57 protein-coding genes (2 of these 57 running past the window's edge) are annotated in these 55,981 nt (G+C 59.5%); 30 read left to right on the plus strand and 27 right to left on the minus strand.

Annotated features, from left to right (window positions below; genetic code table 11):
* A protein-coding gene (rimO, locus tag ACN0SW_RS03345; RefSeq protein WP_417726483.1) for a 30S ribosomal protein S12 methylthiotransferase RimO crosses the window boundary here: on the minus strand, positions 1-1,188 show its 5' portion. It extends 189 nt beyond the left edge of the window; the window shows 1,188 of its 1,377 coding nt (coding positions 1-1,188); it begins with the start codon at positions 1,186-1,188; its stop codon lies beyond the left edge, outside the window.
* A 112-nt stretch (positions 1,189-1,300) separates the two neighbouring features.
* On the opposite strand from rimO, the gene ACN0SW_RS03350 reads away from it, so the two are divergent.
* Positions 1,301-3,238, plus strand: coding sequence for an AsmA family protein (locus ACN0SW_RS03350; RefSeq protein ID WP_417726484.1), 1,938 nt, complete (start codon positions 1,301-1,303; stop codon positions 3,236-3,238).
* A 52-nt stretch (positions 3,239-3,290) separates the two neighbouring features.
* Entirely contained in the window at positions 3,291-4,487 is a 1,197-nt protein-coding gene (locus tag ACN0SW_RS03355) for a class I SAM-dependent methyltransferase (protein WP_417726485.1), read from the plus strand.
* Between the two features lie 57 nt (positions 4,488-4,544).
* On the opposite strand, the gene rplT is transcribed toward ACN0SW_RS03355, so the two are convergent.
* The 4 genes from rplT to pyk form a co-directional block, all read right to left on the minus strand.
* Positions 4,545-4,910, minus strand: a complete 366-nt coding sequence (rplT, locus tag ACN0SW_RS03360) for a 50S ribosomal protein L20 (protein WP_417726486.1) — start codon at positions 4,908-4,910, stop codon at positions 4,545-4,547.
* Positions 4,911-4,924: 14 nt separating this feature from the next.
* On the minus strand, positions 4,925-5,125 hold the full coding sequence (rpmI, locus tag ACN0SW_RS03365; RefSeq protein ID WP_417726487.1) for a 50S ribosomal protein L35: 201 nt from the start codon (positions 5,123-5,125) through the stop codon (positions 4,925-4,927).
* A gap of 136 nt (positions 5,126-5,261) precedes the next feature.
* Positions 5,262-5,486 (minus strand): hypothetical protein, encoded by a 225-nt coding sequence (locus ACN0SW_RS03370; RefSeq protein WP_417726488.1) that lies wholly within the window; start codon positions 5,484-5,486, stop codon positions 5,262-5,264.
* Positions 5,487-5,527: 41 nt separating this feature from the next.
* Positions 5,528-6,973, minus strand: coding sequence for a pyruvate kinase (gene pyk / locus ACN0SW_RS03375; RefSeq protein ID WP_417726489.1), 1,446 nt, complete (start codon positions 6,971-6,973; stop codon positions 5,528-5,530).
* A 107-nt stretch (positions 6,974-7,080) separates the two neighbouring features.
* On the opposite strand from pyk, the gene ACN0SW_RS03380 reads away from it, so the two are divergent.
* The 4 genes from ACN0SW_RS03380 to ACN0SW_RS03395 all read left to right on the plus strand — a co-directional run bounded on the left by ACN0SW_RS03380 (position 7,081) and on the right by ACN0SW_RS03395 (position 10,419).
* Positions 7,081-7,842, plus strand: coding sequence for an N-formylglutamate amidohydrolase (locus ACN0SW_RS03380; protein ID WP_417726490.1), 762 nt, complete (start codon positions 7,081-7,083; stop codon positions 7,840-7,842).
* Between the two features lie 23 nt (positions 7,843-7,865).
* Positions 7,866-8,180, plus strand: coding sequence for a DUF1244 domain-containing protein (locus tag ACN0SW_RS03385; RefSeq protein ID WP_417726491.1), 315 nt, complete (start codon positions 7,866-7,868; stop codon positions 8,178-8,180).
* A 70-nt stretch (positions 8,181-8,250) separates the two neighbouring features.
* Positions 8,251-8,946 carry a glutathione S-transferase family protein gene (locus tag ACN0SW_RS03390; protein ID WP_417726492.1) on the plus strand — a complete coding sequence of 232 codons (696 nt, stop codon included), beginning with the start codon at positions 8,251-8,253 and terminating at the stop codon, positions 8,944-8,946.
* Positions 8,947-9,045: 99 nt separating this feature from the next.
* Positions 9,046-10,419 (plus strand): L-serine ammonia-lyase, encoded by a 1,374-nt coding sequence (locus tag ACN0SW_RS03395; protein WP_417726493.1) that lies wholly within the window; start codon positions 9,046-9,048, stop codon positions 10,417-10,419.
* Positions 10,420-10,628: 209 nt separating this feature from the next.
* On the opposite strand, the gene arsC is transcribed toward ACN0SW_RS03395, so the two are convergent.
* From arsC to ACN0SW_RS03410, 3 genes are read right to left on the minus strand one after another with little or no spacing between them, the layout of a single operon-like run.
* Positions 10,629-10,970 (minus strand): arsenate reductase (glutaredoxin), encoded by a 342-nt coding sequence (arsC, locus tag ACN0SW_RS03400; protein WP_417726657.1) that lies wholly within the window; start codon positions 10,968-10,970, stop codon positions 10,629-10,631.
* Complete coding sequence (locus tag ACN0SW_RS03405) at positions 10,967-12,025, minus strand: quinone-dependent dihydroorotate dehydrogenase (RefSeq protein ID WP_417726494.1); 1,059 nt, start codon at positions 12,023-12,025, stop codon at positions 10,967-10,969. Before ACN0SW_RS03405 ends, arsC begins: the two co-directional genes overlap by 4 nt.
* Positions 12,022-12,360, minus strand: a complete 339-nt coding sequence (locus ACN0SW_RS03410; protein ID WP_417726495.1) for a DUF952 domain-containing protein — start codon at positions 12,358-12,360, stop codon at positions 12,022-12,024. Before ACN0SW_RS03410 ends, ACN0SW_RS03405 begins: the two co-directional genes overlap by 4 nt.
* Positions 12,361-12,461: 101 nt before the next feature.
* Between ACN0SW_RS03410 and ACN0SW_RS03415 the strand changes: the two genes are divergently transcribed.
* The gene (locus tag ACN0SW_RS03415) at positions 12,462-13,070 is read left to right on the plus strand and encodes a (d)CMP kinase (protein WP_417726496.1); all 609 of its coding nucleotides are present in this window, start codon (positions 12,462-12,464) and stop codon (positions 13,068-13,070) included.
* A gap of 234 nt (positions 13,071-13,304) precedes the next feature.
* Entirely contained in the window at positions 13,305-14,984 is a 1,680-nt protein-coding gene (gene rpsA, locus ACN0SW_RS03420; protein ID WP_417726497.1) for a 30S ribosomal protein S1, read from the plus strand.
* A gap of 345 nt (positions 14,985-15,329) precedes the next feature.
* Here rpsA and glmM read toward each other — a convergent pair whose 3' ends face one another.
* Positions 15,330-16,670 carry a phosphoglucosamine mutase gene (gene glmM / locus ACN0SW_RS03425; RefSeq protein ID WP_417726498.1) on the minus strand — a complete coding sequence of 447 codons (1,341 nt, stop codon included), beginning with the start codon at positions 16,668-16,670 and terminating at the stop codon, positions 15,330-15,332.
* A 185-nt stretch (positions 16,671-16,855) separates the two neighbouring features.
* Here glmM and ACN0SW_RS03430 point away from each other — a divergent pair, with 185 nt between their 5' ends.
* Together ACN0SW_RS03430 and ACN0SW_RS03435 are read left to right on the plus strand one after the other, a co-directional pair.
* Positions 16,856-18,196 carry a UDP-glucose dehydrogenase family protein gene (locus tag ACN0SW_RS03430; protein WP_417726499.1) on the plus strand — a complete coding sequence of 447 codons (1,341 nt, stop codon included), beginning with the start codon at positions 16,856-16,858 and terminating at the stop codon, positions 18,194-18,196.
* Positions 18,197-18,203: 7 nt separating this feature from the next.
* Positions 18,204-18,962 (plus strand): SDR family NAD(P)-dependent oxidoreductase, encoded by a 759-nt coding sequence (locus ACN0SW_RS03435; RefSeq protein WP_417726500.1) that lies wholly within the window; start codon positions 18,204-18,206, stop codon positions 18,960-18,962.
* 65 nt (positions 18,963-19,027) lie between these two features.
* Here the strand turns inward: ACN0SW_RS03435 and ACN0SW_RS03440 are convergent, their stop codons facing one another.
* From ACN0SW_RS03440 to ACN0SW_RS03455, 4 genes are all read right to left on the minus strand, one after another.
* Positions 19,028-19,378 carry a RidA family protein gene (locus ACN0SW_RS03440; protein WP_417726501.1) on the minus strand — a complete coding sequence of 117 codons (351 nt, stop codon included), beginning with the start codon at positions 19,376-19,378 and terminating at the stop codon, positions 19,028-19,030.
* A 67-nt stretch (positions 19,379-19,445) separates the two neighbouring features.
* Positions 19,446-19,925 (minus strand): hypothetical protein, encoded by a 480-nt coding sequence (locus ACN0SW_RS03445; protein WP_417726502.1) that lies wholly within the window; start codon positions 19,923-19,925, stop codon positions 19,446-19,448.
* 235 nt (positions 19,926-20,160) lie between these two features.
* Positions 20,161-20,508: an antibiotic biosynthesis monooxygenase family protein gene (locus ACN0SW_RS03450; protein ID WP_417726503.1), complete on the minus strand. Its 348-nt coding sequence runs from the start codon at positions 20,506-20,508 to the stop codon at positions 20,161-20,163.
* Positions 20,509-20,788: 280 nt separating this feature from the next.
* Complete coding sequence (locus ACN0SW_RS03455) at positions 20,789-20,983, minus strand: NIPSNAP family protein (protein WP_417726504.1); 195 nt, start codon at positions 20,981-20,983, stop codon at positions 20,789-20,791.
* A gap of 222 nt (positions 20,984-21,205) precedes the next feature.
* Here ACN0SW_RS03455 and ACN0SW_RS03460 point away from each other — a divergent pair, with 222 nt between their 5' ends.
* From ACN0SW_RS03460 to ACN0SW_RS03490, 7 genes are all read left to right on the plus strand, one after another.
* Entirely contained in the window at positions 21,206-22,690 is a 1,485-nt protein-coding gene (locus ACN0SW_RS03460) for a PLP-dependent aminotransferase family protein (RefSeq protein ID WP_417726505.1), read from the plus strand.
* 229 nt (positions 22,691-22,919) lie between these two features.
* Complete coding sequence (gene xsc, locus ACN0SW_RS03465) at positions 22,920-24,695, plus strand: sulfoacetaldehyde acetyltransferase (protein ID WP_417726506.1); 1,776 nt, start codon at positions 22,920-22,922, stop codon at positions 24,693-24,695.
* Positions 24,696-24,698: 3 nt separating this feature from the next.
* The gene (locus ACN0SW_RS03470; protein WP_417726507.1) at positions 24,699-25,856 is read left to right on the plus strand and encodes an acetate/propionate family kinase; all 1,158 of its coding nucleotides are present in this window, start codon (positions 24,699-24,701) and stop codon (positions 25,854-25,856) included.
* Between the two features lie 141 nt (positions 25,857-25,997).
* Positions 25,998-28,817 carry a molybdopterin oxidoreductase family protein gene (locus ACN0SW_RS03475; protein ID WP_417726508.1) on the plus strand — a complete coding sequence of 940 codons (2,820 nt, stop codon included), beginning with the start codon at positions 25,998-26,000 and terminating at the stop codon, positions 28,815-28,817.
* Positions 28,814-28,969, plus strand: a complete 156-nt coding sequence (locus ACN0SW_RS03480) for a hypothetical protein (protein ID WP_417726509.1) — start codon at positions 28,814-28,816, stop codon at positions 28,967-28,969. Before ACN0SW_RS03475 ends, ACN0SW_RS03480 begins: the two co-directional genes overlap by 4 nt.
* A complete protein-coding gene (locus ACN0SW_RS03485; RefSeq protein WP_417726510.1) occupies positions 28,966-29,748 on the plus strand; it encodes a 4Fe-4S dicluster domain-containing protein in 783 nt (260 codons plus the stop codon). The genes ACN0SW_RS03480 and ACN0SW_RS03485 overlap by 4 nt, the downstream gene beginning before the upstream one ends.
* Positions 29,748-30,620, plus strand: coding sequence for a dimethyl sulfoxide reductase anchor subunit family protein (locus ACN0SW_RS03490; protein WP_417726511.1), 873 nt, complete (start codon positions 29,748-29,750; stop codon positions 30,618-30,620). The genes ACN0SW_RS03485 and ACN0SW_RS03490 overlap by 1 nt, the downstream gene beginning before the upstream one ends.
* 10 nt (positions 30,621-30,630) lie before the next feature.
* On the opposite strand, the gene ACN0SW_RS03495 is transcribed toward ACN0SW_RS03490, so the two are convergent.
* Both ACN0SW_RS03495 and ACN0SW_RS03500 read right to left on the minus strand, forming a co-directional pair.
* Positions 30,631-31,212 carry a DUF1523 family protein gene (locus ACN0SW_RS03495; RefSeq protein WP_417726512.1) on the minus strand — a complete coding sequence of 194 codons (582 nt, stop codon included), beginning with the start codon at positions 31,210-31,212 and terminating at the stop codon, positions 30,631-30,633.
* Positions 31,213-31,223: 11 nt separating this feature from the next.
* Positions 31,224-31,490, minus strand: a complete 267-nt coding sequence (locus ACN0SW_RS03500; RefSeq protein WP_417726513.1) for a hypothetical protein — start codon at positions 31,488-31,490, stop codon at positions 31,224-31,226.
* Positions 31,491-31,593: 103 nt separating this feature from the next.
* Here ACN0SW_RS03500 and ACN0SW_RS03505 point away from each other — a divergent pair, with 103 nt between their 5' ends.
* On the plus strand, positions 31,594-32,409 hold the full coding sequence (locus ACN0SW_RS03505) for a cyclase family protein (protein ID WP_417726514.1): 816 nt from the start codon (positions 31,594-31,596) through the stop codon (positions 32,407-32,409).
* A 110-nt stretch (positions 32,410-32,519) separates the two neighbouring features.
* Positions 32,520-33,329 carry an alpha/beta hydrolase family esterase gene (locus ACN0SW_RS03510; protein WP_417726515.1) on the plus strand — a complete coding sequence of 270 codons (810 nt, stop codon included), beginning with the start codon at positions 32,520-32,522 and terminating at the stop codon, positions 33,327-33,329.
* Between the two features lie 83 nt (positions 33,330-33,412).
* Here ACN0SW_RS03510 and ACN0SW_RS03515 read toward each other — a convergent pair whose 3' ends face one another.
* The 4 genes from ACN0SW_RS03515 to ACN0SW_RS03530 all read right to left on the minus strand — a co-directional run bounded on the left by ACN0SW_RS03515 (position 33,413) and on the right by ACN0SW_RS03530 (position 36,943).
* Positions 33,413-33,646: a hypothetical protein gene (locus ACN0SW_RS03515; RefSeq protein WP_417726516.1), complete on the minus strand. Its 234-nt coding sequence runs from the start codon at positions 33,644-33,646 to the stop codon at positions 33,413-33,415.
* Positions 33,647-33,802: 156 nt separating this feature from the next.
* Positions 33,803-34,681 carry a phosphotransferase gene (locus ACN0SW_RS03520; protein WP_417726517.1) on the minus strand — a complete coding sequence of 293 codons (879 nt, stop codon included), beginning with the start codon at positions 34,679-34,681 and terminating at the stop codon, positions 33,803-33,805.
* A 70-nt stretch (positions 34,682-34,751) separates the two neighbouring features.
* Positions 34,752-35,444: a flagellar hook capping FlgD N-terminal domain-containing protein gene (locus ACN0SW_RS03525; protein ID WP_417726518.1), complete on the minus strand. Its 693-nt coding sequence runs from the start codon at positions 35,442-35,444 to the stop codon at positions 34,752-34,754.
* 11 nt (positions 35,445-35,455) lie between these two features.
* Positions 35,456-36,943 carry a flagellar hook-length control protein FliK gene (locus tag ACN0SW_RS03530; protein WP_417726519.1) on the minus strand — a complete coding sequence of 496 codons (1,488 nt, stop codon included), beginning with the start codon at positions 36,941-36,943 and terminating at the stop codon, positions 35,456-35,458.
* Positions 36,944-37,057: 114 nt separating this feature from the next.
* On the opposite strand from ACN0SW_RS03530, the gene ACN0SW_RS03535 reads away from it, so the two are divergent.
* The 7 genes from ACN0SW_RS03535 to ACN0SW_RS03565 all read left to right on the plus strand — a co-directional run bounded on the left by ACN0SW_RS03535 (position 37,058) and on the right by ACN0SW_RS03565 (position 40,736).
* Positions 37,058-37,342 (plus strand): rod-binding protein, encoded by a 285-nt coding sequence (locus ACN0SW_RS03535; protein ID WP_417726520.1) that lies wholly within the window; start codon positions 37,058-37,060, stop codon positions 37,340-37,342.
* Positions 37,332-37,691 carry a flagellar protein FlgN gene (locus tag ACN0SW_RS03540; RefSeq protein ID WP_417726521.1) on the plus strand — a complete coding sequence of 120 codons (360 nt, stop codon included), beginning with the start codon at positions 37,332-37,334 and terminating at the stop codon, positions 37,689-37,691. Before ACN0SW_RS03535 ends, ACN0SW_RS03540 begins: the two co-directional genes overlap by 11 nt.
* 213 nt (positions 37,692-37,904) lie before the next feature.
* Complete coding sequence (locus tag ACN0SW_RS03545; RefSeq protein WP_417726522.1) at positions 37,905-38,735, plus strand: flagellin; 831 nt, start codon at positions 37,905-37,907, stop codon at positions 38,733-38,735.
* A gap of 73 nt (positions 38,736-38,808) precedes the next feature.
* Positions 38,809-39,186, plus strand: coding sequence for a flagellar biosynthesis regulator FlaF (gene flaF, locus ACN0SW_RS03550; RefSeq protein WP_417726523.1), 378 nt, complete (start codon positions 38,809-38,811; stop codon positions 39,184-39,186).
* Complete coding sequence (flbT, locus tag ACN0SW_RS03555) at positions 39,183-39,587, plus strand: flagellar biosynthesis repressor FlbT (RefSeq protein ID WP_417726524.1); 405 nt, start codon at positions 39,183-39,185, stop codon at positions 39,585-39,587. The genes flaF and flbT overlap by 4 nt, the downstream gene beginning before the upstream one ends.
* Positions 39,521-40,387 carry a DUF1217 domain-containing protein gene (locus tag ACN0SW_RS03560; protein ID WP_417726525.1) on the plus strand — a complete coding sequence of 289 codons (867 nt, stop codon included), beginning with the start codon at positions 39,521-39,523 and terminating at the stop codon, positions 40,385-40,387. The genes flbT and ACN0SW_RS03560 overlap by 67 nt, the downstream gene beginning before the upstream one ends.
* 112 nt (positions 40,388-40,499) lie before the next feature.
* Entirely contained in the window at positions 40,500-40,736 is a 237-nt protein-coding gene (locus ACN0SW_RS03565) for an Lrp/AsnC ligand binding domain-containing protein (protein WP_417726526.1), read from the plus strand.
* On the opposite strand, the gene ade is transcribed toward ACN0SW_RS03565, so the two are convergent.
* The 5 genes from ade to ACN0SW_RS03590 all read right to left on the minus strand — a co-directional run bounded on the left by ade (position 40,733) and on the right by ACN0SW_RS03590 (position 47,634).
* Complete coding sequence (ade, locus tag ACN0SW_RS03570; protein ID WP_417726527.1) at positions 40,733-42,427, minus strand: adenine deaminase; 1,695 nt, start codon at positions 42,425-42,427, stop codon at positions 40,733-40,735. The genes ACN0SW_RS03565 and ade overlap by 4 nt on opposite strands.
* A 61-nt stretch (positions 42,428-42,488) precedes the next feature.
* On the minus strand, positions 42,489-44,531 hold the full coding sequence (locus ACN0SW_RS03575; protein WP_417726528.1) for an ASKHA domain-containing protein: 2,043 nt from the start codon (positions 44,529-44,531) through the stop codon (positions 42,489-42,491).
* 124 nt (positions 44,532-44,655) lie between these two features.
* On the minus strand, positions 44,656-45,261 hold the full coding sequence (locus tag ACN0SW_RS03580; RefSeq protein ID WP_417726529.1) for a hypothetical protein: 606 nt from the start codon (positions 45,259-45,261) through the stop codon (positions 44,656-44,658).
* Positions 45,262-45,491: 230 nt separating this feature from the next.
* A complete protein-coding gene (gene aroA, locus ACN0SW_RS03585) occupies positions 45,492-46,838 on the minus strand; it encodes a 3-phosphoshikimate 1-carboxyvinyltransferase (RefSeq protein WP_417726530.1) in 1,347 nt (448 codons plus the stop codon).
* A gap of 82 nt (positions 46,839-46,920) precedes the next feature.
* A complete protein-coding gene (locus ACN0SW_RS03590) occupies positions 46,921-47,634 on the minus strand; it encodes a UTRA domain-containing protein (RefSeq protein WP_417726531.1) in 714 nt (237 codons plus the stop codon).
* A 218-nt stretch (positions 47,635-47,852) separates the two neighbouring features.
* Here ACN0SW_RS03590 and hutI point away from each other — a divergent pair, with 218 nt between their 5' ends.
* From hutI to ACN0SW_RS03610, 4 genes are all read left to right on the plus strand, one after another.
* Positions 47,853-49,046 carry an imidazolonepropionase gene (gene hutI, locus ACN0SW_RS03595; protein ID WP_417726532.1) on the plus strand — a complete coding sequence of 398 codons (1,194 nt, stop codon included), beginning with the start codon at positions 47,853-47,855 and terminating at the stop codon, positions 49,044-49,046.
* The gene (gene hutH, locus ACN0SW_RS03600) at positions 49,043-50,599 is read left to right on the plus strand and encodes a histidine ammonia-lyase (protein WP_417726533.1); all 1,557 of its coding nucleotides are present in this window, start codon (positions 49,043-49,045) and stop codon (positions 50,597-50,599) included. Before hutI ends, hutH begins: the two co-directional genes overlap by 4 nt.
* 181 nt (positions 50,600-50,780) lie before the next feature.
* On the plus strand, positions 50,781-52,448 hold the full coding sequence (gene hutU / locus ACN0SW_RS03605) for a urocanate hydratase (RefSeq protein ID WP_417726534.1): 1,668 nt from the start codon (positions 50,781-50,783) through the stop codon (positions 52,446-52,448).
* Positions 52,449-52,477: 29 nt separating this feature from the next.
* Positions 52,478-52,960 (plus strand): DUF1810 domain-containing protein, encoded by a 483-nt coding sequence (locus tag ACN0SW_RS03610; protein WP_417726535.1) that lies wholly within the window; start codon positions 52,478-52,480, stop codon positions 52,958-52,960.
* A gap of 4 nt (positions 52,961-52,964) precedes the next feature.
* Here ACN0SW_RS03610 and ACN0SW_RS03615 read toward each other — a convergent pair whose 3' ends face one another.
* From ACN0SW_RS03615 to ubiB, 3 genes are all read right to left on the minus strand, one after another.
* A complete protein-coding gene (locus tag ACN0SW_RS03615) occupies positions 52,965-53,624 on the minus strand; it encodes a YjbF family lipoprotein (protein ID WP_417726536.1) in 660 nt (219 codons plus the stop codon).
* Between the two features lie 20 nt (positions 53,625-53,644).
* Positions 53,645-55,744, minus strand: a complete 2,100-nt coding sequence (locus tag ACN0SW_RS03620) for a YjbH domain-containing protein (RefSeq protein ID WP_417726537.1) — start codon at positions 55,742-55,744, stop codon at positions 53,645-53,647.
* Positions 55,745-55,887: 143 nt separating this feature from the next.
* On the minus strand, positions 55,888-55,981 hold the 3' end of the coding sequence (ubiB, locus tag ACN0SW_RS03625; RefSeq protein ID WP_417726538.1) for a 2-polyprenylphenol 6-hydroxylase. The gene runs 1,445 nt beyond the window's last position; only the last 94 of its 1,539 coding nucleotides appear in the window; its start codon lies off the right edge, out of view; it ends in the stop codon at positions 55,888-55,890.

Consider the following 55,981-nt stretch of genomic DNA (forward strand, 5'->3'; position numbering starts at 1 on the left):
GACTTTTCCAACTTTATCGGCGAGCTTACCCTCAGAAATCGCCTGCGCCTTTTCCATAAAGCGATCCCAGCGCTCTTGCTTGACCTCATCCGGCACATGATCGGCCAAGGCGTTGGACCGGGCCCCGGCGACGTTTTCGTATTGAAAACACCCCACCCGGTCCAATTGCGCCTCATCCAGCCAATCCAGCAAAGTCTGAAACTCTTCCTCGGTCTCGCCCGGATAGCCGACGATAAAGGTCGAGCGCAGCGCGATGTCGGGGCAATCCCGCCGCCATGCCGCAATCTCGTCCAATGTCTTGGCCGCCGCCGCAGGCCGCGCCATGCGCCGCAGCACCTCGGGATGGGCATGCTGGAACGGGATATCGAGATAGGGCAGCACCAACCCCTCGGCCATCAGCGGGATGAGGTCGCGCACATGCGGATAGGGATAGACATAATGCAACCGCACCCAGGCCCCCAGAGACCCGAGATCGCGCGCCAGATCGGTGATATGGGCGCGGTGCCCCCGCTCTTCGGCATGGCGGATATCGACGCCATAGGCAGAGGTGTCCTGAGAGATCACCAAGAGTTCCTTGACCCCGCTTTCCACCAGCTTGGCCGCCTCGCGGATCACCGCATGCGCCGGGCGGCTCTGCAATTTGCCGCGCATATCGGGAATGATGCAAAACTTGCACTTGTGATTGCAGCCCTCGGAAATCTTGAGATAGCTGTAATGGCGTGGCGTCAGGCGCACGCCCGAGGCGGGCAAGAGATCAACAAACGGATCGGGGCTGGGCGGCACCGCCAGATGCACGGCATCCAGCACCTGCTCGTATTGATGCGGGCCGGTGACGGCCAGAACACGCGGATGCACCCCGGTGATATATTCGGGCTCCGCCCCCAGACAGCCCGTCACGATCACCCGGCCATTCTCGGCCAGCGCCTCGCCGATGGCCTCAAGGCTCTCGGCCTTGGCGCTATCGAGAAAGCCGCAGGTATTGACAATGACCGCATCCGCCCCGGTGTAATCGGCAGAGATGCCATAGCCCTCTGCGCGCAGCCGCGTCAAAATCCGCTCACTGTCCACCAGCGCCTTGGGACAGCCAAGGCTGACCATGCCGATGGTCGGCTGGCCCGCGCGGGGGGTCTCGGACAGACGCGCACGCGGCGCGAGATCGGGGCGGAGGTTGGGAGGGTTCTGGGCCATGGGGCGCGATATACTCTGCCCCCGCCTCTCCGCCTAGCCCAAAAGCGGTTGCTCCCCTCTGCCCCGCGCGCCTAAACTGCACGCAAAGAGAGCGGGCAAAAGGGGCGATGCCATGCGTTGGGTATTTCGACTGTTGGGACTGGTCGTGGTCATGTTGGCCATCGTCCTCGGCGCGCTGTTTTTCCTGCCGGGCGAACGCATCGCCCGCATCGCCGCCGACCAGATTTCCAAGGCAACAGGCCGTCAGGTCACCATGTCTGGTGACACCAAGATCAGCTTTTATCCCATCCTCGGCGTGTCCACCGGCGCGGTCGAGGTGGCCAATGCCGACTGGTCCAAGGCAGGCCCGATGCTGCGCGCCGACAGCCTCAAGATCGGGGTGGAACCACAGGCGCTCTTTGGCGGCGACATCCGCATCACCGGGCTTGAGGCGATCAATCCCGAAATCCGGCTGGAACGCGCCGCCGACGGGCGGGTGAACTGGGAACTGGGCGTAGAGGGCGTGGCCCCCTCGGGGCAATCCGACAGCGGCCTTGCCACCTCGAACCGCCTCGCGCTCACGCTGGACCGGGCACTCATCACCGGCGCCGCGATGACCTATACCGATCACGCAACCGGCACCACGCATGCCTATCGTGACATGGATTTCGACCTGCGCTGGCCCGATTACGACGGTACCGCCACCTTTGAGGTGGTGCTGCGACAGGCGCAGGGACCAATCTCGCTCTCGGGCCACCTCGATCAGGTGGGACAATTTATTGACGGCGCGGTGACGGCCATGTCGGCCACATTCAAAGCGCCGGGCGGCAGCATGGGCTTTGCCGGACGCGCCGGGCTGCAACCCCAACTGCAGGGCCGCCTCGACATCGACATCAACAGTACCGATACGTTCATGGCGGGCCTCGGACTGGACCCGCTGGATTTGCCAAAGGGTTTGGGTGCCAACGTCAAGGGCGGCACCAACCTCACCCTGACCGACAGCCTGCAACTCTCTCTGCGCGAACTCTCGCTCAATCTCGGGGGTAACGCGCTCGCCGGGGCGGCCGATATTGCGCTCGCCGGCGCTGTGCCCCGGATCAACGCACAGCTCAATGCGGGCGCGCTCGATCTGTCCGGTCTGGCAGGCAGTGACACCAGCGGCGGCGGCAGTGCGGACAGCGGCTGGTCGCAAAGCCCGATTGATGCCAGCGCTCTGGCCCTCGCCAATGGCGAAGTGGCTCTCATCGCCGACAGCATCAACCTTGGCGATCTGAAACTGGGCAAGACCCGCAGCCTGATAACACTGGACAATTCCCGCGCCGTGTTCGATCTGCGCGAATTGCGCGCCTATGACGGCCTTGTCACCGGGCAATTTGTGGCCAACAACCGCTCGGGCCTCTCGGTCGGCGGCACCCTCAACGCCAGTGATATCAACCTCGAGCGTTTTCTCACCGACGCCATGGGCATCACCCGCTTTGCCGCCTCGGGCAATGGCGAGATGAACTTTCTCGGCGTGGGCAATTCCGTGCAGGCGATCATGCGATCGCTCTCGGGCAAGGGCAGCTTGCGCACCGGGCGCGGGGTGATTTCCGGCATCGACCTCGACCGGCTGATGCGCGCGGGCGATGTGACGGGGGGCACCACGATCTTTGATGCGATGACCGCCTCCTTCACCATGGACAAGGGAAATCTCTACAATCAAGACCTCGCCATGAGCCTGCCCCTTGCCCGTGCCTCGGGACAGGGGCGTGTTGGGCTGGGCGCGCGGGACATCGACTATCTCTTTACACCGGTCTTGCTGGAGGGCGAGAATGCCCGCGGCCTCGCCATCCCGGTGCGGATCGAGGGGCCATGGGCCAACCCGCGCATCGCCCCCGATCTGAAAAAGGCCATCGACATGAACCTCAAGGCTGAGCGCGACAAGATCGAGCAAGAAGCCAAGGACCGGCTGGAACGCGAGGTGCAAGAGCGCCTGAACGTCGCCCCGCAGGAAGGTCAGAGCCTTGAGGATGCCCTCAAGCAAAAGCTTGAGGACAAGGCCGCGCGCAAACTGCGCAAGCTGTTCGAGTGAGGCGGGCACGGGATTTGAGTATTTTTGGAACGATGAACCAGCGGGCGCGCCAATGAGCGAGGTCAAAGCGCAATACGAGGCCTATCCCTATCCCGCCCGCGACCCGGCGGATGAGCGCAAACGCCTGATTACCGGCTCACCTTCGCATGTGCTGGAGATTGACCATTTCCTGTTTGAGGGGCGGCGCGACTGGCGCAAGCCGTTGCGCGCGCTCATCGCGGGCGGTGGCACCGGCGACGGGCTCATTCAACTGGCCCAGCAGATGCGCGACGCGGGGCGCACGGCAGAGATCACCTATCTCGACCTCTCCACCGCCTCGCGCGCGATTGCCGAGGAACGGGCAAGGGTGCGGGGGCTGACCGGCATCCGCTTTGTCACCGGCAGCCTGATGGATGCGGCGGATCTGGGACAGTTCGACTATATCGACTGCTGCGGCGTGCTGCATCACCTGCCCGACCCGGCAGCGGGGTTTGCGGCGTTGCTGTCTGCCCTCGCCCCCGGTGGCGGTCTGGGCTTTATGGTCTATGCCCTTTACGGTCGCGCGGGCGTCTATCCGCTGCAAGAGGCGTTTGGCGCGCTCTACGCGGAACTGCCACCCGAGGCGCGGCTGGAGGCTGCCAGAAAACTTGTAACCGCCCTGCCCGAAGGCCACCCGTTCAAAGCCAACAGCAACCTTGGCGATCACAAGGACAGCGACGCGGGCTTTTACGACCTGCTCTTGCATTCACAAGACCGGGCCTTTGACGTCACATCCCTGTCCGACACCCTCAGCCAAACCGGCTGGGCGCTCTCGGGCTTTACCCTGCCCGCTCTCTATGATCTCTCGCGGATCACCACGGCCCCGGCGCATCTCACCCCGACAGAGCGCATGGCCGTGGCCGAGAAACTGCGCGGCACGATCAAGACGCATGTGGGCTATGCCACCCGCGCCACCGAGGCGCGCGCCCCCGCGCAGGGGCGCGACCGCCACCTCAGCCCGCACCTCAAGGGGCTGCGCGCGCCGGAGTTGGCCCGCGCCATCGCGGCGGGCCAAAATCCCAAGTTGCGGTTCAACGGTCTTGAGGTCCGGCTCGCCCTGCCAAAACAGGCCGCCCCCCTCATCGCCGCGATAGACGGACGGCGCAGCCTGACCGCAATCGCACAGGTCACCGGCACCGATCCGGTCGCAATGGGCAGCCTCTGGGCCCAGATCGAGCGTGAGATGGGCGATCACGGCCTGCTGCTCTATTCCAGCATCCTGTGCGCATGAAAAAACCGCCGCCCGGACCCAACCGGACGGCGGTTTCTATCTCAATCGGCGACCATCTCAGGCGGCCAGCGCACCCTTGGCTTGGGCCACGATGGCCCCAAACGCGGCAGGCTCATGCACAGCCAGATCGGCCAGAACCTTGCGGTCCACTTCGACCCCGGCAAGGGTCAGACCGTTGATGAACCGCGAATAGGTGAGCGATTCGTCATAGGCGCGCACAGCCGCGTTGATCCGCTGGATCCACAGAGCGCGGAAATTGCGCTTGCGGTTCTTGCGGTCGCGGGTCGCGTATTGGTTGGCCTTGTCGACGGCCTGTGCGGCCACCTTGAAGGTGTTCTTGCGGCGGCCATAGTAACCCTTGGCGGCCTTGATGACTTTCTTGTGACGGGCGTGGGTAACTACCCCACCTTTGACGCGTGACATATCCTAAATCCTCCTTAGCGCGCGTAGGGCATCATCGGCTTGATGATCCCTTCATCAGGCTTCGACAGCGTGGTGGTGCCACGCGCGTTGCGGATGAATTTCTTGGTACGCTTGATCATGCCATGGCGCTTGCCGGCCTGTGCGGCCACCACGCGGCCCGAGGCCGTCACTTTGAACCGCTTTTTGCAGCTCGACTTGGTCTTCATCTTGGGCATTTCCGGCTCCTCTAATAGGTCGGTAGGACCACACGACTCGGCATGCCACATCGGGCCGGTCGTGCGGGATGAGCGCGCCGTATACGCGCCCTGAAAACATTGTTCAAGAGGCTTTGACCCAAGGATTGCAGGCGGCTCAGCTCACAAAGCGCGCGACCACCCGCACCAGAACCTCGGGCAACTCACCAAAGCTGTAGCCGCCCGGCTTTTTGCTGATCGCCCAGACCACCAGCCCGCCCGACGCTATGATGGTCAAGGCAGCAACCCGGGGCGCGCGGCCTTCGGAATAGGCAGACAGCACAGAGGGTATCGAAAAAACCCCCAATACCATACCGATTGCCATCGCCAGGTCAGGATCCATCACACACCCCCGGAAAACAACTGGAACAAAACTGCCCCAGTTTAGCCCGGATCGGTGGCGTAAATCAAACTTTCCTGACAGGGGGCTACACGCAGAATATTCGTGGTGCCCGGTACATTAAAGGGAACACCGGCCGTCACCACGATCTGATCGCTTTCCTCGGCATAGCCATGCGCCAGCGCCGCCCGCGCCGCATTGATCACGGCCATCTTAAAGCGTGTAAGCTCGCCCGTCATGACACAGGTCACCCCCCATGTCAGCGCCAGACGCCGCGCCGTCCCGAGCAAGCTTGTGAGCGCAAGGATCGGCACGCGCGGCCGCTCGCGCGCAGTCAAGAGCGCGGTCGTGCCGGATTCGGTATAACAGCAGATCACCTTGATATCGGCGGTCTCGGCAATCTCGCGCGCGGCGGCAACGATCCCGTCCGCGACGCTCTGGCGATTCACCCGGCGACTGGCCTCGATCACCTCACGATAGGTCGGATCGCTCTCGACCTCGATGGCCACGTTGTCCATCGTGCGCACCGCCTCGACCGGATACTGGCCCGCCGCCGATTCCGCCGAGAGCATGATCGCATCCGATCCCTCATAGATCGCGGTCGCCACGTCAGAGACCTCGGCGCGCGTCGGCATCGGGCTCTCGATCATCGATTCGAGCATTTGCGTCGCCACGATCACCGGCTTGGCCACGGCCCGACAACGCCGGATCAGCCGCTTTTGAATCGGCGGCACGTTCTGCACCGGCAATTCCACCCCCAGATCGCCGCGCGCCACCATGATTCCGTCGCTCACCGCCAGAATATCTTCAAACCGCTTCACCCCTGCGGGCTTTTCGATCTTCGACATGATCGCGGCGCGGCCCCGCACCAAGTCGCGCGCCTCGGTCACATCCTCGGGCCGCTGCACGAAACTCAGCGCCAGCCAATCGACCCCCAGATCACAGATGAATTCCAGATCAGCGAGATCTTTTTCCGACAGCGCGGCCAGCGGCAACACCACATCAGGCACGTTCACACCTTTGCGATTCGAAATGGTGCCGCCCGCAATCACCTCACAATCGGCAAACGCCGGACCGCAGTCGGTGACGCGCAGCCGGATCTTGCCATCATTGACCAACAGATTCGCGCCCGGCTCCAGCGCCGCGAAAATCTCGGGATGCGGCAGGCAGACGCGGGTCACATCGCCCTCTGCCTCATTCAGATCGAGCCGGAATGCCGCCCCGGCAACCAGCTCTTCCTCGCCATTGGCAAACACACCCACGCGCAGTTTCGGCCCCTGTAAATCGCCCAGAATGGCAATCGGGCTGTCCAGATCCTTTTCGACCTGCCGAATAATGCGGTGCCGCTCGGCAATATCGGCCTGCGTGCCATGGCTCATGTTGAGACGAAAAACGTCCGCCCCTGCCTCGTGAAGCGCCCGGATCGTATCATAGTCAGAAGATGCCGGACCCAAGGTGGCCACGATCTTCACATTGCGGTTGCGTCTCATTTCAATCGCCCTTCATCTCTTGCATCGTCGGCACATGTTAACGCTAACACCGCCCTTTCGCGCCTTATCGCGCAATTCACATTGTCTCGCAACTGTTCTAAAGGACGATGACAGGAAAAACCAAGCAGATGATGTACCATCCCTTTCAAATCGACGGGCCGAGCCGCCCCGAACGCTGGCTTGTGACCTGCGATCACGCCAGCAATTGCGTGCCCGCTTTCGTGAATGGCGGCTGCCTCGGCGTGGCCCCTGCGGATATGGCCCGCCATATCGCCTATGATGTGGGGGCAGCGGGCGTGACCCGCGCCTTGGCCGAGGCGCTGAACGGCCCCGCCATCCTGTCGAATTTCTCGCGCCTCGTGATTGATCCCAACCGGGGCGAGGATGATCCAACCCTTGTCATGCGGCTCTATGATGGGACGATCATTCCCGCCAATCGCCACGCCGCGCCCGAGGATATCGAGCGCCGCCTCAACCGGCTCTACCGCCCCTATCACACGGCCCTGGCTGAATTGGCCGCGCGCCGGGACGATACCGTGATTGTCTCGATCCACAGCTTTACGCCGCAATTGCGCGGCCGCCCGCTCCGGCCGTGGCACATTGGCCTGCTCTATGCCGCCGATGCGCGTCTGGCCAGACCGCTCCTCGCCCGCCTGCAAACAGAGCCTGACCTCTGCGTTGGCGATAACGAACCCTATGCCGGCCATCTGCCCGGCGATGCCATCGCGCGCCACGCCATCGCCTACGAACGGCCCAACGTGCTGATCGAATTGCGCAACGACCTGATCGAAACCCCCGCCCAACAGACCGCCTGGGCGCTGCGCCTTGCCCCTATCCTGCAAGAGGTCGCAGCCCAGACCGGCCTCTGACCCCCAATAAAAGGAGAGACACCATGGACAACCAGACCCGGACAGAGCTAGAGGCCGCCGCCTTTCGCGCCCTGCGCGCGCATCTGATGGAAAAACGCGCCGATGTGCAAAACATCGACATGATGAATCTCGCCGGTTTTTGCCGCAACTGTCTCAGCCGCTGGTATCAAGAGGCGGCGACCGAGCGCGGCATCGACATGTCCAAAGACGCCGCGCGCGAGATATTCTACGGCATGCCCTATGACGACTGGAAGGCGCGGAATCAGACCGAGGCCAGCGCCGATCAACAGGCGGCCTTCACCAAATCCTTCGCCGAGAACGTCGGCCCCAAGGGCTGAACCGGCGTTCATCGTTCCATAAATACTCAAACACCCGGCCCACCCCGGCCGCCCCGCCCGAGAGTACCCGATGATCACGCCCTACCGCTTGCACTATGCCCCTGATAACGCCTCGGTGATCATCCGCCTCGTGCTCGAAGATCTGGGCGCGCCCTATGAAACGGTACTGCTTGAGCGCTCGAAACAGGCACATGCGGCCCCGGCCTATCTGGCGCTCAATCCGGGCGGGCTGATCCCGACGCTGGAAACCCCCGAGGGTGCCATCTTCGAGACCGGCGCAATCCTCCTCTGGCTTGCGGACCGGCATGGGCGGCTTGCGCCCGCGCCAGACAGCGCCGCGCGCGGCGACTTCCTCAAATGGCTGTTCTATCTCGCCAACACCGTCCACACGGCCCTGCGCATGACCTTCTATCCTGAGAAATACGTGGGGCCGGATGCGAACGCGCAACACCGCTTGCGCACCGAAATGCAGGCGCGTTTTGCCAGCCATCTGGATATTCTCGAAACCCGCGCCGCGCCATGGTTCGCCCTCGAATCGGCCTCGGTGCTGGATTACTACCTTGCCTGCCTCATGCGTTGGCGCGCGCTCTATCCCGAAGGGTGGCGCGGCGATTATGATGCCCGCGCCTGGCCACGCCTGCACAGCTTGCTGACCCAGCTAGAGACCAGGGCCCCCACCCGCACAATCGCCGCAGCCGAAGGGCTGGGGGCCAATCCCTTCACCGCACCCGACTATTGCGACCCCCCCGAGGGCAGCGCCACCTGATCCGATCACATGGCAATGACACGGCCTTGAAGCGTCGCTTTCGGACAAGTAGATCAGGCAGGGAGCGGCGATAAGACCCGCGATCAGGGAGCGCGCCAAATGTTTCTTTCCGTCTTCGATATGTTCAAGGTCGGCATCGGCCCGTCCTCGTCCCATACCATGGGTCCGATGGTGGCCGCCGGGCGCTTTCTCGACAAGATGCGCGCCGCCCCCTTTCACTATGCCGGGCTCCGGGGCTCGCTGCATGGCAGCCTCGCGTTTACCGGTGTCGGCCATGCTTCGGACCGCGCCACCATCCTTGGTCTCGCGGGCTACCTGCCCGACACCTATGACCACGACAAGGCCGAAGCCACGCTTGAGGAAATCCGCGACAGCCATAGCGTCACGCCCCCCGGCCTGCCGACGCTTCGCTTCCACCCCAAGGAAGACCTGATTTTCGATTTCGGCCCCAATCTGCCCGGTCACGCCAATGGCATGATCCTGATGGCCACCGACGCCCAGGGCGATGTAATCCTGCAAGAGACCTATTATTCCATCGGCGGCGGCTTTGTGCTGACGGCGGGCGAACTGGCCGCAGGCAAGGCCACGGACGAGGGCGGACCGATCCCCTACCCGTTCAAATCCGCTGCGGAAATGTTGGAAATGGCTGAGCGCTCGGGCAAGAGCATTGCCCAGATGAAACGCGCCAATGAGGTGGCGCGCGGCGGCCCGGAAAACCTGCGCTCTGGCGTGGCCCGCGTCTGGCAGGTGATGAACGACTGTATCGAGCGCGGCCTCAATGCCGAAGGCATCCTGCCCGGTGGCCTCAAGGTCAAACGCCGCGCCAAAGGTATCCGCGACGCGCTTTTGGCGGAACGCGGCACCAACCTTACGGCCCCGCACAAGATCAATGACTGGATGAGCGCCTATGCCATGGCGGTCAACGAAGAAAACGCCGCTGGCGGTCAGGTCGTCACCGCCCCCACCAATGGCGCGGCGGGCGTCGTGCCGGCGGTAATCAAATACTGGCTCGAACATGTGCCCGGCGCGCATGAGGACAAGATCGAGGAATTCCTGCTCACCGCCGCCGCCATCGGCGGTCTGGTAAAATACAATGCCTCGATTTCCGGCGCCGAAGCGGGCTGTCAGGCCGAGGTGGGCTCTGCCGCCGCCATGGGCGCCGCAGGCCTCGCCGCCGTGCTGGGCGGCACCCCCGCCCAAATCGAAAACGCCGCCGAAATTGCGCTGGAACATCATTTGGGCATGACCTGCGACCCGGTGCGCGGTCTGGTTCAGGTGCCCTGCATCGAGCGCAATGGTCTGGGCGCGATCAAGGCGGTCTCTGCCGCCTCTCTGGCGCTGCGCGGCGATGGCACCCACCTCGTGCCGCTTGACGCCTGCATCGAGACCATGCGCCAGACCGGCCATGACATGATGGAGAAATACAAGGAAACGTCCCTCGGCGGTCTCGCGGTCAATATTCCGAACTGTTGAGGGAGCGGCGCGCTCGCCTCAATCCCCCGCGCGAATAGCACCGAAGGTGCCGCGCGGATCGCTGGGCCGTCCCGCGGACCAGCGATTTTGAGAGCGAGCGCATCACTGAGGGATCACACGCACTTTGCTGGCATAAAGTGGCAGCCATTTCCGTTGCATCGCTAGTCCCCGGCCCAGCGACCGCACGGCTCGCCGCTAACGTCCAAAGGTCACAAAACCTCCAGCACCGCCTCAGGTGGCCGCCCGATCACCGCTTTGCTTGCCCCGATCGCAATTGGCCGCTCGATCAGGATCGGATGCGCTGCCATCGCCGCCAGCAAATCCTCCTCCGCACTCTCGCGCCCCAATCCCAACGCCTTGAACTGCGCCTCGCCGGGGCGCATCATCTCAATGGGCGCACAGCCCAACAACGCCAGGACCGCCCGCAACTCGGCCACGCTCGGCGCATCCTCCAGATAGCGCCGCTCCGTCACCTCGGTGCCCCGCTCCTGCAAGAGCGCCAGCCCCGCCCGCGACTTGGAACAGCGCGGATTGTGCCAATAGGTGATCATAGCCATTCCCCCCGCCCGGTGCCCACCGCCTCGGCCACGGTGGCAAACCCGTCCCGCGCCAACAGCCGCTCCAGCCCTCGGGTGATCTCGCCCACCAGAGACAGGCCCTGATAGACCAGCGCCGAATAAAGCTGCACCGCCGTCGCACCAGCGCGGATCTTGGCATAGGCCTGTTCGGCACTGGCAATACCGCCCACGCCGATCAGCGGCATCTCACCTGCCGTCAACTGCGACAGCCGCGCCAACACCCGCGTCGATTTCTCAAACAGCGGCTGCCCCGACAGCCCGCCAGCCTCGCCGCGCGCCGCCCCGCTCAGCCCTTCGCGGCCCAGCGTGGTATTGGTGGCGATAATCCCATTGAGGCCCGAGGCCCGCGCCACATCGGCAATCTCGCTCAGTTCCAGATCGCTCAGATCCGGCGCGATCTTGAGAAAGATCGGAATCGGTTGCGGCAACCAGTCGCGCGCCTCCATCACCCCCTTCAGCAGCCCCATCAACGCCTCGGCCCCCTGCAAATCGCGCAGCTTCTCGGTGTTCGGGCTGCTGACATTGACGGTGGCGAAATCCAGATGCGCGCCGCAATGCGCCAGCACACGGGCAAAATCCTCGGCCCGGTCGGCGCTGTCCTTGTTCGCCCCGAGGTTGAGGCCGATCACCGCGTCGCGTGGCCGCGCCGCCAGACGTGCCGCCGCCGCCTCCATCCCGAGGTTATTAAAGCCGAAACGGTTGATCACCGCCCGATCCTCGGTCAGCCGAAACAGACGCGGGCGCGGATTGCCGGGCTGCGCGCGCGGCGTCACCGCCCCCACTTCGATGAACCCAAAGCCCACACGGCTCAACGGCCCCAGCGCCTCGGCATTCTTGTCAAACCCCGCCGCCAGCCCCACCGGATTGGGCAGACGCAGCCCCGCCAGATTGGTCCGCAGCCGCGCGCTCGTATAGGCCCCCGGCTCTGGTACCAGCCCCAGTTGCAAGGCGCGCAGCGCCAGACCATGCGCCCGCTCCGGATCAATCCGGTGCAAGAGGCTGAGGCCCAGACGCTCCATCCCGCTCATTCCAGACCCGCCGGGAACTGATGCATGTCGCCAACCAGCGGCAGGGGCTGCGCCCAGACCACATCCGACAGGCGCATTTCGCGGTAAAGATGTGGGAACAGCGCGCCGCCACGCGATGGCTCCCATTTCAGCGCCGCGCCCAGCCGCTCCTCTTGGACCGCCACCAGCATCAGCCCCTCGACCCCGGCAAAATGCTTGGCCGCTGTCTCGGCCACCTGCGCTGCGGTCGAGAAATGCACATACCCGTCGGCCAGATCCACAGCTGCGCCGGCACTCTCGCCTGCGGCCCGCAATTCAGCCCATTCCGGGCCACGCAATAGCTTGTATATCATCATGCTATCCGTGATGCCTTGGCCCCGCCGTCCCGTCAAGCGATGCTTGAGGCCACAGCCTCAATCGGTTAGTCAGATGGTCCCTGATCAGGAGAAGGTGGCCCATGGCTTTCACCATTGCAATCGACGGCCCGGCAGCGGCGGGCAAAGGCACAATCGGCCGCGCCCTTGCGGCGCATTTCGGCTTTGCCCATCTCGACACCGGGCTGCTCTATCGTGCCACCGGGCGGCGCATGCTCTGCGGGCTTGACCCGGTTACCGCCGCGCAATCCCTGCGCCCCGAGGATCTGAACGCGGACGATCTGCGCACCCCCGAGGTGAGCCAGGCCGCCAGCCGCGTGGCGGCGATCCCCGAGGTCCGCCAAGCCCTGCTCGATTTCCAACGCGCCTTTGCCCGGCGCGCGGGCGGCGCGGTGCTCGACGGGCGCGATATCGGCACGGTCATCTGCCCCGAAGCCGAGGTCAAGCTCTATGTCACCGCCTCCGATGTCGAGCGCGCCCGCCGCCGCCACCTCGAACTGACCGGCAAAGGCCATACCGTCACCTTGGATGAGGTCGCCCAGGACCTGCGCGACCGCGACGCCCGCGACAGTGCCCGCGCCACCGCCCCCCTCAAACCTGCGCGCGATGCGGTGCAACTCGACACCTCAGAGATGAGCATCGAAGAGGCCACCGAACGGGCCGTGGCCATCGTGACCGCCGCCCAAGGCTGATTTCGGCCCGACACCACAGCCAAACAATGCCCGAGAGGCTTGATTATCCCGCCAAGCCGCTGTATACGCGCGCCTGTCACCAAAGGCGAATAAGGCCACAGGACATAAGAGATCGAGCAGGGTCGGAACCACCGGCCCTCTTTGTTTTGTGATCCGCCCGACCAACGAAACCCGCAAAGACCGGCGGAGACAACCGCACGGCCAGAAAACCGTTAAAAGGAAACCAGAGACCACATGGCTCAGCATACATCTATGGAGGAATTCGAAGCCCTCTTGAACGAAAGCTTCGAAATGGACACACCCGAAGAAGGGTCTGTTGTAAAAGGCCGCGTCATTGCAATCGAAGCAGGCCAGGCCATCATCGACGTCGGCTACAAGATGGAAGGCCGCGTTGATCTGAAAGAATTCGCAAATCCCGGTGAGACCCCCGACATTTCCGTCGGCGACGAAGTCGAAGTCTTCCTGCGCTCCGCAGAGAATTCCCGTGGCGAAGCCGTGATCAGCCGCGAGATGGCCCGCCGCGAAGAGGCATGGGACCGTCTTGAAAAGGCCTATGCCGACGAAGAGCGTGTCGATGGCGCGATCTTTGGCCGCGTCAAAGGTGGCTTTACCGTCGATCTCGGCGGCGCCGTGGCCTTCCTGCCCGGCTCTCAGGTCGATGTCCGCCCCGTGCGTGACGCGGGCCCGCTCATGGGCCTCAAGCAGCCGTTCCAGATCCTCAAGATGGACCGTCGCCGTGGCAATATCGTCGTGTCGCGCCGCGCCATCCTCGAAGAGAGCCGCGCCGAACAGCGCGCCGAGGTGATCGGCAACCTGACCGAAGGCCAGACCGTTGACGGTGTGGTCAAGAACATCACCGAATACGGCGCCTTCGTCGATCTGGGCGGTGTGGACGGCCTGCTGCATGTCACCGATATGGCATGGCGCCGCGTCAACCACCCCTCCGAGATCCTCACGATTGGCGAAACCGTCAAGGTGCAGGTCATCAAGATCAACAAAGACACCCACCGCATTTCGCTGGGTATGAAGCAGCTGCAAGAAGATCCGTGGGATCTGGTCGCCGCCAAATACCCGCTCGAATCGGTGCACACCGGTCGTGTCACCAACATCACCGACTACGGCGCATTTGTTGAGCTGGAGCCGGGTGTCGAAGGTCTCGTCCACGTCTCGGAAATGTCCTGGACCAAGAAGAACGTGCACCCCGGCAAGATCGTTTCGACCAGCCAAGAAGTCGAAGTCATGGTGCTGGAAATCGACGGTGCCAAGCGGCGCGTGTCGCTCGGTCTCAAGCAGACCATGCGCAACCCGTGGGAAGTGTTTGCAGAAACCCACCCCGAGGGCACCGAGGTCGAGGGCGAAGTCAAGAACATCACCGAATTCGGTCTGTTCATCGGTCTCGAAGGCGAAATCGACGGCATGGTCCACCTCTCCGATCTGAGCTGGGACGAGCGCGGCGAAGACGCGATCCAGAGCTACAAAAAAGGCGATGTGGTGCACGCTGTCGTGTCCGAAGTCGACATCGAGAAAGAGCGTATCTCGCTCTCGATCAAGGCTCTGGGCGGCGACAAGTTCTCCGAAGCCGTTGGCGGCGTCAAGCGTGGCTCGGTGATCACCGTGGCCGTGACCGCCATCGAAGATGGTGGCATCGAAGTGGAATACGAGGGCATGAAGTCCTTTATCCGCCGCTCCGATCTGTCGCGTGACCGTGCCGAACAGCGCCCCGAGCGTTTCTCGGTCGGTGACAAGCTCGATGTGCGCGTGACCAATGTCGATGCCAAGACCCGCCGTCTGGGTCTGTCGATCAAAGCCCGCGAAATCGCCGAAGAAAAAGAAGCCGTCGAACAGTATGGCTCCTCCGACTCGGGTGCCTCGCTTGGCGACATCCTCGGCGCAGCCCTCAAGGGCGACCGCTAAACAGACCGCAACCGGCGTCCTGCCGGTTGCCGTTTGACAGACAGAGAACGGCCCCACCGATCCGGCGGGGCCGTTTGCGTTTGGGACAGCGAGCCGTGATCTGATCTCAAAGATGGTCTGAAGGGCACTTTGGCCCAAGCGATGAGCCGCACTGTGCCCGTCCGCCGGGTGGGCGCTGCCCCCTAATCGGCCGGCACTTTATGCCTGCAAAATACTTTTGCGTTATCAGTGTGTTGAGACCTCGCGAAAGCGCCCGCCCGAGCGGGCAGACGGGCGCTGCGCGGCGGCACCTGCGGTGCCTAGATTCCGCGCGGGGTGCTTGGGGCCAAGGCCAGTATTACCTCCTCAGCTTTCCCGTCGCACGGCCCCCACAACCGCATCCATCACCTGATCCAGCAGCGCCGGATTGAGCGCCTCAGCCATCACCCGGATCAATGGTTCTGTCCCCGAGGCGCGCACCAAGAGCCGCCCATCGCCGCCCAACAGCTTCTCCGCCGCCTCCATTGCGCTCTGTACCGCATCGGACGCCATCGGGTCCTTGCCTTTGGCAAAGCGCACATTGATCAGCTTTTGCGGAACCGGCTCGAACACCTGCGCCAGACGGCTTGCCTTCTCCCCGGTCTCGACCATCGCCGCCAAAAACTGCAACGCCCCGATCAACCCGTCGCCGGTGGTGGCATAATCGGTCATCACGATATGGCCTGACTGCTCTCCCCCCAGATTGTGGCCCCCCGCGCGCATCTCTTCAACGACATGCCGATCGCCCACCTTGGTCCGCTTGAGCGCGATCCCCTGTGCCGCGAGATGCCGCTCCAGCCCCAGATTGGACATCACCGTCGCCACCAGCGCGTTGCCCGTCAGCCGCCCTTCCCGCGCCCAGCGCGTCGCAATCAGCGCCATGAACTGATCGCCGTCGGCGATCCTGCCTTCCTCGTCGATCAAAACCACCCGATCCGCATCGCCATCAAGGCAAATCCCCAGATCGGCCCTTGTTTCCAGCACCTTGCGCGCCGCGGCCTGCGGCATGGTAGACCCGCAATTGAGGTTGATGTTGAATCCGTCCGGCTCCACCCCCATGGTGATCACCTCGGCCCCCAATTCCCACAGCACCTCGGGCGCGGTGCGATAGGCGGCACCATTGGCGCAATCCAGCACGATCCGAAGCCCCTCCAGCCGCCGCCGCTGCGGAAAGGTGGTCTTGGCATATTCCACATAGCGCCCGCGCGCATCGTCGATCCGCTTGGCCCGGCCAATATTCTCGGGCGCGGCCAGACGCACACCATTCTCAAGCAAATTCGCGATTCCCGCTTCCGCCTCATCGCTCAGCTTGTAACCATCGGGGCCGAACAGCTTGATTCCATTGTCAGACGCCGGATTATGGCTGGCCGAGATCATCACCCCCACATCGGCACGCAGACTATGCGTCAGATAGCCAATCGCAGGCGTCGGAACTGGCCCCAGAAGAAACACGTTCATGCCGGTCGAAGTGAACCCGGCAGTGAGCGCATATTCGATCATATAGCCCGACCGCCGCGTGTCCTTACCGATCACCACGCGGTGTTCCTGCTTGTCACGGCGGAAATAGCGGCCAGCCGCCGCGCCCAACCGCAGCGCAACATCAGCCGTCATTGGCCAGCTATTGGCCTGCCCCCGCACCCCGTCGGTCCCAAACAGCTTTGACCCCATTGCATCTCTCCTTTTTCACCCGAAATCACAGGCTCTAAATAACTGACCCGGCACAAGATACGCGCGCGGCCCACAGGCCCGATCCTTAGCCGTTTCCCCCTACAGGAACCCGCAACGCGTTGACACACCCGATTCCACCACCAATACAGTCAACCGCAGAGAATTTTCGCTGAAAGGCATGTAACATGAAAATTGCGATGATCGGAACGGGCTATGTCGGCCTTGTGTCCGGGGTGTGTTTTTCCGATTTCGGGCATGACGTAACCTGCGTTGACAAGAACCCGGACAAGATCGCGATGCTGCTTCGCGGCGAAGTGCCAATCTTTGAGCCGGGGCTGGATTCCCTCATGGCCAAGAATGTCGACGCCGGTCGCCTCAGCTTCACCACCGATCTGGCCAAGGCCATCGACGGCGCCGAGGCCGTCTTCATCGCGGTGGGCACCCCCACCCGGCGCGGCGACGGACATGCGGACCTTAGCTATGTCATGGCCGCCGCAGAGGAAATCGCGCGCGCGGCCAAGGACTATGTCGTGATCGTCACCAAATCCACCGTCCCGGTAGGCACCAATCGCGCTGTCAAACAGGTGATCAAAAAGGCCAACCCGACCCTCGATTTCGACGTCGCCTCCAATCCGGAATTTCTGCGCGAAGGCGCCGCCATCGACGATTTCATGAAACCCGACCGCGTAGTCGTGGGCATCCAGTCCGAACGCGCCGCCGATGTCATGGCCGAGATTTACCGCCCCCTCTACCTGCGCGACTTTCCCATCGTCACCACTGATCTCGAATCCGCCGAGATGATCAAATACGCCGCCAACGCCTTTCTCGCGACCAAGATCACCTTCATCAACGAAATCGCGGCGCTCTGCGAACGCACCGGCGCGGATGTCAAACAGGTCAGCCACGGCATCGGCCTCGATGGCCGCATCGGCAACAAGTTCCTGCACGCAGGCCCCGGCTATGGCGGCTCGTGCTTTCCCAAGGACACCCGCGCCCTGGCCCGCATCGGTCAGGACCACGGCCTGCCCATGCAGATCACCGAAAAGGTCATCACCGTAAACGAGGAAATGAAACGCCGGATGATCGACAAGCTGCTCGATCTCTGCGACGGCTCCTTCAACGGCAAGACCATCGCGGTTCTGGGCGTCACCTTCAAACCCAATACCGACGACATGCGCGATGCCCCCGCGCTGACCATCATCCCGGCCCTAGTGGGCGGCGGGGCGCGCGTGCGCGTCACCGATCCACAGGGGCAGCGCGAAGGCGAAGCGCTCCTGCCCGGCGTGAGCTGGCAGGACGACCCCTACAAATGTGCCAACAAGGCTGATCTGGTGGTCCTTCTCACAGAATGGAACGAATTTCGCGCCCTTGATCTCAAGCGTCTGGCGCGCAAAATGACCAGCCCCCGCTTGGCCGATCTACGCAACATCTATTCAGTCAAGGACGCCAAGCGTGCAGGATTCGAGGCTTATGACAGCGTCGGCCGCCAGCCCTATCGCCACGACGCCCACCCGCAACAGGACTAAGCCCACCATGCCCAATACCCAAAAAACCGCCATCGTCACCGGCGCCGCGCGCGGCATCGGCCTTGCCACCACCCACGCCTTTCTCGCGCAGGGCTGGCGTGTGGTGATGATCGACCGTGACGCCCCCGCGCTGCAAGAGGCCGCAGCGGGTCTTGATATGGTCGATCCCGTGATCTGCGACGTCTCACAACCCGCTCAGGTCGCACAGATGACCGCCTATGTAACCGAGACCTGCGCCAGCATCGACGCCCTCGTCAACAACGCGGGCGTGGCAGATTTCGGCCCCATAGCCGAAACCGATTTCGCCCGGTGGCGCACCGTGATGGAAACCAATCTCGACGGCGTTTTCCTGATGTCCCAGGCGCTGCGCCCAGCGCTCTGCGCGGCAAAGGGCGCCATCGTCAATATCGCTTCAATCTCAGGCCTGCGCGCCTCGACCCTGCGCGTGGCCTATGGAACCTCCAAGGCGGCGGTCAAACACCTCACCCTGCAACAGGCGGCAGAGCTCGGTGAATTCGGTGTGCGCGCCAATTGCGTCTGCCCCGGCCCGGTGGCGACCAAGCTCGCCATGGCCGTGCATACCCCCGACATCATCGCCGCCTATCACGATGCCATCCCCCTCAACCGCTATGGCAGCGAGGATGAGATCGCATCGGTCATCACGTTCCTCTGCTCGGATGCCGCAAGCTATGTGACCGGCCAGATCATCGCCGTCGATGGCGGGTTCGAGGCAACGGGCATCGGCCTGCCCGCCCTGCGCGGCTGAGGTTCGACACGAAAAAACCCGCCCCGGCATCGCTCCGGGGCGGGTTTCATAATCCGCGTCAGAGATTACTTCTGCGCCGCAGTCACAATGAACTCGACCAGATAATCCGGCGTGGCCAGCTTGGCCTCACCTGCGGCGCGCGCCGGTGTGTGGCCCTGCGGCACCCACGCATCCCAGACCGCGTTCATCTCGGCGAAATCCTTCATATCCGCCATCCAGACGATGGTTTGCAGGATCCGCGTCTTGTCGCTTCCGGCCTCGGCCAGCAACGCGTCAACCTTCTCAAGGCAGGTCTTGCTCTGCTCGGTCACGTTGTCGCCGGGATTGCCGACTTGCCCCGCCAGATAGACGATGCCGTTGTGAACAACCGCTTGGCTCATGCGGGGGCCGCTGTGCAGACGGGTGATATCGCTCATGGGTAATCCTTTCGATGTTATCCGGCTCTTTCTAGGCCGAGCGTTCCCCTTGCGCCAGCGCCAATTGCTACATCCACCACCGCGCCCGGTCGTGCCGCGCCAACCAGCCGCCGACGCTGAAATGATCCCGGCGGATCAGCAGGACCAGCGCGACAAACGCCGCCAGAACCGCCAGATCAATCACCTGATTACGGTTGACCGGAAAGCCCCGGTCATTCACGGCAAAGGGATCAAAAAACCCCTCCCAGCGCCGTGTCACAGTAAAGAAATGCATGATCATCAGGCCGCCATAGGAAAAATACCGCAGCACGCCCAGCGCCACCAGAACACAAAGCGCGATCTGCGCGCCCCCCGCCAGATAGACCTGAGTCAGGCTCACCTCGACCCCATCGAAATTGCGCGCCAGGCTCTGATATTGCCCCGGCGTGATGATCTTATGCGCAGCCCACAGGAAAATGAACCACGCCAGCCCCAGCCGCAGCACCAAAACCGCCAGCGCATCCAGCTTGTCCTGCGGTGACAGAATGATTTTCTCGTGCAATGCCATGTGATGCTATCCCGGTTCCAAAAACAGCTTCTGGCTAACGGCATAAAATCCCATGTTCAAATCACAGCTTGGCGAAGTTTGTGTCAGACATCCCGCCCCCGGCCTGCCGTGTAGCGCCCTTTACCCCGCCGCGCGTGTGACTTCTCCTCCCCTCTTGGGCAAGAGACACTTTCCCATGCCCGGACGAGCCCCCCGCCGGGACCATGCCTTGGGGGCGCAAGACCCCCACCTCACGTCACGCCCCATGCGCCGCGCGGCTGTCCTCAGGGGCTTCATCGCGCTCAAGCTTGCCGTAATCCCGGATCACACTGACCACGCGCAGCCGGTAATCGTCAAACATCACCTCACGCCCCGCCTTTTGCGCGCCACGATGCGCCGCCAACTGCCGCCACCGGATCACCGCCGCCTCATCCTCCCAGAATGACAGCGACAACAGCTTGCCGGGATGGGTCAGGCTCTGAAACCGCTCGACGCTGATAAAGCCGGGGACCGCCTCGGCCAGCGGTCGCATCTTGGCTGCCATATCAAGGTATGGTTCGGTCTGCCCCTCACCGGGGATCACCTCGAATATCACTGCAATCATGTCACGCCCTCCTCTTTGCTCTGGCCTTCAGCAATGACCTTCTGCATTGGCTCTCACCCTCAAGCAACTGCCTTGGCTCACCGCATCCACCTGTTGCATTGGCTTTCATCCTCTGCCAGCTGGATCAACCAACGGCCTTGACCCGCCGCGTCCGCCTGCTGCATTCGTCTCATCTTCTGACCAGCTTCAGGAAAACGCGGGCCACGCGCAACAAAAACCGCTCTTGCCGGGCAAGGGCATAATGCACACGCCGCGGCGGATCAGTGGTCAATCGTGCCCATCAGGTCCCACGCCCCGCCAGAGAGGGGACCTTATAAATGCCATAGACCAGCCTGCTGCTGCTGTCATGCGGGGCGGAATAGCCGATCAGATCCGCCCCACAGCGCGGAATCGCCTCGCCCCCGTTCCGAGCATATTGTGCAAACTCCTCCGTCTTGATTGGGCCGATATAGTAACGACTCACACGGGTCAGCATGGCACCACACATCTTTCCAGAATGTTAAGGCTGAGTACGCGCATCCCGGCACCCGGATCCTGCGCGTCTTCCCGGCAGGCGAGGCCGCCTTTGACAACGCCTTTTCCACGCCGTGAGAGACCTTACAAAATTACCTTACGAACCTTACAAAGCTTACGATCCCCGCCAGCCTCCACACCAGACCAGATTGCGCCTGACATAAGTCCAGTCTAATCTGTTCCCATGGCGATTCCGGTTGAAACCTTCTTTCTTGCCCCCGAGGCCGAGGGCACGCTTCAGGCGCAGATCCAGCAGATGATCGCGCAGGGCATCCTGTCGGGCCGCTTTCGCAAGGGCGAGAAACTGCCGTCTTCGCGCAAATTGGCCGCGCATCTGGGTGTGAGCCGCATCACCGTGACCCTTGCGCTGACCGAATTGCAGGCCAACGACTACCTCGCGTCACGCGACCGTTCTGGCTACTATGTCTCTGAAAACGCACCAGAACCTCCCGCCTTCAGCGCCCCCGCGCCGCGTGGCGACACGATTGACTGGTCGCGTGCGCTTGGTCGTCGCTTCACCGGCGGTGACACGCCTGAGAAACCGCAGGACTGGGCGCGCTATCCCTACCCCTTCATCTATGGCCAGACCGATCCGGCGCTCTTTGACCACGCCAACTGGCGCCATTGCGCGCTTCAGGCTCTGGGGCAAAAGGATTTTCAGGCCCTCACCGCCGATTACTATGATCAGGACGACCCCAAGCTCATAGAATTCATCGCCCGCCACACCCTGCCCCGCCGGGGCATCATCGCGCAACCCGATGAAATCCTTGTCACAATGGGCGCGCAGAACGCCTTGTGGCTCACCGCGCAGGTGCTCCTGACCCAACGCCGCACTGCTGCTATCGAAAACCCCTGCTACCACGCCCTGCGCGATATTCTGATGCAATCGCGTTGCCATTTGATGCCGGTAGACGTGGACCGTGACGGCCTCCCCCCCGAAGGCCTGCCGGATGAGGCCGACGTGATCTTTACCACCCCCAGCCATCAGGCCCCGACCAACGCCACCATGCCCCTCGCCCGGCGCAAGACCCTGCTGGCCCGCGCCGCAGAGATGGAGGCGCTCATCGTCGAGGATGACTACGAGTTCGAAGTGTCCTTTCTCCGTGCCCCGCTCCCCGCCCTCAAATCGCTCGATACAGAGGGGCGGGTGATCTATGTGGGGTCCTTCTCCAAGTCGATATTTCCCGGCCTGCGCCTCGGCTATCTTGTTGGTTCCAAATCTTTTATTCGGGAATGCCGGGCTCTGCGCGCCTCGGTCCTGCGTCATCCTCCGGGCCATATCCAACGTACTGCTGCCTATTTCCTCTCGCTTGGTCATTACGACAGCCTCGTGCGCCGTATGGGGCAGGTCTTTGCCCGCCGTCGCAGCGTGATGGAGAGCGCGCTCGCCGAACATGGCCTCGACGTCGCCGGGCGCGGCGTGTTTGGCGGGTCCTCCATCTGGATGCAGGCCCCGGATCATGTGGATATGGGCCAAGTTGACAGCAACCTCCGACAGGCAGGTGTGCTGATAGAGCCCGGAGTCCCGTTCTTTCACGGACAGAACCGGCCACGCAATTTCTATCGCCTCGCCTATTCGTCGATTCCCTCCGAACGCATCACACTGGGAATTGCCCATATCGCCCGTGAGCTGGCCTTGGTTTCAAGGCAAGGCGCACAGGGCCGTTGATCACATATTTAGAATACAAATCAAATACATATCCGGAATACAGAATTACGCTGACCGGAACCACGGCATATCATAATTCTATTTTTGATACCCCTATTCTCATTTTCAAATTATTCTGGCATTATCCTACGAGGTCGTCTGGCCCTAGAAGTCAGCCCCCCACAAGGCTAGTTTCCGGCCAGATATCCCTTCAACCGCAACCGCGCGCCCGATCCAGAGGACCCAGCCGATGAAGATGACCACCGAAGAGGCCTTTGTCAAAACCCTGCAACTGCATGGAATCCAACACGCTTTCGGGATTATCGGCTCCGCCATGATGCCGATTTCCGATATTTTCCCCAAGGCGGGCATCACCTTTTGGGACTGCGCGCATGAGGGCAGCGCGGGCATGATGGCCGATGGCTACACCCGCGCCACCGGCAAGATGTCGATGATGATCGCCCAGAATGGCCCCGGCATCACCAATTTCGTGACCGCCGTCAAAACCGCCTATTGGAACCACACCCCTTTGCTGCTCGTGACTCCGCAGGCCGCCAACAAGACCATCGGTCAGGGCGGCTTCCAAGAGGTCGAACAGATGAAACTGTTCGAAGACATGGTCGCCTATCAAGAAGAGGTGCGCGATCCCTCGCGCATCGCGGAAACCCTCAACCGTGTGATTCTCAAGGCAAAACGCGCCTCTGCCCCGGCCCAGATCAACGTGCCCCGTGATTTCTGGACCCAAGTCATCGACATCGAATTGCCCGCCATCGTCGAGTTTGAACGCCCCTCTGGTGGCGAGACCGCGATTGCCGAGGCGGCCAAACTGCTGACCGAGGCCAAGTTTCCCGTCATCCTCAATGGCGCGGGCGTGGTGCTGGCGGATGGCATCGACGCCTCGCGGCAACTGGCTGAACGCCTCGATGCACCGGTTTGCGTGGGCTATCAGCACAATGATGCCTTTCCGGGCTCGCACCCGCTTTTCGCCGGTCCTCTGGGCTACAACGGCTCCAAGGCCGGGATGGAGTTGATCTCGCGCGCAGATGTCGTGCTCTGCCTTGGCACCCGCCTCAATCCGTTCTCGACGCTGCCGGGTTACGGCATCGACTATTGGCCCAAAGAGGCCAGGATCATTCAGGTCGATATCAACCCTGATCGCATTGGCCTGACCAAGAAAGTGACCGTGGGCATCGTCGGTGACGCCAAGAAGGTCGCGACCTCGATCCTCGCCCGCTTGGGCGAGAGCGCAGGCGATACCGACCGCGCCGACCGCAAGGCACTGATTGCAAACACAAAATCGACATGGGCACAGCAGCTCAGCTCGATGGATCACGAGGATGACGATCCCGGCACGACGTGGAACGAACGCGCCCGCGCCGACAAGCCCGACTGGATGAGCCCCCGCATGGCATGGCGTGCGATCCAATCCGCCCTGCCGCGCGAGGCAATTATTTCCTCGGATATCGGCAACAACTGCGCCATCGGCAACGCCTATCCGTCGTTTGAAGAGGGTCGTAAATATCTCGCGCCCGGTCTCTTTGGCCCTTGCGGTTACGGCCTGCCCTCCATCGTCGGGGCCAAGATTGGCCAGCCCGATGTGCCGGTCGTAGGCTTTGCTGGGGATGGTGCCTTTGGCATCGCAGTCAATGAACTGACTGCGATCGGGCGCGGCGAATGGCCTGCCGTGACGCAGATCGTGTTCCGCAACTATCAGTGGGGTGCTGAAAAGCGCAACTCAACCCTTTGGTTTGACGACAATTTCGTCGGAACGGAACTGGATCAACAGGTCAGCTATGCCGGCATCGCACAGGCCTGCGGCCTCAAGGGCGTGATTGCCCGCACGATGGAGGAATTGACCGCCGCGCTCAACACCGCGATCAAGGATCAGATGGAGCATGGCAAGACCACCTTGATCGAGGCCATGATCAATCAGGAACTGGGCGAGCCCTTCCGCCGCGATGCAATGAAAAAGCCTGTTTCCGTGGCGGGAATCGACGCGGCTGACATGCGCGAGCAGCAGGTCTGAGCCATGTCAGCCCCCGGCGACAGAGATCTCATTCTGGTCCTGAATGCCGGGTCGTCCTCGATCAAACTTGCGATCTTTGACGGGACGTTGACACAAATCCTGACCGGGATCGCCGATGGTATCGGCGGCCCCGGCACGGTCAAACTGGGCGATGTGAAAACCGAGCTGGATTTACCCGACCACGCAACAGCGCTGCAAGCCGTCCTGAAAGCCCTTGAAACAAAAGGCTTTCCAATCACCCGCATGCGCGCCGCTGCGCATCGCGTGGTGCATGGTGGAACGGATCTGACCCAACCCATCCGCATCACCCCCGATGTCCTGACCGCGATCAAACGCTGTTCTTCGCTGGCCCCTCTGCACAATCCGCACAACATCGCCGCGATCGAGACTCTGGCCAATCTGGCCCCCGATCTGCCGCAAGTCGCCTGCTTTGACACCGCCTTTCACGCCAGCAACCCCGAGGTTGCCAGCCGTTATGCCCTGCCGCCCCGGATCGAGGCGCGCGGCATCCGTCGCTATGGGTTTCACGGTATTTCCTATGCCTCACTGGTCGAGTGCCTGCCCAGCCTGACCGGCGCCGCCCTTCCCGCCCGTCTCTTGGCGTTTCACCTTGGTAATGGGGCCTCGATCTGTGCGATCCAAAACGGAAAATCCATCGCCACCACAATGGGGTACTCTCCCCTTGAGGGTCTGACCATGGGCACACGCACGGGTGGGATAGACGGAAACGCCGTGTTGAGACTGGCAGAAGAGGATGGGATTGCCGCCACCCACCACCTCTTGAACAAGGAAAGCGGGCTGCGCGGCCTCTCGGGTGGTCTCTCGGACATGCGCGCGCTCTTGGCAGACCCTTCCCCGGCAAGCGACTTCGCGGTCGAGCATTTCTGCTACTGGGCGATACGTCATGCAGGCTCTCTCATTGCAGCCATGCAGGGGCTCGACGCCGTGGCCTTTACCGGCGGCATTGGCGAGAATGCGGCCCCCGTACGCGGACGGATCATGGAAGGTCTGGCATGGCTGGGCGCACAGATCGACCCAAAGGCCAATGCCGCAGGCGAAACCCGGTTGCACGGCCCCGGCGCTGGCATCGCCTGCTGGATCATCCCGGCCCAAGAAGAACGGATGATAGCAGGCGACGCGCAGCGTCTCTTGGCCAGATAATGAGGCCAGAAATCGGAAAAATAGACCTGTAATTTCGGAAATTCCGAGACATGTTTTCAGGAAATGAAAAGAATCGAGAAGATGGTCGCGAATGGTTTTCTTCTGCCATAACGTGACGTCGACGGAGGATAAGAGCACACCATGACACATCAGCCCCGCATCGACACCTCGCCGCATGTCTCGGATGAGGTCCGCAAAACCACCTGCTACATGTGCGCCTGCCGCTGTGGCATCAATGTGCACATGAAGGATGGCAAGGTCGCCTATATCGAGGGCAACCGCGACCATCCGGTGAACAAGGGCGTGCTCTGCGCCAAGGGCTCTGCGGGGATTATGCAGGTCAACGCGCCCTCCCGTCTGCGGGCGCCCTTAAAGCGTGTCGGCCCCCGTGGGTCCGGCGAATTCGTGGAAATTTCCTGGGATGAGGCGCTGCAAATCGCCTGCGACTGGCTGGAACCGATCCGCAAGAGTGATCCCGGCAAGCTCGCCTTTTTCACCGGGCGTGACCAATCGCAGTCTTTCACCAGCTTTTGGGCGCAGAATTTCGGCACCCCCAACTATGCCGCACATGGCGGCTTTTGCTCGGTCAACATGGCGGCGGCGGGCATCTACACCATGGGCGGCGCGTTCTGGGAATTCGGCCAACCCGATTGGGACCATACCAAGCTCTTCATCCTATTCGGCGTGGCCGAGGACCATGACAGCAACCCGATCAAGATGGGCATTGGCCGGATCAAGGCGCGCGGGGCAAAGGTGATTGGCGTCAACCCGATCCGTTCGGGTTATAATGCCGTGGCAGATGATTGGGTTGGGATCACACCCGGCACCGATGGGCTTTTGATCCTGTCGCTAATCCACGAATTGATGCAAGCGGGGAAAATAGACCTCAATTACCTCGCCCGCTACACCAACGCGCCGGTGCTGGTGGATGGCGATCCCGCATCCCCTGAACACGGGCTTTTCCTGCGTGATGCAGATGGCAAACCATTGGTCATCGACCGCAAAACCGGCAAGTTGACCGCCTTTGACAAACCCGGCGTGCGCCCCGATCTATCCGCCATCCATGAGGTCAATGGCATCACGCATCGTCCCGTCATGCACCTGATGGCCGAGCGCTACCTTGATCCGCAATACGCGCCCGAAGCGGTGGCCGAGCGGTGCGGTGTCACCCCCGACAAAATCCGCCGCATCGCCGCCGAAATTGCCCGTGTCGCCTTTGAAGAAGAGATCACCCTCAATCATGAGTGGACCGATTTCCGAGGTGAAACACATAAGACCATGACGGGGCGGCCTGTCAGCTTTCACGCGATGCGCGGAATATCGGCCCATTCCAATGGCTTTCAAACAGCCCGCGCCCTGCATGTGCTTCAAATCCTGCTTGGAACAGTCGAGGTGCCCGGCGGCTTCCGCTTCAAACCGCCCTACCCCAAGCCCGTCAGCGCGCATCCCAAACCACATTGCGGCGTCAAGCCCGATTGCGCGCTCGATGGCCCGCATCTGGGGTTTGTCCGCGGCCCCGAGGACCTCGCGCTCAAGCCAGACGGCACCCCCGCCCGCATCGACAAGGCGTTCACATGGGAAAACCCGATGTCAGCGCATGGGCTGATGCATATGGTCATTTCCAACGCCCATGCCGGCGATCCCTACAAGATTGACACGCTTTTCATGTACATGGCCAACATGTCGTGGAATTCATCAATGAACACCCGCGGCGTGATCGAAATGCTGACGGACAAGGACGAAAATGGCGACTATGTCATCCCCCGGATCATCTACTCTGATGCCTACAGTTCGGAAATGGTGGCCTATGCCGATCTGATCCTGCCCGACACAACCTATCTGGAACGCCACGACTGCATTTCGCTACTCGACCGACCGATTTGCGAAGCGGATGCGGCCGCCGACGCCATCCGCTGGCCCGTCATCACGCCGGACCGCGATGTGCGCGGATTTCAGACAGCGCTGATCCAGCTCGCCAACAAGCTCAAGCTGCCGGGGTTCACAGATGCCGAAGGCGGCGCAAAGTACCGCAACTACGCCGATTACATCGTCAATCACGAACGCAAGCCCGGTATAGGCCCGCTCGCGGGCTTTCGTGGCGATGGAACCGAGACCGGACGCGGCGCGCCCAACCCGGAACAGCTTGATCGTTACATCGAGAATGGCGGGTTCTTTGTCAGCCACATTCCAGACGCCGCACAGTATTACAAACCCTGGAATACCGCCTATCAGGATTGGGCGGTCGGCATGGGCATCTACGACACGCCTCAGCCCTATGTGTTTGATCTCTACGTCGAAACCATGCGCAAGTTCCAGCTTGCCGCAGAGGGCCATGGCGAACGCCAGCCGCCCGAGCATCTTCGAGACCGGATCAAGCGGACAATGGACCCGCTCCCGATTTGGTATCCGCCGTTTGAAGACGACAGCGTCAATACCAATGAATTCCCGGTTCATGCGCTGACGCAACGCCCTATGGCAATGTATCACTCTTGGGGCACGCAAAATGCTTGGCTCCGGCAGATTCATGGGCATAACCCGCTTTATTTACCGACAAAGCTCTGGCAACAGCACGGGTTCCGCGAGGGCGATTGGGCGCGCGTCACCTCTGCTCACGGTGAAATCACCGTTCCAGTGGCACATATGGCCGCGCTCAACGAAAACACTGTTTGGACATGGAACGCTATCGGCAAACGCAAGGGCGCTTGGGCGCTCAGCGAGGATGCCCCCGAGGCCACTCGCGGCTTTTTGCTAAATCACCTGATCCACGAACTTTTGCCGCCCAAGGGTGACGGTTTGCGTTGGTCCAACTCCGATCCGATCACAGGACAAGCCGCGTGGTTCGACCTGCGCGTCAAGATCGCCAAGGCAGAAGCACCAACAGAATCTCAGCCTGCCTTTGCCCCGATCAAATCCCCCGTTGCCAAAGGGCCCTCACAGCTTGAATGGAAGGTGGGAAAATGAGTGGGATAACCAAGACATTATTGGCCATTCTGGCCTTTGTCCTGCTGACTGTCTGCTCCTTCGTTTGGTTCATCGTCACATGGGAAAAGGCCAAGAAAGAGTCGATTACACAGTTTGCACCAGCCTTTACACTCGAGGAGCGCACCACATGACCTCGCTTCCCAAATCAACACAGCGCAAGATGGGCCTCGTGATCGACCTCGATACTTGTGTCGGCTGTCACGCCTGCGTCGTGTCCTGCAAGGGCTGGAACACCGAGAATTATGGCGCGCCGCTCAGCGATCAAAACCCCTATGGCGCGGATCCCTCCGGCACGTTTCTCAACCGTGTGCACAGCTACGAGATACAGCCGCTGGCAACCTCGGCCATGCCGCACCCCGCCGCGCAACTCGTACATTTCCCCAAATCTTGCCTGCATTGCGAGGATGCCCCGTGCGTCACTGTCTGCCCGACCGGCGCCAGCTACAAGCGTGTCGAAGATGGGATCGTTCTGGTCAACGAGAGCGATTGCATCGGCTGTGGCCTCTGCGCCTGGGCTTGCCCTTACGGTGCACGCGAGATGGACCAAGCGGAAGGGGTGATGAAGAAATGCACCCTCTGCGTTGACCGTATCTACAACGAGAACCTGCCCGAGGTTGACCGCGTGCCCGCCTGTGTGCGCACCTGCCCCGCAGGTGCCCGGCATTTCGGTGACTTTGCCGATCCCAAAAGCAACGTCTCGAAACTCACCGCCGAACGCGGTGGCATGGACCTTATGCCGGAACAAGGCACGAAACCCGTCAACAAATATCTGCCCCCGCGCCCCAAGGACCGGCTCGATCAGCCTAAACCGGCAGGCGAGATCGATATTCTGGCCCCCTTCCTCGCCCCTGTGATCGCAGAGCCCAAGGGCTTTCTTGGCTGGCTTGACCGCACATTGGAGAAGCTCTGATGCATCCCGCTCCTTCCGTTATCGTCTTTACCACGCTCTCAGGGCTGGGCTTCGGCCTGCTGTTTTGGCTGGGTCTTGGTCTGCCTGCTGTTACCGGCTGGGTCGCCTTTGCGTTCTTTGGAATTGCCTACGTGCTTGCCGTTGGTGGCCTCATGGCCTCAACCTTTCATCTGGGGCATCCCGAACGCGCTTGGAAGGCCTTTCGTCAGTGGCGGTCCAGTTGGCTTAGCCGTGAGGGCGTTTGCGCGGTTGCGGCCCTACTGGTGATGGGGATTTATGCGGCAAGTGTCGTTTTCTTCGATATGCGTCCTGCCCTCTTGGGTTGGATCGGTGCGGCGCTATCGCTTGCCACAGTTTTCACCACCTCGATGATCTACGCGCAGCTCAGCACCGTCCCACGTTGGAAAACGCCACTGACATCCGCACTGCTGCTCTCGATTTCTCTGGCTGGTGGGGCACTTCTCGCCGGACAAATCAGCGCCGCACTCATCCTCATTCCGATTGCGGCTGTCTTGCAAATCCTGTGGTGGGTGCGTGGTGACGCAGCGTTTGCACAAAGCGACACGACCATAGCGAGTGCAACCGGATTGGGCCATATCGGCAGCGTCCGCGCATTCGAGCCGCCCCACACCGGGCCGAACTACCTGCTGCGCGAATTGGTGTTCCAGGTCGGGCGCAGGCACGCGCTAAAGCTGCGTGGCGTCGCCTTTATCCTTGGCTATGCTGTACCAGTGGCGCTATTGCTTGCACCGTTCAACCATGGCCTTGCACTTATGGCTCTGATCGCCCACATCGCGGGCATCGCCGCCTCACGTTGGCTGTTCTTTGCCGAGGCAGAGCATGTGGTAGGCCTGTATTACGGCAAGAGGTGAGGCGCGGGTTTCATCCGCGTCCCGTGCTCCATTCCTCATCTACAGGCTTTTGTCGGCCCCGCCAGAACCGCCTCCACCGCACGCGAATGGCCCAAAACGCCGCAGCCAACAGGATCAATATCACGATCTTGACCCAAGGAATGATCCGCACATCTGGCCCTTCAACGGACCAGATGCTGACGGCATTGGGATAGATCGAAAGGAATTCATTCCGCCAGCCATAGTGGCGTACCACCACCCACTGTGCATTCGCGGCATTCTTCTTTGACATCATGTCAGAGGCCTCAGCCTGCAAATTCGAAGTATCAAACTTGAAATAAGGTGGCCAGCCCCAGCCGGTATCCTCGTTGCGATAGATCATCGGCTTGTCATTGGCGCGAAAGGTCTGAATGAAAAACACATCCCGTTCCGCCACATCCGTCCGTTCCCCGGTATCGGCGTTGGACCAGAAAAACGAGTTATTCCCCGGATTGACCCGCTTTTCATAGGTATCCGTGATCCGCACCACGTCATGCTGTGGTAAAGTGTAATGCAAAGATGCAAACACCATTGTCCAAAACAGACCCCAGAATACCCATTTTACATAGACCATCACCGGTTCCTTTACCTAAAGTTCGTCACATAGATGATGACCACCACCGTTGTCACCGGCACAATATAAACCAGCCAGATGAGCCGCTTGCGCAGCGAGCGCTCATATTGCACCATCCCGGTCTCTATATAGGTATTCCTGTCGCCGGGACGACCCGCCTCTTCCCAGTCGCGTGCCATTTTCTGCCGCCGCACAGAACGCGAATACCTGGAAATCGCAAGATAGAGCAGCGTCAGGGCTATCAGCCCAAAGATCAGCAACCGCATCAGCGCCAGCATGCCACGACTCCCGTTTTCTCTTTCCGACCAAAGCCGCCCCTTGCATAACGCAGAATCATGTTAGGCTGCACCCCATATGCAACGAAATCAGAAAGGACATGCCATGTGTGACGCCTGCATCATCAACGCGGTCAAGGACAGGATGCTGTCGCGCCGCAGCTTTTTTACCGCTGCGGCCGGGGCAGGAACCGCCGCCGCATTCTCCGCTATGGGCGCGACACCCGCTCTGGCGAACGGTCATGCCAAGGTTGAGGATTTAACCCACACCTACGACGCTGATTTTCCAACCTATTTCGGTGCACCTGGCATCTCGACCGAGCAGAACTTCAACTTTGCCGCAAACGGGTTCAACCTCATGACGCTGACAGTCAACGAGCACACCGGAACTCATGTGGATGCGCCCTTGCATTTCTCTGCGGACGGGGCATCGGTTGATGAAATCCCGGTGGGGGATCTGGTGGCCCCGCTCTGCGTCGTGGATATTGCCGCACGCGCGGCTCAAGACGCTGACACCTTGCTGACGCCTGACGATCTCAAGGCGTGGATTTCAACGCATGGACCGATCCCGGATGGTGCTTGTGTCGCGCTCCATTCTGGCTGGGGCCCCAAGACCGGCACGGACGCATTCCGCGGATATGACGGCGAGAAACAGCATTATCCCGGCTTTCACGTCGAGGCGGCACAAATGCTGATCGAGGAAACCGGCGCGCGGTCGATGGCCAGCGACACCCTCTCACTCGATCATGGCCCGTCAGCGGATTTCGCAACCCATTACGCTTGGCTGCCCACTGGCCGTTTCGGCATTGAGTGTTTGGCCAATCTCGACAAAGTGCCCGCTGCCGGAGCAACGATCGTTATTGGTGCTCCCAAGCATCGTGGCGGATCTGGCGGACCGGCCCGCATCTTTGCGTTGATCTGACATGGGTGGCCCCGGCAGGCGCTTTCCGGGGCCAAACATCTGACGCATTTGGCACAAGGCTTTTCGGAAATGCCGTTGTCCTTGAAACACTGCAAACTCTCAGAGGCGTCATGCGCAGTCTATTGATTTTCCTGATCCTATTCTGGCCTGGCTTCGCCATGGCCGACGAGACACAGATTGCCCCATGTCACGCAGAGATGCCGTGCATCCTTGGCGAGCGCTCTTATCACATTCTGGAACCGGACGACTGGGATGGGAAAACACCCCTTGCTGTGCTCTTGCATTTTCACGGATGGAAACGCCAAGGTACAACGGTTGTGAAACACGGCCGTGTCGCTGGGGCGACACGGCGGCGCGGGGTCCTGCTTTTGGCTCCAAATGGGCGCGGCAGATCTTGGGATTTCTGGACGTCCGATACCGATGATGTTGCCTTTGCCGCCGCCGTCATCGAGGAAGCGGCCAGTCGCTATCCCATTGATCGTAATCGGCTCTATGTTTCCGGTTATTCCTATGGTGCGGCGATGGCATGGCGCTATGCCTGCGAGAACGGAAATGGCGTGGCGGCACTTCTCGCTATCTCAGGCACACTCAGCCAATCCGAGCGCTGCTCACAGGCACCGCACGACATCCGTCACGTCCATGGTACGTCAGACACTGTGATGGACTTTCCCTTTGGCCCGGACGGCGACACCACTTGGCCCGTCAAGCTCTGGCGTGATCGGTTAAGCTGTCACGAACCGGGACGACCGCGCGGCGATTGGAGCGCGACAGAGCCCCTGGTTTTTCATCGCACCACATGGGAGGACTGTACCAAGGGGAAGGTGACGCTTGATGTTCATGCACGCGGCCATTTCATCCCACGCGGCTGGATCGCCCGGCAATTGGACGACCTCTTGGCGATTGCACCGTCCTACCCGTAAAATGGCATAAAAAAACGGGCCAGAAGGCCCGTTTGAATGCTCAACTGCAAGGGAGAGCGCCATTTAAGGCGCCTCATTCCAGATCAGTTCGTTGTCGTTGTCGTGGATGTACCACCGTTGCCACCGGACGCGACAACACCAACCACGATGGCCGCTGCAATAATCCCGGCCGCTGTTCCGCCAACACCCAACCCAAGTCCCTGACCTTGGGTAGACACAAAGGGATCAGCGCTTACTTTTGCATCTTCAGCCAGAACAGGCGCGGCAGCAGCGAATGTCATTGCTGTAGCGGCGACAAGCGTCGAAATCTTATTCATACCATTCTCCTATCCATTATGGACGATTACGCCCCATAGGGACTTGGCCGAGTTATGCCATACCTAAAGAACCAATGGAACCAATAATTACAATGATATCGGAATATCGCTCGATCGTTACATAGTTGCAATCTAAAGCGTATTTTTTAGACGAATTCAACCATCCGCCGCCGCTAATGCGGCAATTTCCGCATCTGCGGCATCACGCGCAGAGCAATCACCCTGTGATTCGAGCCACAGGCAATACGCGGCCATCCGCCAATGGTAAAAACCTGCAAGCGATAGATATCTCTTGATAAGTTCCTGATTTGGATAAGCTGATAGAAAGGTCTGGCGTTCGGTGTCCGTCAGCGGCGTTCCACGATAGGCCAGTTGCATGGCCGGAGATAAAAAGAGCGCAATATCCTCACAAGGATCGCCGAGGGCCGGGCATTGCCAGTCGATCAGCCACCATGCGCCCTGCGCGCCAACGATGTTTCCTGGCACGGGATCACCATGCAGAAAACTAAATCTGTTGCAGGGGGGAATCATCCCAGCGGGTTTAAGCGCCCTGAGATGCTGAGCCCGAGATTGAGGGCAACAATCAAGAATTCTATTGGTTTGCGCTACTATGGCATCGCTTCCATCAGGTACCTTGCGCAGCCCCTGCAGCCCATCCGCGTTATGAACGCGATACAATAGCTCTGCGATCTCTGACGATCCATCCTGCCATATCTGTCCCGGCACATGCTGATAGATCACGCAATGGCCCTCTTCCGTCAAAAACTCATCAAGAAAAGCTGGCGCCAATTTCAGCCCGGCCAAATGCCTCAGAGCGATCACCTCAGAAGTCGGGTCATTTGGGAACAAGGGATTAAGCCCGCCAAGACGAAACAGCTTGACCACGATGGACTGGCCTTGCGCATCCACCCTCCAGCTCTTGTTTGTCCTCCCACCGAGCAACGGCGTCCATATCGCACCGGCCACAGCAAAGCCACGGGTCGTAAGCGCCTGCAACAGCCCTGATTGCGTCTTTTTTTCAGAACCGTACAGCATGATGCATCACCCGGCGCACAGACAAGTTGGGGGACGCTAAAGCGATTGTAACCGCCCGACAAGTGCGGGATTACGGAGAACTCGAACGTAGTCCCAAAACTTGAGAGGGGGAAATTCTCTCCCCGCCTTGGAGGAGCAACACTGTCTCGCCGGCCTCGACCTGTGCCTCTATGATACGACTATGTACGCGGGCGTCGTGACGGGCAATGGTTTCACCGTTTACCAAAGAGTGTACCGAAAGCCTATAGTCCCCCCGTGCGAGCGGCAGACCTGCAGAATCAAGCCCAGTCCAGTCCACCTGACCAGAAATCGCCGGGATAACCTGACGGTTTACAATTATTCCCCGCGCATCCGTCGCCACGATTTCCGCGGCCTCGGCCTGCGGCTCAACGGTGGCTGTCACTGATACTGGCTGACCGGCAAAGGCGACCGGAGCGTCTGAGAGAGCCTCCATCCCGATCCAGCCAGACACCTGCGCCAATCCCTGCGCACCAATCCGCGCGCCAAGGTCACTGAGAAGATCATTGGTCAGAACCTGCTGTTCAACCGTCGAAAACGTTGCGAGCTGCACCGCAAAATCTGAGGATTCGATCGGGTTGAGCGGATCCTGATTTCGCAGCTGCGTCGTAAGCATTTTGAGAAAGGTTTCAAAATCCGAACTGAAACCAGCTGTTCTACGGCCGCTGGAGGTGTCAGGGGGAACAGGTGCGGGCTGGACACGCTCCGGAGCTGAGCTGGGAGAAATAGCTGACGTTAAGTCCATCTCATTTTCCTCTATATCAGCACATTGATCCGCTCTGCATACAGAACAGGCGGCGCAGTGGATGAGATCTCGGCAAGGTCAGACGACACGGCAAAGCTCCGCTCTTCTTGAACAGCGTCGCGTCGCGGGTATAGTTCTTGGTTCGCATCGTCTGATGCATCTTGGTCACCAAACGAAAATTGAGCCCCCTCATACCCAGCCTCAAGCAGTGCGCGGGCTAGGGTATCAATATGTCGTCGTAGAAGGTCGAGTGTTTCTGTACGCTCGGCCAACAGGCTGACGGTCACGATACCCTCATGGGACGTAAGCTTGAGACGCACCTGCCCCAACTCATCTGGAGAGAACAGCAACTCGACAGATGATTTCCCATCGCCCGATTGATGCGCAGCCGCCACGATTTGCTGACCTAAGGCCTGAGGCAGATCCAGATGTTTCCCAAGAGGGTCGTTTGGGACAGTAATCTGCGCTCCCGGGAACGCCGCCAAGTGGAAATCAGGGACCGCGAGCCTCTCGTCATATGCGTGATCTATTCTGACGCCAATGTTGGAAAATGGCCCGATCGCATCTGTGCCCGGCAATTGTTGGTGGAAGAAAAGGCCCGGGATGCTTGAGAGCCGCGCCAGAGGCGGCCCGAAATCCAAAGGATCGGCCCCTGTCTGCACTCTGGCTGATTCCTTCGGTGCCTCACCTGGTTCGCGGATCATCGCGTATTTCGACCCTACCGTTGCGGTAAGTTCAGTTTTCCTCCCGAGAACCGACTGTTCTACGATGTGCGCCGCCTGAGGCGCCAGACCTAAAGGTGTACTCACCCCGGCAGCCGCCGCCCCCCTGCCGACAACAACCAAAGCGTCAGAATTCGCCATGTTGTTGGAAAATTCCCCCCGATTTGGTAGCATGCGAGGTCCTTTTGCTGAGCTCAAACCGAATTGGTCAATTTCGCCCCGACCCCGATTTTGCGCCGCAGCAGCGGATAAAATATTTTGTTGTTGCTCATCAAAGCGGTCCGCAGGGTGCGATTCTGCGTTCCGATCCAATCCCCCCGGACCGTACGAAACACGGTCACCCGGCGCTCTTGCAAACCCTTCACCAGCATTTGCTGATCTCTCAAGTCTTGCGGAACCGATCACGTGCCCCAAGAATAAATCACCACCTATTTGGATCCCTGCGTTGTCCGGACCTTGAGACAACGGCCTTGGATACTCTGACAGACCATCAAAAATCGCTTCATCCTCTGACAAAGACGCCGAGAGCGAGCTATTTTCAGCAATAGCCAGCGCCTGCAATCGTCCGTCCTCGGCCTCCGCTTTCGCAGTGTCAGCCTCCTGTGTATCAAGCTCCACTACCGTCAAGAGATCTTCTTTCTTTTGGAAAAAAGCCCCGAATTTCTGTGATGCTCCGGCACTCTTGGTAGGAGTGACCGGCGTACTCTGGAGCTTTGCCAATATCGAAGGCGGGGCCAAATCGACACGCATTGGATCGTTGGTCAGTGATGCCGACATGTACGCCCTCCGTCATTCTTTAGCGATTTCCCTGAACATGGCAAAAACCGGTTACCGCTTCTTTACCGATTTCGGGTCTTCTCTGGATTAGTTCGATCAATTTGAGGAAATCCCATGACCGACTCGTTATCTGTAACATCCGAAATAGGTGGCAGAAGTATCCCCCCAAAGAACCCTGTCCGATTGGTGGCCGAGCGCCTGGAAGCCAGCTTTCTGGCAGAAATGCTCAAGTTTGGAGGCCTCGAGTCTAAAGAAAACGACTTCGGTGATAGCGCAGGAGAATCTCAGTTTGCCTCTTTCCATCGAGAAGCTTTGGCCCGGGAGATGGTCAGAGCAGGCGGCATCGGGCTGGCAGACGTCTTTTTTTACTCCATGATGGAGCGCAGCAATGGCTCATAAAACCGACACCCGCACCCTCGAAGACCTTGATCTCATTCTGGAAGAGGAGCGCAGCGCACTGTTGGCGGGTGACCTTTCAAGAATCGCGTCGCTCACATCGGAAAAAGAGCATCTCATCGGCGCCCTGAATGCACTCATTGGACCCTCAGCAGATGATTTGACGATCCTACAGGATAAGTTGACGCGTAATCAGGCGCTGCTTGATGGCACTTTGCAGGGCATCCGAACTGTCGCTGCGCGCCTGGCAGCGCACCGTCGCATTCGGCGTTCCATGGACACATATGACCAACATGGCCGCAAATTCTCCATTCCCGGGGATGCCGCCAATAATATTGAAAAGCGGGCTTGAGCGAGTTTGAGAAAAATTTGTTCCTTTTCAAACATCGGGTTTAGCACTCCATTAGGATCTTGGCGGCATTCTTCTACTTGCATCCCGAACCGGATGGCGCAGACGGGATGATCCCATGCCCTGCATAAGTCAGAAAGACACCCTAGACTGCTCCTGAATACAGGGAGTGGGACGTGAAATGGCGAAATACGCCGAACCTAAAAGGAACATGCTATGTCCAGCATTCTGACAAACAACAGTGCCATGGTGGCTCTTCAGACCCTTCAATCTGTAAACTCGAACCTCGCCAAGACGCAGGATATGATTTCGACCGGCAAGGCCGTGGCTACGGCAAAGGATAACTCAGCTATCTTCGCGATCTCCAAGGTGATGGAATCAGATGTCAGCGGTTTCAAAGCTGTCTCTGATGCATTGTCCTTGGGCGAGTCGACTGTGGCAGTGGCATCGGCAGGCGCGGAGCAAATTACCAATATCCTAAATGACATCAAGGAGAAGGTCGTCGCCGCCACCGGTGAGAATGTCGACCACGCCAAAATCCAGAACGATGTTAATGAACTGGTCAATCAGGTCAATTCGATTATTGGTGCGTCTCAGTTCAATGGGGCGAACCTGCTCAACACCGCTGGGAATACTGGTATCACGGTGTTGTCCTCGCTTGACCGCGCAGCCGATGGCACAGTCACTGCCTCAAATATCACCGTGGCTTCGGTCGATTTTGAGACGACTCTTAATCTGAGTAACATTGATGTGTCGAGCTCGATTGCAGCCGATACTTCGCTTGCCGCAATCGAAGCGCATATCCAGACGGCAGTTGACGGGGCTGCCGCACTCGGCGCATCAGCCAAACGGATCTCGGACCAAAACGAGTTCGTAAGCAAGGTGACGGATGCAATGAAATCCGGGATCGGCGCCTTGGTCGATGCCGACTTGGAACAGGCCTCGGCGCGCCTTCAGGCTCTGCAGGTACAGCAGCAGTTGGCAACACAATCGCTGTCGATCGCCAATCAGGCACCGCAAGCCGTCCTGTCGCTGTTCAGAAACTAAGCTAAGCTGGGGCATCCCAAGGGTGCCCCAGCCCATCGTGCAGTGCCTGATCGCCATTTTGAGAGGATATGACGTGAACGCGACCCAGCAGGCGCAGACCGCCTATCGCACCCAAGCTCAGACCATTCGGACACCACGAGGGCTCGAATATGATGCCTTTGCCCGGATAACCCACCGCCTCGGATTGGCAGCTGTCAAAGGGCGAGAGGATATGCCAACCCTTGCATCAGCCCTGCATGACAACCGGCGTCTATGGACAATTTTGGCGACAGACGTCGCAGACCCGGATAATTCTTTGCCGCAAACACTCCGGGCGAGGGTGGTATATCTGGCCCAGTTTTCGCATCACCATAGTACCGAGGTGCTCAACGGCAGTGCATCCATACAACCCCTGATTGACATAAACTTGGCCATCATGCACGGCTTGAGTGACAGAAGGGCCGAAAAATGAGCGGTCTCGTGCTGAAGCTCAACCCCAAAGAGCGTGTGCTTATCAACGGCGCCGTGATTGAAAACGGAGATCGTCGCTCGCGGCTCTCCATAATGACTCCCAATGCCTATATTCTGCGGCTCCGGGACGCCATCCATCCCGAGAACGCTACGACACCAGTGCGTCGGGCCTGCTATGCGACACAACTTCTGCTCTCAGGTGACAGCGATCCGAAACATGTACGCCATCAGCTCTTGCGACGCATCGAAGAGCTGAGTCAGGTGCTGCGCGACCCTGACAGCCGGGTCCAGTTGACCATTGCAACGAAGGCCCTTCTGGACGGCGAACACTACCAGTGTCTCAAAGCTCTTCGAGCATTGCTTCCACGAGAAGACCGTCTTTTGGCGCATCGAGCGTCATGAATTTCGCGCCAGTTCTCCCCTTGGGTGGATTGTCGGGATGGAGTCTTTTGGCGCGTACATTTGAGCGTCAGACAGATTTGTTCAATAAATCACCCCAAATCGTGCGGGACACCGATTACTTTGAACAGAATATCGGCAAAATCACAACGGCTGAGGGGCTCGTATCTGACCGTCGCCTGTTACGGGTCGCGCTCGGAGCATTCGGGCTTCAAGACGATATCAACAGCCGTGCCTTTATCCGCACCATCCTTGAGGAAGGCACGATCGAGAAGGATACGCTTGCTAATCGGCTTGCCGATGATCGTTATAAACAGCTGGCAGAGGCCTTTGCGTTCGCGGATCGCCCCATTCCCCGCACACAACTGTCCAGCTTCGGCACCGAAATCACTGAGAAGTTTCGCCGCTGGGAATTCGAAGTCGCCGTAGGAGATCAAGATCAGTCCCTGCGCCTTGCCCTGAATGTGCAGCGGGAGTTGGAGGAAATCGCTGGAGATGGCGCCGCTGAGGATACGCGCTGGTTTCGCATTCTTGGCAACCCACCTCTGCGTCGCGTATTTGAGGTCGCACTTGGGTTGCCCGAGAGCTTTGCACAAGCAGACCTTGATCGGCAACTGGATGAGATAAAATCCCGCACCTCGCGACAATTGAACATTGGCTCACTTTCGGACCTGACCGATACCGGGGTTCAAGAGCAATTGATCCGGCGCTTCTTGCTGCGCGATCAGGTAGCCAGCTTCAATGTTCAATCCTCCCAATCCATCGCGCTCACTCTTTTGCAATCCGTTCCGCGCAGACTCTGAACGAGTTCAAGCTTGGCGCAGGATGCGCGCCACTTCCTCGGATAATTCAAAGTTTGCCGTTGCAATTGCCCGCAAGTAACAGCCCTATGTGGCAAGGTAAAAGGAGGGAAAAATGCGCTGCGTCTTCATCAACATCCGCTGCAAGCCCGGGCAATCCTATCGAGTCGCCGAGGCGATCGCTCTGCGTGAGATCCATTCAGAACTTTATTCCACCTCAGGTCCGTTCGACTTGCTGATGAAACTCTACATCCCTGAAACTGAGGATATTGGTAAGTACATCAACGACAACCTGCTAGACATTGCAGGCATTGAGAGGACCGAGACCACCCTGACTTTCAAGGCGTTCTAGTTCAAAATCTCAAAGCGCGTCACATCCACGAGCCCTCGGTCGGTAATCTTGAGGGCGGGAATCACCGGAAGCGCCAGAAACGCAAGTTGTAAGAATGGCTCCTTTAAAGTGACGCCCAGAGATTTTGCCGCCGAGCGCAACGCGATCAGATTGTCGCGCACCATTTCAAACGGCTCTAGGCTCATCAACCCAGCCACCGGCAGCGCCAGTTCAGCCAAAACACGACCGCCCTCAACAACGACAAACCCGCCTTCAATCTCACCCAATCGGTTCACCGCGACCGCCATATCAGCATAATCTACGCCCACGCAGGCAATATTGTGATGATCATGACAGACGGTCGACGCAATCGCCCCACGTTGCAGGTTAAAACCGTGCACAAAACCCGTAGCAATATTACCGTTGCGCCCATGCCGTTCGACCACTGCGATCCGAACGAGATCGCGCGAAATATCGGGGCGCTTGTCGCCACCCGTCGCCGCAAGGTCGTAGTGAAGATGAGCCGTCAGGATTTTTCCATCTAGGATCCCGATCACATCAGTATTAGAACAATTGCCTGAATGTCGAAAGTCTTCTGGCCCGACCTTGGGCGCACGCACCGAATGCCGGCCAATTGGTGGTACTTCTTTGCGTGCTGCGAATGCCGCTGCATTGGCCACCCGGCCGGCACAGAGCACAAGCTGCGCATCGCAAGCTTCCAGTGACCCCAGAGCCACGATATCCGCTCGGCGTCCCGGCGCAATCAATCCGCGATCCCGCAACCCAAAGGCCTCTGCACCGGATAATGACGCGGCACGGTACACAGCCAACGGTGAGCACCCGAGCGCAATCAACTCGCGGATCATGTAATCCAAATGCCCGTCGTCTGCGATATCCAGCGGATTGCGGTCATCCGTGCACAAGCACATATAAGGAGCCGTCACGTCCGTCAGAAGGGGTTGTAGCGCATGCATATCCTTGCTGACTGACCCCTCACGGATCAACACACGCATGCCGCGTTGTAGTTTCTCGCGTGCCTCTTTTAGCGTTGTTGCCTCATGTTCGGTGCGAATGCCCGCAGCACAGTAGGCGTTTAGATCGCGCCCCGAGAGTTGCGGGCAATGTCCATCGACATGCCCCCCCTCAAACAGCTTTAACTTGGCCATGATGTCCGGTGCGCGGTGAATAACCCCCGGATAATTCATCACTTCGGCCAAGCCGATAGCAGAGGGATGGCCCATAACACGCCGCAGAGCTTCGGCGTCGATCTCGGCACCCGACGTCTCCATATCCGTTGAGGGCACACAGGAAGACAGTTGCACCCGGATATCCATCAACGTGCACTCGGATGCAGCCTGAAAGTAGCGGATGCCATCGACGCCCATAACATTTGCGATCTCATGCGGATCGCAAATGGCCGTCGTCACCCCTCGCGGGCCAACACAGCGGTCAAATTCAAAGGGCGTAACCAGAGAGCTTTCAATATGCAGATGGGTGTCGATGAAACCGGGTACGAGTATGAGACCCGAAACGTCGATAACGTCGCACCCTTCGTAGGGTGCACCGATGCCGACGACCGTGTCGCCACAGATCGCCACGTCACCATCAATCAGATCGCCCGTGATCAGATCAAAAACCCGCCCACCGCGGAGGACTACATCAGCAGGCTCATCCCCACGTCCTTGCGCAATCCGTCGTTCAAGATCTGCCATCACCCGTCCTTTGATTGTCACAGACGAGTGTCGCGTGGATGGAAACGAACTACAAGCCGTTCTAGCCGCGCCTGCGTTTGCGCCGCCCGCCATCGCTACCGTCGCCATGGGTATTAAAGCTTGGCGTTGGCAGCGTCACGATCTTGGCCAGTTCTGGAAACGGGTCAGTCTTGTGCGGAATCGCATTTGCTGCAACGAAATGCTCTTGGAACTTCGGCTCGATCGCGGTTTCCACCTTGGTGATCTGCCCCACAACGCGTTCGATCTCGCGACGTGCTGCAACATTGCAGAGCGCTATGCGCGCACCGGTTCCCGCCGCATTGCCTGCAGAAGTTACCTTGTCGAGCGGCACATCAGGGATCATGCCCAGAACCATCGCATGCAACGGCGAGATATGAGCTCCGAATGCCCCGGCCAAAACCACCCGGTCCACCTTGTCCACCCCACGCTCGTCCATCAACAGGCGAGCGCCCGCATAAAGCGCGGATTTCGCCAGTTGAATCGCGCGAATATCACCTTGGGTCACGGTGATCACCGGCCCCCCTGTGGCGCTGCCGTCATGGATCACATAGGAATGGGTGCGTCCATCCATAATCATGCGGATCGTGCCTGCGGCCTCGGCCGAACCGATAAGTCCAGACTCGTCCAAGAGCCCCGCCATGCGCATTTCCGCTACAGCCTCGATGATGCCAGAACCACAGATGCCGGTAATACCACCGTCACCCACAGCATCGGAAAATCCCGCTTCATTCGACCATTTGTCACAGCCGATCACACGAAACCTCGGTTCCTTGGTCACGGGATCAATGCGAATAGCCTCGATAGCACCCGGCGCAGCGCGTTGCCCACTGGAAATCTGTGCGCCCTCGAACGCCGGACCGGTTGGTGAGGAACAGGCCAAAACCCGCATCTTGTCTCCCAAGAGAATCTCGGCATTGGTTCCCACATCGACAATCAGCGCCAGATCCTCAGATTTTCCCGGCTCTTCGCTCAGCGCCACGGCGGCGCAATCGGCCCCGACGTGGCCCGCGATACAAGGCAACACATAGACCTGAGCGCGCGGGTTAATTGCCGTGAGGTCCAGCTCCTTTGCCCCAAACGTCAAACTGCCGGATGTAGCAAGGGCAAAGGGTGCCTGCCCAAGTTCAACCGGATCAATCCCCAACAGAAGATGATGCATGACCGGGTTACAGACAAAAACCACCTCGACGATAAGCCCCGCATCAATGCCCGCCTCTTTGGCAATTTCTTCCGCCAGCACATTCAGCGAATCGCGTACGGCGGCGGTCATTTCCTTGTCACCGCCGGGGTTCATCATCGAATAGCTGACCCGGCTCATCAAATCCTCGCCAAAGCGGATCTGGGGGTTCATGATGCCCGAAGACGCCTTGACCTCACCGGTTTCCAAATCGGTCAAATGCGCCGCAACCGTGGTCGAGCCTAGGTCGATGGCAAGTCCGTATAGACCGCCCTCATGCAGGCCGGGCCAGATTTCCAGCACTTTCGCATGCGCATCGGTATGACCGCGATGCAGTGCGACTGTGACTTGGAACTTACCTTTGCGCAGAACCGGTTGCAGCTTGGAAATAAGGCTCAGGTCAGCCTCAATGCCGTCAATGTCCCATTGGGTTTTCAGCGCCCGCTTGAGCCGCTCGAAATCGCCCGTGGGCTCGTGCATATCTGCCTCATCGACTTCCACAAAATAGAGGCGGGTCGCCGGGTCCATTTCGATCACGCGCGCAGAGGCGGCTTTGCGCACCACCTGCTTGTGAACCTGGCTTTCGGGAGGCACGTCAATCACCACATCTCCCATGATCTGTGCCTGACACCCAAGGCGCCGCCCCGGTTTCAGCCCGCGCTTTTGGTCATACCGCTCTTCGACCGCATTCCATGCCGACAGCGCATCCTGATGCACTGTGACACCATGTTTCGAAAACTCACCATAGCCCGGTGTGATCTGGCACTTGGAACATATTCCACGTCCGCCACATACCGAGTCGAGATCGACACCAAGCTGCCGCGCAGCGGTCAAGACAGGTGTGCCCTTTGCAAAGCGCCCACGTTTCCCAGAGGGGGTGAATACGACAAGTGGGTCAGTCGACATGTGGAATATCCTGCTTTTGACGCGCGTTGTTGTGGCAGAACATAAGCCATAGGCGCTTGCCCGACAGCCCACAAGCGTCAGAAAATCGTCGACGCGCGGCATGACTCCCAAATGCCACCGACGGCTATGAGATCGTCCAGCCAAAAAGCCAGATCGCCAAAGGCACAGGGGCTGTTGCTAGCACAAGCGTCAGCATTGCCAGATGTGCCCCAAACACCCCGGACAAACCCGACACAAACGCAATGCCGCCACCGCCGCCAATCATCGAATTGCCTGGAATATTGATCAAAACCGCAAGATTAACGTAGCGGTACTTAACAACCCACCCCAAATAGCGCGTAGGCAACTGCGCCTGCACAAACTCGGCTCTCGTCTCGGGGGCGAGTGCCTCGAATTGTTCGAGCATCAAGCAGGCACGCGTAAGATGCAGATCGAGCAAGACCCGGTGGAGCCAAGCATAGGGCACCTTGCATCCGACCATATAGGCCAACACGAGACCGGATGCCGTCGCAAGCCATACCAAGGGCGCAATATCTGGTCCTCCGGCGGCAAGCACCATCAAGCCGATTTCAATACCCGGCACGAAAGGGATGGCAATCAGCAGGGCGTAAACCAAAAGGGCAACTGCCAGAACGCCCGGCATTGCCCAGCCATAGTTGTTCTGCGCAATCCAACCCTCTGCCCAGACAAAAAGCCAGTGCAGCATCATAGCCAAAGCAATGAGCGCCATGATGCGCAATACACTTCGGAGAATACCGACCTTTACAGGCGGGGGAACCGGCATTCCAGAAGAGGGAGGTTGATTTTCATCCATAAGATGAGTCTATGGCGCATTCGTCATCCGTCACAATGGCCCTCGCTTCACGATCACGCGCTTTTGCGCAAGAGAGGGCGGCTGGCCTGCAGCCGCCCTCTCATCAAGTCTGAAATGCTCTTGTCCGAGACCTTGGTCGAGACCAGTTACGACCTCCGGATATCAGCCCCGAGATCGGCCATCAGAGACTCAAAAATAGGAAAAGAGGTGGCAATCGGGCTTGCGTCATCAACGCTGACCGGGGCCTGTGTGGCCATGCCCATCACCATAAAGGACATCGCAATCCGATGGTCGAGATGACTGGCGCAAGTCTGCCCACCCGGCACATCGCCATGACCTCTGCCATGCACGATCCACCAATCTGGCCCGTCTTCGACCTCGACACCGCCCGCGCGCAATCCCGCAGCCATCGCCTCGATCCGGTCACTTTCCTTCACGCGCAATTCCTTGACCCCGCGCATCACCGTCTGGCCAGTTGCAAAACACGCCACCACCGACAGCACAGGATACTCGTCTATCATGCTTGCAGCGCGCTCAGGCGGCACCTCGATTCCCATGAGGTCTGGCGAAAACCGTGCGCGCAGATCCGCCACCGGCTCGCCCCCCTCCTCGCGGAGATTCTCATACTCCAGATCGGCCCCCATCTCGCGTAGCGTTGTGAACAACCCCGCGCGTGTCGGATTTAACCCGATATTGGGAATCAAAACATCGGAACCCGGTACAATCAACGCCGCACAAACCGGAAAGGCTGCGGAGCTGGGATCGCGCGGCACAACAATGGTCTGCGCCCTGAGTTCAGGTTGCCCTGTCAGCGTAATCACCCGCCCCTCAGCGGTTTCCTCCGTGACAATCTCCGCTCCGAACCCGGCCAGCATCCGCTCAGTATGATCGCGCGTCGCCTCGCACTCGACCACCACGGTTTGTCCGGGCACATTTAGACCCGCCAAGAGAACCGCGCTTTTGACCTGTGCTGAGGGCACTGGAACGACATAGCGCACCGGCACCGGATCAGCCGCCCCCACGATCGTCATCGGCAAACGCCCGCCTGAGCGCCCAACAGCCTGCGCCCCAAACAGCGCCAGAGGATCGGTCACCCGCGCCATCGGTCGCTTGTTCAGGCTTGCATCACCAGTAAATGTTGCAGTGATCGGCGAGGTTGCCATCGCCCCCATGATCAGCCTCACACCGGTGCCCGAGTTGCCGCAATCAATCACGTGACCCGGCTCGGCAAATCCACCGACACCAACGCCATGCACATGCCAAATGCCGTCCTTGTCGCGCGTCACCTCTGCGCCGAAGGCCCTCATTGCCTTGGCTGTGTCCAATACATCCTCGCCTTCCAACAAGCCGGTGATAACGGTCTCGCCAACGCTTAGCGCCCCAAGGATCAAAGACCTGTGCGAAATCGACTTATCTCCCGGCACGTCCGCCCTGCCAGAGAGCGGACCAGAGCGGTGAGAGGTCATGGGAGTCGGAGTGCCGTGGCCAGACATGGTGTGCCTCTTGAATGGTCTAGTTTGCCTGCCTGATAGCCCAAGCCGGGCCACCCGTCCATGACCATCGCCAAGCTTTACCTCAGGGGACGGCACCCAGATGCGTCACGATACTATGCCCCGGCGCATAGCAGAGGCGGGCCAAGGTCACGGCGCGGGCATGATCCCATGTCAGTCGCTCAATCACGAACATCGGCGCACCGGGATCTGTTCCTAGAATTTTAGCTTCCAATTCTGTCGCGGCCTCCGCAGCCAAACGGATCTCACCATGGGTATAGGGGACGTTAGCCAATAACCACTCGTTGGCATTCATCGCCCTGAAATCCTGAGTGTCGGCGGTTGGAGCAGTCTCGAGATTGATCCAGCGGTCCTCAAACACGAAGGGCGCGCCCGAAGCGAGATGTAAAGCCGTAACATGCAAGCAAGAGCCAGGTCGATCAGCGCAGAGCCTGCGCGCGACCTCCAGTGGCGGCACGGCATGGCGTCGGCTAAGGCGGCGATATTCATAGATCTTTCCGGCCGTGCTGACCTCCTGTCGGATCACCGGAATATCCACGGTCGCGCGGCTTACGGGGTGTAAGGCCACGCGCGTTCCCGCCTTGCGTCTTCTCTCGACCGTACCGGCCTCGGCCAAGGCGCGCAGGGCGCGGTTCACAGTTGCTCGTGCGCAGCCAAACTCCTGTGCCAGATCTGCCTCGTTCGGGATGACGGCGCCGGGTGGCCATTCCCGTGCATGGATGCGTCGCAGAACCTCATCCTGAATGGCCTGCCAACTGTTGAACTGTGGATCTGTCATGCGGCATTCCAAGACGGTTTAGGCTTTGACACAGGAAGACAAGCTTACCTTCTGCAATCGCTTTGTAGTCAGTCGAGCCCTTTACGGCATGCCCCCGATCATAAGGCAAGACCTCACGAATATTCAGGCTCGGCGTGACACCATAACGCGATCTTGACATATTATTATGTATAGACATATTATTCAACCAAAGCCCGCACATCAAGAGAGTCCACAAGATGCTTTTGCGCAACGTCACACTAGCGACCATGCAAGGGGATCAATCCTACGGCCTTGTCCCCAGCGGCGCTCTTATTATCGACGCAGGTCATATCGCGTGGGTCGGTGAGGAAAAGGATTTGCCGCCTAACTATAACGGGCCAGAAGAAGATCTGAGCGGACGCCTAATCACACCGGCGTTGATTGACTGCCATACCCATGTTGTTCACGGAGGCAATCGATCGAACGAGTTCGAAATGCGGCTCATGGGTGCCAGCTATCAAGAGGTGGCCCGCGCGGGCGGTGGCATTGTGTCGACCGTCACCGCGACCCGCGAAGCCTCAGAGGAAATGCTGCTCAAGGGGGCATTGCGTTTTGTCGACGCACTGTTGGCAGAAGGGGTTTGCACTCTCGAGGTCAAGTCTGGATATGGGTTGGATATCGACACAGAGTTGAAGATGCTGCGCGTGGCAAAAGCCATTGCGAGCGTACGCGACGTGCGGATCAAATCCACTTTCCTTGGTGCGCATGCGGTGCCAGCAGAATTTCACGAAAATACGGCTACGTATGTTTCGCAGGTTTGCATTCCTGCCCTGAATGCGGCCCATGCAGAGGGCCTTGTCGATGCGGTCGATGGATTTTGCGAGGGGATCGCATTCTCACCAGCGGACCTAAAGCCGCTGTTTGAGAGAGCTATGGCGCTCGGCCTGCCAGTCAAACTTCACGCAGAACAGCTAAGTCACTTTGGCGGGACTGAAATGGCCGCACGGTACGGAGCTCTGTCAGCAGATCACTTGGAATATGCAACAGAGGCGGACGCCAAGGCCCTGGCGCAAGCAGGCAGCGTGGCGGTCATCCTGCCCGCCGCATTTTATACCCTGCGCGAAACACAGGTACCGCCGATCAAGGCCTTTCGATCTCACGGCGTTCCAATGGCCTTGGCCACTGACTGCAATCCGGGATCATCGCCCATAGCGTCTCTTTTGCTGACCATGAACATGGCGTGCACTCTCTTTCGGATGACCCCTCACGAAGCTCTTGCAGGGGTAACGCGACACGCAGCAAGCGCTTTGGGACTTTTTGACTGCGGTATGCTCGCGTCAGGCATGCGTGCCGACCTCGCTGTTTGGGACGTCGAGCACCCCGCCGAACTGGCGTACCGCATTGGTTATAACCCGCTCTGGCGGCGGTTTTTCGGAGGTCGGGCGAAATGATAGTTTTGAGGCCAGGACAAGAACGGCTCAAGACACTTGAAAACATCTGGCGCAATAGCGTGCCAGCCAAACTTGACCCCAGCGTGAGACCTGCTGTCGAAGCTGCACATAGCCTTGTAGCACGGGCCGCGTCAGGACATACGGCAGTGTATGGAGTTAACACGGGCTTTGGAAAACTTGCCAGCGTAAAGATCGCGCCAGAAAAGACCGCCGAGCTACAACGCAATCTCATCCTTTCGCATTGCTGCGGCGTGGGAGAGGCGCTGGATTTGGCCACAACGCGGCTGATGATTGTGCTTAAACTACTCAGCCTTGGGCGCGGTGCGTCAGGCGTGGCTTGGTCAACCATCTCTCTGCTTGAGGCGATGCTGCTGCACGGGGTAACGCCTGTGGTCCCAGATCAGGGATCAGTTGGCGCCTCGGGCGATCTCGCCCCCTTGGCACATATGGCGGCGGTGATGATCGGCGCAGGCGAAGCATGGGTTAACGGTGCGCGCGTGCCCGGCGACGAAGCTCTTTCTCTTTGCGGTCTAAGCCCAATTATCCTTGGCCCAAAGGAAGGTCTGGCCTTGATCAACGGCACCCAGTTTTCCACCGCCTGTGCATTGGCAGGCCTATGGACCGGCTGGCGCAACGCCCAAACATGCGTCGTGACAGCGGCGCTCTCGACCGATGCGATCATGGGCTCCACCGCACCGCTGGTCGCGGCGATTCACGAATTGCGGGGCCACCGGGGACAAATCGACATTGCCCGCGCACAGACGGCGTTGATGGAAGGTAGCCAGATCCGTGAGAGCCATCGCGAGAATGACGCGCGTGTCCAAGACCCATATTGCGTTCGATGTCAGGCACAAGTGTCCGGCGCATCCGTGGATCTTCTACGGCGCGCCGGTCAGGTACTGGAAATCGAGGCCAACGCTGTGACCGATAATCCTTTGGTTTTGGTCGACCCCAGCCATCCCGACGGAGGCATGATCGTCTCGGGCGGCAACTTCCATGCAGAACCTGTGGGCTTTGCTGCAGATCAAATCGCCATGGCGATTTCCGAGATTGGGGCAATTGCACAACGGCGGGTGGCGCTGATGGTCGACCCAACGCTAAGTTTTGACTTGCCGCCCTTTCTGACACCCGAGCCGGGGCTCAATTCGGGGATGATGATTGCAGAGGTCACGACCGCTGCGCTGATGAGCGAAAACAAGCATCTGGCCAACCCTTGCACGACCGATTCCACCCCCACCTCCGCCAATCAAGAGGATCACGTCAGCATGGCGGCACATGCCGCCCGACGTCTGAAGCGCATGAACGACAACCTGAGCGTCATACTGGGGGTCGAGGCGATTTGCGCCGCGCAAGGCATCGGATTTCGTGCCCCTTTGCAAACCAGTAGAGAACTTCAAGCTGTCATCACCCGGTTGCGCGAAAAGATAGCACCGCTCGACACAGACCGATATCTCGCCCCCGATCTGACCGCCGCAGCAGAGATGGTGCGTTCTGGTGCCCTGGTTGAGGCCAGTGGACTGGAACTGTCGCTGAGTGATGAGGAGCGGGGTTGAGTCTTCTGGGCACAGCGAAACACCGCCCATGGGCTCCTCAAGAAAATGCGCTACGGCCCAAACCGATCACATCACAATCACACCATACACATGCGTATATTTTTCTGCAATCGTGCTCCGCATGCCCATAATCTGAAACGCCCAGTTCTCTCCAATTATACCGCCACGAAGGAGCCCCGCTATGATCAATCCTCGCCACAATAGTCGCGACATCTATCCCGACACCGGCAACAAGATCACCGCCAAAAGCTGGCTGACCGAAGCTCCGCTGCGGATGTTGATGAACAATCTTCACCCGGACGTGGCCGAAAACCCGCACGAACTTGTGGTTTACGGTGGCATAGGTCGCGCGGCGCGGACTTGGCAGGATTTTGACCGTATCGTCGCCGCGCTGAAATCGCTTGAAGACGACGAGACACTTTTGGTGCAATCCGGGAAACCGGTAGGTGTGTTTCGCACGCACAAGGATGCGCCTCGGGTCCTGATCGCAAATAGCAACCTCGTGCCGCATTGGGCGACTTGGGATCATTTCAGCGAACTCGATAAGAAAGGGTTGATGATGTATGGACAGATGACCGCAGGGTCATGGATCTATATCGGGTCGCAAGGTATCGTGCAGGGGACATATGAGACATTCGTCGAGGCCGGGCGACAACATTATGATGGCAAGCTCATAGGTCGCTGGATTCTGACTGGTGGACTTGGCGGCATGGGAGGGGCGCAACCTTTGGCCGCCGTGATGGCTGGTGCCTGCTGTCTGGCCGTCGAATGCGACGAGACCCGCGCCGAGTTTCGCAAACGCACCCGCTATGTAGATGAAATCACCCGTGATCTAGACGAGGCACTGGCCATGATCAACCGCTGGTGCGCGGCGGGCGAGGCCAAGAGCGTGGCGCTGATCGGCAATGCCGCCGATGTTTTCCCAGAGCTGGTACGACGTGGCGTCAAGCCGGATATCGTGACCGATCAGACCAGTGCCCATGATCCCCTGCATGGTTATTTGCCTCAGGGCTGGACGCTCGCCGAATGGCGCGCTCAGCAAGAAACCGATCCAAAGGCCGTTGAGCGTGCCGCAAGAGCCTCGATGCGGGTGCAAGTGCAAGCCATGGTCGATTTCTGGGATGCCGGTGTGCCAACGCTCGACTATGGCAACAACATCCGACAGGTGGCGCTCGACGAAGGATTGGAAAATGCCTTTGCCTTTCCTGGCTTTGTGCCCGCCTATATCCGGCCCCTCTTCTGTCGAGGGATCGGCCCGTTCCGGTGGTGCGCCCTCAGCGGCGATCCTGAAGACATTTACAAAACCGATGCCAAGGTGAAGGAACTCATTGACGATCCGCATCTGCACAATTGGCTCGACATGGCTCGCGAGAGGATCGCGTTTCAAGGACTCCCGGCGCGGATATGTTGGGTGGGTCTGGGCCTGCGGCACAAATTGGGGCTGGCCTTTAACGAAATGGTGCGCACCGGCGAATTGAGCGCCCCGGTGGTCATTGGTCGCGATCACCTCGACAGCGGATCAGTGGCCAGCCCCAACCGCGAAACCGAGGCGATGAAGGATGGCTCCGACGCCGTGAGCGATTGGCCATTGCTGAACGCACTGTTGAATTGTGCATCAGGCGCCACTTGGGTCAGTCTCCACCACGGCGGTGGCGTGGGCATGGGTTTCAGCCAGCATTCCGGTATGGTTATCTGTTGCGATGGGTCCGAGGAGGCTGACCGACGTCTCGCAAGGGTGCTTTGGAATGATCCGGCGACAGGGGTGATGCGTCATGCCGATGCCGGTTATGAAATTGCACTGGATTGCGCACGCGAAAACGGTTTAAACCTACCCGGTATTTTAGGTTGAACCAAGATTGACATATGTAGGGTAAATTCATGAGCTTAGAGCGTTTTGTAATGGCACAAGACCAGATCTGGCCGCTTCCGCTAAGGGAAATAAGATCAGGAGAAAAGCGCCAACATTGGGCGTGGTTCGTGTTGCCGCAGGTCAAGGGGCTAGGTCGGTCAGAATTCGCCAAATCTTTTGCAATTGATGATCTCGACCACGCGCGCGCCTATATGGCGCACCCGGTTCTGGGGCTGCGCCTATTAGAAACCTGCGCCGCCATGCTGGCGTTGGAGAATACATCGGCCGAACGCGTGCTGGGCGGGATCGACGCGCTCAAGCTTCAATCCTGTGCTACCTTGTTCGCAGAAGCAGGGGGCCCAGACGTGTTTTCTCATGTACTGGCGCGCTATTTCGGCGGCCTCCGCTGCGAGACCACTCTCGATTATCTCTCAGGGCGACGGGCACTTCCGACCGACGATGAATATTTCGCAACTCCGAAACAGTCCACTTCTCCCAAAGGCGTGGTCTAAGCCGTCAACGAAGTCTCTGGATCGAGCTATATCCCATGGTGGGACCGACCCAGTGGCGAGATTGCAGGATACTGCCGTTCCGGTCAACCAGATAAGAATTGACCACGCTGCGATCCGCTTGCCAGCATTCTGCCGTCATTCGGAGCCCCGAAACCGCCCCACTGCCACCAGACAACGCTTCCGTTTCGCCGCGCGTAATCTTGCAGTCCGATTTCAGATTCACAATCTTGTTTTCTCCATCGATATAGCGCTGCTGGATCGTGGCAACCCCATTCTCGCGACGCGATACAACATCAAGCAACGGCTCGAGTCTTGACGACATCAGATCATTCCCAAGGCCCCGTGTCGAAACCAGCACACCATTGAGCGTTGAAATACTACGTCGTTCGGAACTGCCGTAGGCCGCCCAAGTTTGATAGGATCCATTTTGCGCAATAGGCCGCAAAACCGACACAGCTTTTCGGTCTTCCAAAGCGTAAAGCAAAATCGGTCCGGTGGTATTGGACAGGGCATGCTGTGCAACCACCAGAACGCGTTGCGGGTCAGGAGCGGTCGGTTTAATTCTCTGCTGCTTTATCAGCGCTTGGCTAACCGATAGCACATTTTCCGAACTACGCTGGTTAGAGCAGGCAGCTAAGGCTAAAAAACAGCCGAAGAGTGTCAAGCGGGATAGGGATCGGCATATCATCTCCAGAACTTCCCCCAGCTTGCTGCAGCGTCGCGCTTGTGCGAAGACCGCACCGTTTCATACAATCGACCACTTACGTTCACACGCTGACCACCGTCACGAGTGAGCGGACGGACGACGATCGTTGGGGCTTGCTGTGTCGGCTTGCCCAACAACCATGAAATCGGTGCAGTGATGCGGATACCCTTATCAAAAGAGCCTTCCCCAAAATCCTGCGCTGAAACATCGGTTTTCGTTGCGAAGGCCCCCACTTTCCAACCGTTAGCAAACTCCCGGTCAAACCCGACAGTCACACCCCAGTCGCCCGCCAAATACCGACCGGCGTCAACCTGCCCATGAAACCCACCCCCAAAATCATAGTAAACTGACCCATGACCGTTGAATTTGGGGATGGCCCCGCTCACGGTGTTGTGGTCACGCAGACCAAAATCACCATCGAAATCACGTGGACGCACATAGTTCAGCTCTGCCCCAAAGGCGATTCTGCTATCAACCGGTCGCCAGAGAACTTCGGTTGAGACCCCGGCATACATCTCTTCAAGATACCCGACTGTACCTCGAGCATAAAGATCTGGGGCCAGACGCTGATACTTGCTCAGGGTAAGCCAATCAACACGAGGGGCATCTGACTTGGCAAAAAGCGAAGCGTCAGAGCGGACCCGTGGGATACGCGAATTGCTTGCTCGGTTGGATTTATCAATGTTGCCGAACAGCTTCACAGAGGTTGCGGCGCGCGCTACCCAACCACGCCCAAGCTCTGCCTGACCCTGAAAGCGCAAAGCAACGTCCATGCGCAACGGCTCGTCAGGATCAAACAAACTGACCCGCGTGAACGGGCTAATACCCCAACCATAACGCGGGAACTTGCCCGGCAACGGCTCGGGCAGAGTGCCGAACCGCAGACTATCGCTGAAATTTGCAGCGGCAAGCGCCTGATCAGCAGCGGCATGTTCCAGTTTCTCAATATCGCTGCGTGCAAAACTGACAGTGCTGGCGGGAATACCCTTGACATAGAGCGTGACGTGAAAATCCTCAACAGAGGCGGGAAGAGTGCGCGTCATTGCGCGGAACGTTCGCCCGAGCGCCTGCGACGTCCGATCGTAGGTCTCATTTTGGATGCCAACATAAGCCGCGCGCCCCTCAAGACGCAATCCGATCAAATCGATCTCATCCAAAGCCAGCGTTTCGTCAAGAGATCTTTCAATCTGCGCCCGCGCGGCGGGAACACCCACCCAGCCAAGATCGCGCGCACCATCCGGATCACGCACCGCAACCGGAAGCGGCGCCGACTCTATCCCGCCGGGAATGGGCATTGTGCGCGGATTGATCGCAAAGGCAAGGCTTACGCCAATTTCCTCGCCGTGAAGCACATAAGCTCGCAGGTTTGTATCTTGAGACAGCCTGTACGTTAAACCAAAATTAACTGGCGTGCTTTGATCAAAGATGCCCGCCTTGCGCTCAGTATCATAGCTATCTGAGGAATATTCGACCGCAAAAGACAGCTTATCGCTGATGTCGTAGCTGATCCCCCCAAATATGCCGATGTCGCCCTTAAACCAATTGGACACACTGACATCACCGCCTGTACCCACACCGGCAAAATTAAACGGAGCCCGGCTTCCAAAACCGCCAATAGAATTCTGCGATCCGAACCGCCCCCAGCCCAGCCCTGCAGTCACGCGCAGACGGTTCCGATAGGATTTTGTTGCTACAATATATTCAGCCCCAAGAACTCCAGTTCCCAGAAAGTCCTGAAGCCCGACTGCGATTGCCGGTGAAAAATCGGTTTCTTTGAACAGTCGGAACCGCAGATCAAAACTGCGATCATAGAAGGTGCGAAACTGTGGCGTAAGATCCTTCGTGCCCGAATAGCGGAAGCTGCCCGTAATCCATGGCGCAACCTGAAAACTAAGCGTGGTTTTGCTGAACCCATCAAAATATGAAATCGTGGTAGAAAGCTGCCCATCCGGGGCCATCTCGGCCGTGGGCATGTCCAAAAGCCCACTAGGCGTACCGTAATTGTTCGTCAACGTTGTGGTCAGATCGTTTGCAAACGCAGCCGAGGAGCCAACCAAAACGGCCAAAACACCGAACATGTTTCGCAATCTGAATGTCATCGACTGTTCACCTGTCCCGAGCGCCTTCACTTTTCTCTGGAGGACATTAACGATCACACAGCAACACGGCAATGTGAGTTTCCCAATCACCCTCAAATGCCTCACTAAGGCGTGCAAATGCCTCACAGTCCAATCATCAGCGCCACGACAATCACGCCGACGGCACCGGCCAAAACGCCCAGCCCAGCCCAGAGCGCGCGGCCTAGCCAAACAGAG

It is taken from the genome of Roseovarius sp. (genome assembly GCF_048262375.1).
Taxonomy (GTDB): Bacteria; Pseudomonadota; Alphaproteobacteria; order Rhodobacterales; family Rhodobacteraceae; genus Roseovarius.

Bases quoted from the DNA above. Each gene is read 5' to 3' on its own strand.
- ACN0SW_RS03470 (WP_417726507.1), top strand. From the start codon at position 24,699: ATGTCAGCCCCCGGCGACAGAGATCTCATTCTGGTCCTGAATGCCGGG.
- ACN0SW_RS03370 (WP_417726488.1), bottom strand. From the start codon at position 5,486: ATGGATCCTGACCTGGCGATGGCAATCGGTATGGTATTGGGGGTTTTT.
- ACN0SW_RS03485 (WP_417726510.1), top strand. From the start codon at position 28,966: ATGACCTCGCTTCCCAAATCAACACAGCGCAAGATGGGCCTCGTGATC.
- ACN0SW_RS03525 (WP_417726518.1), bottom strand. From the start codon at position 35,444: ATGGACTTAACGTCAGCTATTTCTCCCAGCTCAGCTCCGGAGCGTGTC.
- flbT (WP_417726524.1), top strand. From the start codon at position 39,183: ATGAGCGGTCTCGTGCTGAAGCTCAACCCCAAAGAGCGTGTGCTTATC.
- ACN0SW_RS03510 (WP_417726515.1), top strand. From the start codon at position 32,520: ATGCGCAGTCTATTGATTTTCCTGATCCTATTCTGGCCTGGCTTCGCC.
- ACN0SW_RS03385 (WP_417726491.1), top strand. From the start codon at position 7,866: ATGGACAACCAGACCCGGACAGAGCTAGAGGCCGCCGCCTTTCGCGCC.
- rpsA (WP_417726497.1), top strand. From the start codon at position 13,305: ATGGCTCAGCATACATCTATGGAGGAATTCGAAGCCCTCTTGAACGAA.
- ACN0SW_RS03390 (WP_417726492.1), top strand. From the start codon at position 8,251: ATGATCACGCCCTACCGCTTGCACTATGCCCCTGATAACGCCTCGGTG.
- ACN0SW_RS03480 (WP_417726509.1), top strand. From the start codon at position 28,814: ATGAGTGGGATAACCAAGACATTATTGGCCATTCTGGCCTTTGTCCTG.
- ACN0SW_RS03515 (WP_417726516.1), bottom strand. From the start codon at position 33,646: ATGAATAAGATTTCGACGCTTGTCGCCGCTACAGCAATGACATTCGCT.
- ACN0SW_RS03535 (WP_417726520.1), top strand. From the start codon at position 37,058: ATGACCGACTCGTTATCTGTAACATCCGAAATAGGTGGCAGAAGTATC.
- pyk (WP_417726489.1), bottom strand. From the start codon at position 6,973: ATGAGACGCAACCGCAATGTGAAGATCGTGGCCACCTTGGGTCCGGCA.
- aroA (WP_417726530.1), bottom strand. From the start codon at position 46,838: ATGTCTGGCCACGGCACTCCGACTCCCATGACCTCTCACCGCTCTGGT.
- ACN0SW_RS03450 (WP_417726503.1), bottom strand. From the start codon at position 20,508: ATGATTGCAGTGATATTCGAGGTGATCCCCGGTGAGGGGCAGACCGAA.
- glmM (WP_417726498.1), bottom strand. From the start codon at position 16,670: ATGGGGTCAAAGCTGTTTGGGACCGACGGGGTGCGGGGGCAGGCCAAT.
- ACN0SW_RS03530 (WP_417726519.1), bottom strand. From the start codon at position 36,943: ATGTCGGCATCACTGACCAACGATCCAATGCGTGTCGATTTGGCCCCG.
- ACN0SW_RS03590 (WP_417726531.1), bottom strand. From the start codon at position 47,634: ATGACAGATCCACAGTTCAACAGTTGGCAGGCCATTCAGGATGAGGTT.
- hutI (WP_417726532.1), top strand. From the start codon at position 47,853: ATGCTTTTGCGCAACGTCACACTAGCGACCATGCAAGGGGATCAATCC.
- ACN0SW_RS03475 (WP_417726508.1), top strand. From the start codon at position 25,998: ATGACACATCAGCCCCGCATCGACACCTCGCCGCATGTCTCGGATGAG.
- ACN0SW_RS03355 (WP_417726485.1), top strand. From the start codon at position 3,291: ATGAGCGAGGTCAAAGCGCAATACGAGGCCTATCCCTATCCCGCCCGC.
- ACN0SW_RS03405 (WP_417726494.1), bottom strand. From the start codon at position 12,025: ATGAGCGGGATGGAGCGTCTGGGCCTCAGCCTCTTGCACCGGATTGAT.
- rplT (WP_417726486.1), bottom strand. From the start codon at position 4,910: ATGTCACGCGTCAAAGGTGGGGTAGTTACCCACGCCCGTCACAAGAAA.
- xsc (WP_417726506.1), top strand. From the start codon at position 22,920: ATGAAGATGACCACCGAAGAGGCCTTTGTCAAAACCCTGCAACTGCAT.
- ACN0SW_RS03455 (WP_417726504.1), bottom strand. From the start codon at position 20,983: ATGCTGACCCGTGTGAGTCGTTACTATATCGGCCCAATCAAGACGGAG.
- ACN0SW_RS03490 (WP_417726511.1), top strand. From the start codon at position 29,748: ATGCATCCCGCTCCTTCCGTTATCGTCTTTACCACGCTCTCAGGGCTG.
- ACN0SW_RS03520 (WP_417726517.1), bottom strand. From the start codon at position 34,681: ATGCTGTACGGTTCTGAAAAAAAGACGCAATCAGGGCTGTTGCAGGCG.
- ACN0SW_RS03495 (WP_417726512.1), bottom strand. From the start codon at position 31,212: ATGGTCTATGTAAAATGGGTATTCTGGGGTCTGTTTTGGACAATGGTG.
- hutH (WP_417726533.1), top strand. From the start codon at position 49,043: ATGATAGTTTTGAGGCCAGGACAAGAACGGCTCAAGACACTTGAAAAC.
- ACN0SW_RS03620 (WP_417726537.1), bottom strand. From the start codon at position 55,744: ATGTTCGGTGTTTTGGCCGTTTTGGTTGGCTCCTCGGCTGCGTTTGCA.
- ACN0SW_RS03500 (WP_417726513.1), bottom strand. From the start codon at position 31,490: ATGCTGGCGCTGATGCGGTTGCTGATCTTTGGGCTGATAGCCCTGACG.
- hutU (WP_417726534.1), top strand. From the start codon at position 50,781: ATGATCAATCCTCGCCACAATAGTCGCGACATCTATCCCGACACCGGC.
- ade (WP_417726527.1), bottom strand. From the start codon at position 42,427: ATGGCAGATCTTGAACGACGGATTGCGCAAGGACGTGGGGATGAGCCT.
- ACN0SW_RS03380 (WP_417726490.1), top strand. From the start codon at position 7,081: ATGACAGGAAAAACCAAGCAGATGATGTACCATCCCTTTCAAATCGAC.
- ACN0SW_RS03565 (WP_417726526.1), top strand. From the start codon at position 40,500: ATGCGCTGCGTCTTCATCAACATCCGCTGCAAGCCCGGGCAATCCTAT.
- ACN0SW_RS03460 (WP_417726505.1), top strand. From the start codon at position 21,206: ATGGCGATTCCGGTTGAAACCTTCTTTCTTGCCCCCGAGGCCGAGGGC.
- ACN0SW_RS03610 (WP_417726535.1), top strand. From the start codon at position 52,478: ATGAGCTTAGAGCGTTTTGTAATGGCACAAGACCAGATCTGGCCGCTT.
- ACN0SW_RS03580 (WP_417726529.1), bottom strand. From the start codon at position 45,261: ATGGCGCTCATTGCTTTGGCTATGATGCTGCACTGGCTTTTTGTCTGG.
- ACN0SW_RS03440 (WP_417726501.1), bottom strand. From the start codon at position 19,378: ATGAGCGATATCACCCGTCTGCACAGCGGCCCCCGCATGAGCCAAGCG.
- ACN0SW_RS03435 (WP_417726500.1), top strand. From the start codon at position 18,204: ATGCCCAATACCCAAAAAACCGCCATCGTCACCGGCGCCGCGCGCGGC.
- ACN0SW_RS03395 (WP_417726493.1), top strand. From the start codon at position 9,046: ATGTTTCTTTCCGTCTTCGATATGTTCAAGGTCGGCATCGGCCCGTCC.
- ACN0SW_RS03540 (WP_417726521.1), top strand. From the start codon at position 37,332: ATGGCTCATAAAACCGACACCCGCACCCTCGAAGACCTTGATCTCATT.
- ACN0SW_RS03575 (WP_417726528.1), bottom strand. From the start codon at position 44,531: ATGTCGACTGACCCACTTGTCGTATTCACCCCCTCTGGGAAACGTGGG.
- ACN0SW_RS03445 (WP_417726502.1), bottom strand. From the start codon at position 19,925: ATGGCATTGCACGAGAAAATCATTCTGTCACCGCAGGACAAGCTGGAT.
- arsC (WP_417726657.1), bottom strand. From the start codon at position 10,970: ATGATCACCTATTGGCACAATCCGCGCTGTTCCAAGTCGCGGGCGGGG.
- ACN0SW_RS03415 (WP_417726496.1), top strand. From the start codon at position 12,462: ATGGCTTTCACCATTGCAATCGACGGCCCGGCAGCGGCGGGCAAAGGC.
- ACN0SW_RS03430 (WP_417726499.1), top strand. From the start codon at position 16,856: ATGAAAATTGCGATGATCGGAACGGGCTATGTCGGCCTTGTGTCCGGG.
- ACN0SW_RS03410 (WP_417726495.1), bottom strand. From the start codon at position 12,360: ATGATGATATACAAGCTATTGCGTGGCCCGGAATGGGCTGAATTGCGG.
- ACN0SW_RS03505 (WP_417726514.1), top strand. From the start codon at position 31,594: ATGTGTGACGCCTGCATCATCAACGCGGTCAAGGACAGGATGCTGTCG.
- ACN0SW_RS03545 (WP_417726522.1), top strand. From the start codon at position 37,905: ATGTCCAGCATTCTGACAAACAACAGTGCCATGGTGGCTCTTCAGACC.
- ACN0SW_RS03350 (WP_417726484.1), top strand. From the start codon at position 1,301: ATGCGTTGGGTATTTCGACTGTTGGGACTGGTCGTGGTCATGTTGGCC.
- rpmI (WP_417726487.1), bottom strand. From the start codon at position 5,125: ATGCCCAAGATGAAGACCAAGTCGAGCTGCAAAAAGCGGTTCAAAGTG.